Origin of the sequence: Clostridium sp. YIM B02569 (genome assembly GCF_022320765.1) — a bacterium.
Classification (GTDB): Bacteria; Bacillota; Clostridia; order Clostridiales; family Clostridiaceae; genus Clostridium; species Clostridium beijerinckii.
This window is the reverse complement of sequence record NZ_JAKJJX010000001.1, coordinates 230,687-288,357: the sequence shown is the minus strand read 5'-3', so window position 1 is coordinate 288,357 and position 57,671 is coordinate 230,687. Positions and strand designations below refer to the sequence as shown.

General features: G+C 30.2%; 50 protein-coding genes and 1 riboswitch (1 of these 51 cut by a window edge). Of the genes, 46 read left to right on the top strand and 4 right to left on the bottom strand.

Features of this window, described 5'->3' with window-relative positions:
• The first annotated feature begins 44 nt into the window (after positions 1–44).
• The 33 genes from codY (at position 45) to L3B96_RS01105 (ending at position 34,618) form a co-directional block, all read left to right on the top strand.
• The gene (codY, locus tag L3B96_RS01265) at positions 45–821 is read left to right on the top strand and encodes a GTP-sensing pleiotropic transcriptional regulator CodY (protein WP_011968524.1); all 777 of its coding nucleotides are present in this window, start codon (positions 45–47) and stop codon (positions 819–821) included.
• 540 nt (positions 822–1,361) lie between these two features.
• On the top strand, positions 1,362–2,063 hold the full coding sequence (gene rpsB, locus L3B96_RS01260; RefSeq protein ID WP_011968525.1) for a 30S ribosomal protein S2: 702 nt from the start codon (positions 1,362–1,364) through the stop codon (positions 2,061–2,063).
• A gap of 95 nt (positions 2,064–2,158) precedes the next feature.
• Positions 2,159–3,076 (top strand): translation elongation factor Ts, encoded by a 918-nt coding sequence (tsf, locus tag L3B96_RS01255; protein WP_011968526.1) that lies wholly within the window; start codon positions 2,159–2,161, stop codon positions 3,074–3,076.
• Between the two features lie 108 nt (positions 3,077–3,184).
• Entirely contained in the window at positions 3,185–3,907 is a 723-nt protein-coding gene (pyrH, locus tag L3B96_RS01250) for a UMP kinase (RefSeq protein WP_011968527.1), read from the top strand.
• A 228-nt stretch (positions 3,908–4,135) separates the two neighbouring features.
• Complete coding sequence (gene frr, locus L3B96_RS01245; RefSeq protein WP_011968528.1) at positions 4,136–4,693, top strand: ribosome recycling factor; 558 nt, start codon at positions 4,136–4,138, stop codon at positions 4,691–4,693.
• A 389-nt stretch (positions 4,694–5,082) separates the two neighbouring features.
• Positions 5,083–5,841: an isoprenyl transferase gene (locus tag L3B96_RS01240; protein ID WP_011968529.1), complete on the top strand. Its 759-nt coding sequence runs from the start codon at positions 5,083–5,085 to the stop codon at positions 5,839–5,841.
• Between the two features lie 15 nt (positions 5,842–5,856).
• On the top strand, positions 5,857–6,651 hold the full coding sequence (locus L3B96_RS01235) for a phosphatidate cytidylyltransferase (RefSeq protein WP_023973317.1): 795 nt from the start codon (positions 5,857–5,859) through the stop codon (positions 6,649–6,651).
• A 142-nt stretch (positions 6,652–6,793) separates the two neighbouring features.
• Entirely contained in the window at positions 6,794–7,762 is a 969-nt protein-coding gene (locus L3B96_RS01230; RefSeq protein WP_011968531.1) for an AI-2E family transporter, read from the top strand.
• A gap of 124 nt (positions 7,763–7,886) precedes the next feature.
• Positions 7,887–9,050, top strand: coding sequence for a 1-deoxy-D-xylulose-5-phosphate reductoisomerase (gene dxr / locus L3B96_RS01225; protein ID WP_238858620.1), 1,164 nt, complete (start codon positions 7,887–7,889; stop codon positions 9,048–9,050).
• A 17-nt stretch (positions 9,051–9,067) separates the two neighbouring features.
• Positions 9,068–10,078 carry an RIP metalloprotease RseP gene (gene rseP / locus L3B96_RS01220; RefSeq protein WP_238858619.1) on the top strand — a complete coding sequence of 337 codons (1,011 nt, stop codon included), beginning with the start codon at positions 9,068–9,070 and terminating at the stop codon, positions 10,076–10,078.
• Positions 10,079–10,326: 248 nt separating this feature from the next.
• Complete coding sequence (ispG, locus tag L3B96_RS01215; RefSeq protein WP_238858618.1) at positions 10,327–11,406, top strand: flavodoxin-dependent (E)-4-hydroxy-3-methylbut-2-enyl-diphosphate synthase; 1,080 nt, start codon at positions 10,327–10,329, stop codon at positions 11,404–11,406.
• Between the two features lie 417 nt (positions 11,407–11,823).
• A complete protein-coding gene (gene rimP / locus L3B96_RS01210) occupies positions 11,824–12,282 on the top strand; it encodes a ribosome maturation factor RimP (RefSeq protein ID WP_017210734.1) in 459 nt (152 codons plus the stop codon).
• 16 nt (positions 12,283–12,298) lie between these two features.
• Positions 12,299–13,495 (top strand): transcription termination factor NusA, encoded by a 1,197-nt coding sequence (gene nusA / locus L3B96_RS01205; protein ID WP_011968536.1) that lies wholly within the window; start codon positions 12,299–12,301, stop codon positions 13,493–13,495.
• A gap of 13 nt (positions 13,496–13,508) precedes the next feature.
• Complete coding sequence (locus tag L3B96_RS01200; protein ID WP_017210732.1) at positions 13,509–13,775, top strand: YlxR family protein; 267 nt, start codon at positions 13,509–13,511, stop codon at positions 13,773–13,775.
• A complete protein-coding gene (locus L3B96_RS01195; protein ID WP_011968538.1) occupies positions 13,768–14,079 on the top strand; it encodes a 50S ribosomal protein L7ae-like protein in 312 nt (103 codons plus the stop codon). Before L3B96_RS01200 ends, L3B96_RS01195 begins: the two co-directional genes overlap by 8 nt.
• A 26-nt stretch (positions 14,080–14,105) precedes the next feature.
• Positions 14,106–16,193 carry a translation initiation factor IF-2 gene (infB, locus tag L3B96_RS01190; RefSeq protein WP_011968539.1) on the top strand — a complete coding sequence of 696 codons (2,088 nt, stop codon included), beginning with the start codon at positions 14,106–14,108 and terminating at the stop codon, positions 16,191–16,193.
• 17 nt (positions 16,194–16,210) lie between these two features.
• Positions 16,211–16,567 carry a 30S ribosome-binding factor RbfA gene (gene rbfA, locus L3B96_RS01185; RefSeq protein WP_011968540.1) on the top strand — a complete coding sequence of 119 codons (357 nt, stop codon included), beginning with the start codon at positions 16,211–16,213 and terminating at the stop codon, positions 16,565–16,567.
• A complete protein-coding gene (locus L3B96_RS01180) occupies positions 16,560–17,540 on the top strand; it encodes a bifunctional oligoribonuclease/PAP phosphatase NrnA (RefSeq protein WP_238858617.1) in 981 nt (326 codons plus the stop codon). Before rbfA ends, L3B96_RS01180 begins: the two co-directional genes overlap by 8 nt.
• Before the next feature lie 69 nt (positions 17,541–17,609).
• Entirely contained in the window at positions 17,610–18,509 is a 900-nt protein-coding gene (gene truB, locus L3B96_RS01175) for a tRNA pseudouridine(55) synthase TruB (protein WP_238858616.1), read from the top strand.
• A 57-nt stretch (positions 18,510–18,566) separates the two neighbouring features.
• Positions 18,567–19,502, top strand: coding sequence for a bifunctional riboflavin kinase/FAD synthetase (locus L3B96_RS01170; RefSeq protein ID WP_011968543.1), 936 nt, complete (start codon positions 18,567–18,569; stop codon positions 19,500–19,502).
• A 119-nt stretch (positions 19,503–19,621) separates the two neighbouring features.
• Positions 19,622–19,885 carry a 30S ribosomal protein S15 gene (rpsO, locus tag L3B96_RS01165; RefSeq protein ID WP_011968544.1) on the top strand — a complete coding sequence of 88 codons (264 nt, stop codon included), beginning with the start codon at positions 19,622–19,624 and terminating at the stop codon, positions 19,883–19,885.
• A gap of 106 nt (positions 19,886–19,991) precedes the next feature.
• Complete coding sequence (locus L3B96_RS01160; protein WP_011968545.1) at positions 19,992–22,097, top strand: polyribonucleotide nucleotidyltransferase; 2,106 nt, start codon at positions 19,992–19,994, stop codon at positions 22,095–22,097.
• A 49-nt stretch (positions 22,098–22,146) separates the two neighbouring features.
• On the top strand, positions 22,147–23,454 hold the full coding sequence (locus tag L3B96_RS01155) for a pitrilysin family protein (protein WP_171786553.1): 1,308 nt from the start codon (positions 22,147–22,149) through the stop codon (positions 23,452–23,454).
• 67 nt (positions 23,455–23,521) lie between these two features.
• The gene (locus tag L3B96_RS01150; protein WP_011968547.1) at positions 23,522–23,803 is read left to right on the top strand and encodes a YlmC/YmxH family sporulation protein; all 282 of its coding nucleotides are present in this window, start codon (positions 23,522–23,524) and stop codon (positions 23,801–23,803) included.
• A 16-nt stretch (positions 23,804–23,819) separates the two neighbouring features.
• On the top strand, positions 23,820–25,016 hold the full coding sequence (gene dapG, locus L3B96_RS01145) for an aspartate kinase (protein WP_011968548.1): 1,197 nt from the start codon (positions 23,820–23,822) through the stop codon (positions 25,014–25,016).
• Between the two features lie 268 nt (positions 25,017–25,284).
• Entirely contained in the window at positions 25,285–25,992 is a 708-nt protein-coding gene (locus L3B96_RS01140) for an ATP-dependent Clp protease proteolytic subunit (protein WP_011968549.1), read from the top strand.
• A 113-nt stretch (positions 25,993–26,105) separates the two neighbouring features.
• The gene (locus L3B96_RS01135) at positions 26,106–28,475 is read left to right on the top strand and encodes a DNA translocase FtsK (RefSeq protein WP_238858615.1); all 2,370 of its coding nucleotides are present in this window, start codon (positions 26,106–26,108) and stop codon (positions 28,473–28,475) included.
• A gap of 292 nt (positions 28,476–28,767) precedes the next feature.
• On the top strand, positions 28,768–30,087 hold the full coding sequence (gene rimO / locus L3B96_RS01130; RefSeq protein WP_238858651.1) for a 30S ribosomal protein S12 methylthiotransferase RimO: 1,320 nt from the start codon (positions 28,768–28,770) through the stop codon (positions 30,085–30,087).
• On the top strand, positions 30,071–30,661 hold the full coding sequence (pgsA, locus tag L3B96_RS01125; protein ID WP_011968552.1) for a CDP-diacylglycerol--glycerol-3-phosphate 3-phosphatidyltransferase: 591 nt from the start codon (positions 30,071–30,073) through the stop codon (positions 30,659–30,661). Before rimO ends, pgsA begins: the two co-directional genes overlap by 17 nt.
• 171 nt (positions 30,662–30,832) lie before the next feature.
• Complete coding sequence (gene recA / locus L3B96_RS01120) at positions 30,833–31,918, top strand: recombinase RecA (RefSeq protein WP_238858614.1); 1,086 nt, start codon at positions 30,833–30,835, stop codon at positions 31,916–31,918.
• A gap of 294 nt (positions 31,919–32,212) precedes the next feature.
• Entirely contained in the window at positions 32,213–33,754 is a 1,542-nt protein-coding gene (rny, locus tag L3B96_RS01115; protein ID WP_011968554.1) for a ribonuclease Y, read from the top strand.
• Between the two features lie 220 nt (positions 33,755–33,974).
• Positions 33,975–34,235 (top strand): stage V sporulation protein S, encoded by a 261-nt coding sequence (locus L3B96_RS01110; RefSeq protein ID WP_171786550.1) that lies wholly within the window; start codon positions 33,975–33,977, stop codon positions 34,233–34,235.
• Positions 34,236–34,357: 122 nt separating this feature from the next.
• Positions 34,358–34,618, top strand: a complete 261-nt coding sequence (locus L3B96_RS01105; RefSeq protein WP_011968555.1) for an HPr family phosphocarrier protein — start codon at positions 34,358–34,360, stop codon at positions 34,616–34,618.
• A 127-nt stretch (positions 34,619–34,745) separates the two neighbouring features.
• Here the strand turns inward: L3B96_RS01105 and L3B96_RS01100 are convergent, their stop codons facing one another.
• Entirely contained in the window at positions 34,746–34,964 is a 219-nt protein-coding gene (locus tag L3B96_RS01100) for a DUF378 domain-containing protein (protein ID WP_011968556.1), read from the bottom strand.
• Positions 34,965–35,165: 201 nt separating this feature from the next.
• Between L3B96_RS01100 and purB the strand changes: the two genes are divergently transcribed.
• Positions 35,166–36,596, top strand: a complete 1,431-nt coding sequence (gene purB / locus L3B96_RS01095) for an adenylosuccinate lyase (protein WP_238858613.1) — start codon at positions 35,166–35,168, stop codon at positions 36,594–36,596.
• A 449-nt stretch (positions 36,597–37,045) separates the two neighbouring features.
• Here the strand turns inward: purB and L3B96_RS01090 are convergent, their stop codons facing one another.
• Complete coding sequence (locus L3B96_RS01090; protein ID WP_238858612.1) at positions 37,046–38,041, bottom strand: amidase domain-containing protein; 996 nt, start codon at positions 38,039–38,041, stop codon at positions 37,046–37,048.
• A gap of 459 nt (positions 38,042–38,500) precedes the next feature.
• On the opposite strand from L3B96_RS01090, the gene L3B96_RS01085 reads away from it, so the two are divergent.
• The 11 genes from L3B96_RS01085 (at position 38,501) to L3B96_RS01035 (ending at position 52,823) form a co-directional block, all read left to right on the top strand.
• Positions 38,501–39,751: a DUF6398 domain-containing protein gene (locus L3B96_RS01085; RefSeq protein WP_238858611.1), complete on the top strand. Its 1,251-nt coding sequence runs from the start codon at positions 38,501–38,503 to the stop codon at positions 39,749–39,751.
• A gap of 53 nt (positions 39,752–39,804) precedes the next feature.
• Positions 39,805–39,920: riboswitch (FMN riboswitch) on the top strand.
• A gap of 332 nt (positions 39,921–40,252) precedes the next feature.
• Positions 40,253–41,338, top strand: a complete 1,086-nt coding sequence (ribD, locus tag L3B96_RS01080; RefSeq protein WP_238858610.1) for a bifunctional diaminohydroxyphosphoribosylaminopyrimidine deaminase/5-amino-6-(5-phosphoribosylamino)uracil reductase RibD — start codon at positions 40,253–40,255, stop codon at positions 41,336–41,338.
• 25 nt (positions 41,339–41,363) lie between these two features.
• Positions 41,364–42,014: a riboflavin synthase gene (locus L3B96_RS01075; protein WP_011968561.1), complete on the top strand. Its 651-nt coding sequence runs from the start codon at positions 41,364–41,366 to the stop codon at positions 42,012–42,014.
• A gap of 61 nt (positions 42,015–42,075) precedes the next feature.
• A complete protein-coding gene (locus L3B96_RS01070; protein WP_343073042.1) occupies positions 42,076–43,272 on the top strand; it encodes a bifunctional 3,4-dihydroxy-2-butanone-4-phosphate synthase/GTP cyclohydrolase II in 1,197 nt (398 codons plus the stop codon).
• 167 nt (positions 43,273–43,439) lie between these two features.
• Entirely contained in the window at positions 43,440–43,904 is a 465-nt protein-coding gene (gene ribE, locus L3B96_RS01065) for a 6,7-dimethyl-8-ribityllumazine synthase (RefSeq protein WP_023973304.1), read from the top strand.
• 1,063 nt (positions 43,905–44,967) lie between these two features.
• Positions 44,968–45,972, top strand: a complete 1,005-nt coding sequence (locus L3B96_RS01060) for a LacI family DNA-binding transcriptional regulator (protein WP_238858608.1) — start codon at positions 44,968–44,970, stop codon at positions 45,970–45,972.
• A gap of 474 nt (positions 45,973–46,446) precedes the next feature.
• Entirely contained in the window at positions 46,447–47,760 is a 1,314-nt protein-coding gene (locus L3B96_RS01055; RefSeq protein ID WP_238858607.1) for an extracellular solute-binding protein, read from the top strand.
• Between the two features lie 113 nt (positions 47,761–47,873).
• The gene (locus L3B96_RS01050) at positions 47,874–48,770 is read left to right on the top strand and encodes a sugar ABC transporter permease (RefSeq protein WP_017210717.1); all 897 of its coding nucleotides are present in this window, start codon (positions 47,874–47,876) and stop codon (positions 48,768–48,770) included.
• Positions 48,760–49,593: a carbohydrate ABC transporter permease gene (locus tag L3B96_RS01045; RefSeq protein WP_011968567.1), complete on the top strand. Its 834-nt coding sequence runs from the start codon at positions 48,760–48,762 to the stop codon at positions 49,591–49,593. The genes L3B96_RS01050 and L3B96_RS01045 overlap by 11 nt, the downstream gene beginning before the upstream one ends.
• Before the next feature lie 109 nt (positions 49,594–49,702).
• Positions 49,703–51,796, top strand: a complete 2,094-nt coding sequence (locus L3B96_RS01040; protein ID WP_238858606.1) for a beta-galactosidase — start codon at positions 49,703–49,705, stop codon at positions 51,794–51,796.
• Between the two features lie 94 nt (positions 51,797–51,890).
• Entirely contained in the window at positions 51,891–52,823 is a 933-nt protein-coding gene (locus tag L3B96_RS01035; protein WP_238858605.1) for a 2-dehydropantoate 2-reductase, read from the top strand.
• Positions 52,824–52,955: 132 nt separating this feature from the next.
• Here the strand turns inward: L3B96_RS01035 and L3B96_RS01030 are convergent, their stop codons facing one another.
• Both L3B96_RS01030 and L3B96_RS01025 read right to left on the bottom strand, forming a co-directional pair.
• A complete protein-coding gene (locus L3B96_RS01030; RefSeq protein ID WP_238858604.1) occupies positions 52,956–54,746 on the bottom strand; it encodes a sensor histidine kinase in 1,791 nt (596 codons plus the stop codon).
• 30 nt (positions 54,747–54,776) lie between these two features.
• Positions 54,777–56,330, bottom strand: coding sequence for a response regulator (locus L3B96_RS01025; RefSeq protein WP_171788711.1), 1,554 nt, complete (start codon positions 56,328–56,330; stop codon positions 54,777–54,779).
• Positions 56,331–56,729: 399 nt separating this feature from the next.
• On the opposite strand from L3B96_RS01025, the gene L3B96_RS01020 reads away from it, so the two are divergent.
• Positions 56,730–57,671 carry the 5' portion of a glycoside hydrolase family 2 TIM barrel-domain containing protein gene (locus L3B96_RS01020; protein WP_238858603.1) on the top strand. The gene runs 2,085 nt beyond the window's last position, so only the first 942 of its 3,027 coding nucleotides appear in the window; the start codon lies at positions 56,730–56,732; its stop codon lies beyond the right edge, outside the window.

Below are 57,671 nucleotides of genomic sequence, written 5' to 3'. Positions count from 1 at the left end.
TTGCTAAATAATATTGTTATACAGCTGCCAAGGAGGATTATAATATGTCATCATTATTAACTAAAACTAGAATGTTAAATAAGATTCTGCAGAAATCTGGTACAGAACCTGTAGCATTTCAAGATATATGTACATTATTAAGTGAAGTTCTTGAATGTAATGTGTACATAATAAGCAAAAAGGGGAAAGTACTTGGATATACTTTTGGTAAAGATTTTGAATGTGAAGCCATGAAGAAAAAAGTAATAGAGGATAAAAAATTTCCAGAAGATTATAATAAGACATTGTTGGAAGTTAATGAAACATTATCTAATCTCCCTAATGAAGGTAGATGTGTATTTCAAGAGATTGGTAAGTGCAAGAAGGTAGATAAGCTATCAACAATAGTTCCTATTATAGGAAGTAGAGAAAGACTAGGAACATTAATTTTAGCTAGATTCGGTAATCCATTTACTGATGAGGATTTAGTTATAGTAGAATATAGTGCGACAATTGTAGGTATGGAAATGCTTAGAGCTATGCAGGATGAAATAACAGAAGACACTAGGAAAAAAGCAGTAGTTCAGTTAGCTATAGGAACTCTTTCGTACTCAGAATTGGAAGCAGTTGAACATATTTTTGATGAGTTAAATGGAAATGAAGGACTTTTAGTGGCTTCAAAGATAGCGGATAAAGTTGGTATAACTAGAAGCGTTATAGTAAATGCACTTAGAAAATTTGAAAGCGCAGGAGTGATTGAATCAAGATCACTTGGAATGAAAGGTACTTATATTAGAATATTAAATGAAAAGCTAATAGATGAGTTAAAAAAGATTAAATAATAGATAGCTATAGACAAGTAATGGTCTATAGCTATTTTTTTATTCTTTTGGAATTTATAATTCGGTAAAATCTGTGAACAATTTTTGGGACGGGTAATTAACTAAGGGAGTATCTAAAAGAATGAAAAATAAATCGTATTCTCCAACTATATTTCTCTTAGATGTGTTCGAAAAGGTAGAAGCGTAAAAAACTCTTGCTTAACAGCTTCAGAGATTTTCTTCTAAAGAAAAGTAAAAAATAAATTTTGAAGCACAATAATACAAATAATAATATATAGTTTATTCCATTTGTGTATAAGATTTAACTATTTTGAGAAGACTTTAAGATGATTAATAAAATTTTATTAAATACAAATAATGTGCATATTTTTATTTATGCAAGTTAAATTGAAAAATTTTTGTTGATACCATAAATACCTTATGATATACTACTTAAGGTAAGAAATACACACACTATCCAATTTATAGATTTGGTGCCCTTATTTTAAGGGAAATTTATAAGATGAAGATAGTGGAGGTAAAAACCAAGGAGGTAACAAAATGTCAGTAATATCAATGAAACAATTATTAGAAGCAGGTGTACACTTCGGTCACCAAACAAGAAGATGGAATCCTAAAATGGCTCCATATATCTTCACAGAAAGAAACGGGATCTATATAATAGACCTTCAAAAAACAGTTAAGAAAGCTGAAGAAGCTTATAACTTCGTTAAGCAAGTAGCTGAAGAAGGAAAAGATATACTTTTCGTTGGAACTAAGAAACAAGCTCAAGAAGCAATACAAGAAGAAGCTATCAGAAGTAACATGCATTTCGTAAATAATAGATGGTTAGGTGGAATGTTAACAAACTTCTCAACTATCAGAGGTAGAATAAGAAAATTAGAACAAATTGAAAAAATGCAAGAAGATGGAACTTTTGACGTTCTTCCTAAGAAAGAAGTTATAAAGCTTAAAGGCGAAATGGAAAAACTTGAAAAGAATCTTGGTGGTATCAGAAACTTAGATGCATCAAACGTTGGAGCAATGTTTATAGTTGATCCAAGAAAAGAAAAAAATGCTATCTTAGAAGCTAAGATTTTAGGAATACCAGTTGTTGCTATTGTAGATACTAACTGTGATCCAGAAGAAGTTGACTACGTAATCCCAGGTAATGACGATGCTATTAGAGCTGTTAAATTAATAACTGCTAAAATGGCTGATGCTATTATGGAAGGAAGACAAGGCGAACAATTAGCTGAGTAGTTTATATAAACTTTAAAAGGGTAAGTGAGTTCACTCCAACTGCCCTTTTATTAGGTGTTAAGGATTACTTTCGATATAGAGGAGGAATTAAATTTATGGCAAATATAAGTGCACAATTAGTTAAAGAACTAAGAGAAATGACTGGAGCTAAAATGATGGATTGTAAGAAAGCTCTAGTTGAAACAGAAGGAAGTATTGAAAAGGCTGTTGAATTCTTAAGAGAAAAAGGACTTGCAGATGCAGCTAAGAAGTCAGGTAGAGTTGCTGCTGAAGGTATAGTTAAGACATATATTTCAGATGATAAGAAAACAGGAACAGTTCTTGAATTCAACTGTGAAACAGACTTTGTTGCATTAAACGAAGAATTTGTTGGTTTTGCTGATAAGTTAGCTAAAATGGTAGCTGAAACTTCAGTTAAAACAGTAGAAGAACTTCTTGAAGAAAAGTTTGATGGAGAAGCAACAGTAGCAGAAAGTTTAAAAGCTTTAATAGCAAAACTTGGTGAAAACATGTCAGTAAGAAGATTTACTAAATTCGCTATTGATAATGGAATAGTTAGTAGCTATATTCATGGTGGTGGAAGAATTGGAGTTTTAGTAGAAGTTTCTTGTGATAAGGCTTCAGAAGTTTTAGATGAAGTTGCAAAAGAAGTTTGTATGCAAATTGCAGCAGCAAACCCATTATTCTTAGGTAAAGATGATGTTGATGCAACATCTATGGAAAAAGAAAAAGAAATCTATAGAGTTCAAGCTTTAAATGAAGGAAAACCAGAAAATATCGTTGAAAAAATGGTAATGGGAAGAATTCAAAAGTACTTTAAAGAAGTTTGTCTTTTAGAACAACCATGGGTAAAAGATTCTGATAAGACAATCAATAAATTCTTAGAAGAGAAATCTAAAGAGGTTGGTTCTCCAGTTAAGATAACTAGATTCGTAAGATACGAAAGAGGAGAAGGAATCGAAGTTGAAAAGGTAGACTTTGCTGAAGAAGTTGCAAGACAAATCGGTAAATAGTTGGAACCTAAAGAGAACACTTTGTGTTCTCTTTTTTTAAGAAATAAAGTACATATACTTATTAAAAAGGTTTTATTGATCCCTAAAATATTCAGGAGGTAATTATAAATGGCAGATTGTAAATACAAGAGAGTAATTTTAAAGCTTTCAGGAGAAGCATTAGCAGGAGTTAATGGATTTGGGCTTGATTTTAGTGTAGCAAAAAGAATTGCGCTTGAAATTAAAGAATTAATTGATATGGGCGTTGAAGTAGGAACAGTAGTTGGTGGCGGAAACATTTGGAGAGGTAGAAGTGGAGAAGGCATGGACAGAACTACTGCAGATTACATGGGAATGATGGCAACTTGTATAAATGCATTAGCGCTACAAGATTCTTTAGAACAAGTTGGAGTTAAAACAAGAGTACAAACTGCTATAGAAATGAAGGAAATTGCAGAACCATTCATAAGAAGAAGAGCAATGAGACACTTAGAAAAAGGAAGAGTTGTTATATTTGCTGCTGGTACAGGAAATCCATATTTTTCAACAGATACTACTGCAGCACTTAGAGCTGCTGAAATTGAAGCGGATGTAATTCTTTTAGCTAAAAAGGTTGATGGAGTTTATGATAAAGACCCTCATAAGTATTCAGATGCAAAAAAATATGATACACTATCATATATAGAAGTATTAGAACAAGGATTACAAGTAATGGACTCTACAGCAACTTCATTGTGTATGGACAATGAAATTCCTATCCTTGTATTTGGGTTAGATGAGCCGGGAAATATTAGAAGAGCTATGTATGGAGAAAATATAGGTACATTAGTTGCAACACAACCAAGAAAATAATAGGCGAGTATGCTTGTTTATTTTGTGCCATTGGAAGCTCAACTCACATGCGCTCGCTGAGTAAGCGATTCACACCAAATCATAGAGTTGGGTTATCTGCTAATCAGTAAACTCTACTAATAGCCCTGCTATGAGCAGAATTTATTTCCTTGTGTGACGCGAAATATACGTTGCATCTTTGGTCTATTATTTCTTTTATGTCTTTAAAAAGAAATAGGAGGAAAAATCATGATTAAGGATATTATTCAAAATGCAGAAGAAAAAATGAAAAAAACAATATCTGTATTAAAATCAGATTTATCAACAATGAAAGCAGGAAGAGCGAACCCTACGATGCTTGATAGAATTCATGTTGAATATTATGGAAGCATGTGCCCACTTAGCCAAGTAGCTAATGTTTCAGCTCCAGAGCCAAGAGTACTTATGATAACACCGTGGGAAAAGCCTCTATTGAAAGAGATAGAAAAAGCTATATTGAAATCAGATTTAGGATTAAATCCTTCAAGTGATGGTTCAATCATCAGACTAGTAATACCAGAATTAACAGAAGAAACTAGAAAAACTCTTGTTAAAAATGTTAAGAAAACAGGAGAAGAAGCTAAAGTAGCTATAAGATCAATAAGAAAAACTGCTAATGATAAAATAAAAGCCTTGAAAAAGGATGAGGATTTATCAGAAGATCAAGTAAAGAAAGCTGAAGATGAGGTTCAAAAGAAGACTGATGCAGTTGTAAAGGAAATAGATTCTATAATTGCTGCAAAAGAAAAAGAAGTCTTATCGGTTTAAATTTTAAAGCCTGCTAGAAAAGCAGGTTTTTTCCTTAAGCAGAATTTAGAATTTAGTATATGAATAATTTATTCTTTGAACAAGCTGAAGAGTAAAAATCTAAATATATTATTTGGATTGGTTAATTTAGTTAACTCATTTTTAGATAAAAGATAAGTTGTAAAGTAAATTTTTCCTCGGGACAAGTGAAATATAGATTCAATATCTATAAGAGTAGAATATTTGTGAAATTGTTGAAAAGTAATACATATTATTACATTTTGTTTAAATGAGGATAATTAGTAAAGACTTTATTGTTGACTTCATATAAAAAAGGTTTAGTATTAATAATGTATATAAAGAATATATGCGGGTAGGTCAAGTTTTTCTAATAAACTAGGGGGAGAAAGATGTTAAATATATTTAAATCAAAAAAGGAATTTAATCAAGATTTTGACTTGGATATGAATAACATACCAAATCATATAGCTATAATAATGGATGGAAATGGACGATGGGCAAAAGAACAGAATTTACCTAGAAGTATGGGACATAAAGCAGGAGTAGAGACTATTAGAAGGATTTTAAAGGAAGCAACAAGGCTCGGAATAAAAAATCTGACTTTATATGCTTTTTCAACTGAAAATTGGGCTAGACCTAAAGATGAAGTAGGAACACTAATGAAGCTTTTAGTAACTTATCTAAAAAAGGAACTAAAAGAATGCCATGAGAATGGAGTTAGAATGAATGTTTTAGGAGATACTTCGAAATTACCCAAGGAATGCCAGAATGCATTAGAAGAAGCTTTAGAAACCACTCGAAATAATACAAAAATAAATTTGAATTTTGCACTAAATTATGGTGGTAGAAATGAAATTGTCAGAGCTATAAAACTTATTAATTCAGATATAAAGAATGGCAAATTAAATGAAGAAGATATTAATGAAGCTTTAGTAGAGAAGTATTTATATACAAAAGGGATACCTGACCCTGATTTAATTATTAGACCATCAGGGGAACAAAGGCTTAGTAACTTTTTATTATGGCAATGTGCTTACTCAGAATTTTGGTATTCTGATATTAATTGGCCTGATTTTAAAGAAAAAGATTTAAGAAAAGCTATAGCGGATTATCAAAATAGAGATAGGCGCTTTGGAAAAGTTAAATAGAGGAGTGGTTAGATTTTGAAGTCTAATAATAGATATTTGGGTGCTGCTATGATTGCTCCATTTATAGTATTTGTATTTCTTGGAGGAATTTATCTTAAGTGCTTTATATTCGCATTGTCAGCAATGGCTTTATGGGAATTTTACAATGCATTAAAAGAGAATGATTTAAAACCAATGAGAAGTGCGGGATATATCCTGTTGATAATATATTATCTTTTGAATAACAATTTCGAAAATATGATGTATGTTGTTGTTGCTGCAACGTTCATATTATTGATATTTCCGGTTATAAATTTGAAATATACTTTTATTGACACATCACTAACATTGCTTGGATTTATATATTGTGGAATTTTATTTAGTTTTGTGTATCTTGTTAATGTGAAAGCACATGGTGAATTTTTAGTTTGGATTATATTTATAGGGTCATGGCTTTCAGATACAGCTGCTTTTTACAGCGGAAAGCTTTTTGGAAAGCACAAACTTTCGCCTAAAGTGTCACCTAAGAAAACCATAGAAGGTTCAATAGGAGGACTTGTAGGAGCAACTGTTTTTACGGGTATATTTGGAATAGTAGTGCAAAGATATGTTAATATTATGCCAATATATAATTATTTTATTATCGGTATTTTATGCGGATTATTTGGACAATTAGGAGATTTGGTTGCATCCTCAATAAAAAGATATGTAGGAGTAAAAGATTATAGTAATCTAATTCCTGGTCATGGAGGAGTTCTAGATAGATTTGATAGTATAATTTTTGCAGCAGCAGCAGTGTTTTATTACTTAACTTTTATAATAAGAATTTAAAAAATAGAGAGAAATTAAGCGTTATATAGTATAACTTATATAAGGCTTAATTTTTTTTTTTATATAACTTAAGTTATGAAGTTTTTAACAAGAGATGATTGGCATATAATATACAAATATTAATAATTATTAAGTTAGTGAGGTGAAGAATATTTTTAAAACTTATAAGAAACTTTTCTCACTTTTATTGTCTTTCGTATTTGTATTAATAGGAACCTTTTTTATAAAATACTATTTTAAGCCGTTTTTATCCATGATTATAATAATTATAGTATGCGCTCCTATATACAAAATCATGATTAAGGCTAAAATGCCAAGTAAAATTGCAGGGGCTTTAAGTATTGTTACTGTCAATATTATTATAATACTTGTGACAATATATTTGGGAAGTGAAATTTTTTATATAATAAAAAAATTATACCTAACAAATTTAGAATGGATAGAGAAATTTATTCAAGATATTTCAGTTGCGCTAAATGTAAATTTTAATAATTTGGAAATTGGAAAGAGCGTAATATCCATAATTAATGATCAGAATATAAGGAAGGGAGCAGTAAATACTGGAGATAGTGTTTTAGCTTACTTTATAGGAAACATATGTGCTTTCTTTATATTGATTGATAAGTCAAAAATTTTAGAACTAATTTCTATGTTACTTCCAAAGGAAATGATGATGAAATTTAGAGATCAAAAAGAAAATTTTACTCAAATGATTGGAATAGAAGGGATCTTAGTTATAATTTCAACTATGGAGATAATAATGGGATTTTGTATACTTGGAGTATCGAATTTTTTTGCCCTTGGTATAGTGTGTGGAATATTGGATATATTACCATATGTTGGAACTATAATTGTATTTATTCCGATTATAATATACAATATTATAATGAAGAATTTCCTTACTGCATTTGGTCTTATATGTCTATATATACTAGTGCAAGTTATTAGGGAAATACTAGAGGCTAAATTTTTAGGCGACAAATTAGATATGCATCCTCTTGTTATATTGTTATCTATATACATAGGAGTAAAAATATTTGGTGTTTTAGGTATATTAATTGGCCCAATGTATAGCATTCTAGCAAAAGAAATAATTTATAGTACTGAGTGATTATGAAGAATAAGGAATTTTAGTTTGATTTAAATAATTTATTTAAAGTTAATTAAGAGATTTTTAATCTTCGAATTAAACCTTGAGCAGTACTGATTAAGATTTGCTTTTAGGAGGAAAAAGAATGAAAAACATTTCTATACTAGGGGCTACAGGTTCGATAGGATCTCAGACCTTAGATGTAATAAGAAAATCAAATGGAGAACTAAAGCTTATAGGAGTAACGGCGAACACATCTGTAAAAAAAGTTATTGAGATAATTGAAGAGTTTAAACCTTCTTATGTAGGTATGATGGATGCTGTAAGTGCTCACGAAATAAAAAAGTATTGTGAAGAGCATAATAAAAAGATTAAAGTATTGGAAGGGATAGAAGGACTTGATAAGATAGCATCTTTAAATGAAATTGATATGGTAGTAACTTCTGTAGTTGGAATGATAGGATTAGAGCCAACTATGAAAGCTATAGAGGCAAAAAAAGACATTGCTCTTGCCAATAAGGAAACTTTGGTTGTAGCAGGCGAAATTGTTATGAAAGCTGCCAAAGAGAACAATGTAAAAATATTTCCAGTCGATTCGGAACACAGTGCTATATTTCAATGCTTAAGGGGGAATGATATAAATACTTTGAGAAAAATAATTTTAACTGCTTCAGGAGGACCTTTTAGAGGAAGAACTTTAGAAAGTCTTGAAGATATAAAGGTGGAAGATGCACTGAAACATCCAAAATGGAATATGGGGAGAAAAATTTCCATAGATTCTGCGACACTTATGAATAAAGGACTTGAAGTGATAGAAGCACATTGGCTTTTTAACTGTGATTATGATAATATACAGGTCGTAGTTCATCCACAAAGTATTGTGCATTCGATGGTAGAATATAATGATGGAAGTATAGTTGCACAACTTGGAGCACAGGATATGAGATTACCAATACAATATGCTCTACTTTACGAAAATAGGGAAAAGCGTATTGCAGATACAATAGATTTTTATGAAATATCTCAATTAACATTTGAAAAACCTGATATAGATACCTTTAAAGCTTTAAATTTAGCGTTTAAAGCTGGAAAAGCGGGTGGACTTATGCCAACTATTTTAAATGGAGCAAATGAAGCAGCGGTAGAGTTGTTTCTAGATAGAAAGATAAAATTCTTACAAATAGCTGACATAATAGAAAGATGCATGGAAGTATTTAAAACGCAGGTAAACAAAGAATTAAGCCTAGAAAACATTATTGAGTTAGATAAAGAAGTCAAGGAATATGTAATAAAAAATGCGGTACTTTAAGGAGGGAAAAATTTAATATGTATATAATTTTGGCTATATTAGCATTTGGAGTTTTGATAATAGTTCACGAGCTTGGACATTTTACATTAGCTAAACTTAATGGGGTAAGAGTAGAAGAATTTTCAATTGGAATGGGACCGAAAATTTTTTCTAACCAAGGAAAAGAAACACAATATTCTTTGAGGTTATTTCCAATAGGTGGATATGTAAAAATGATGGGAGAGGAAGAAAGTGTTGAAGACGAAAGAAGTTTTTCAGCAAAATCTCCATTAAGAAGAATAAGCATAATAATTGCTGGTGTATTTATGAATTATGTATTAGCGATAGTTATTTTTACTTTCTTTATACATGCGTTTGGGTACACAAATAAGATTCCGACTGGAGTTACTCCAGATTCACCAGCCTCAGCAGCAGGGATTTTACCAGGAGATAAAATCGTGAAAGTAAATGGGATGAGAGCTTTCTCATACGATAATATTTCGGCTGGAATAGTATTAGCAAATGGAAATCCAGTAGATATTTCTATTGAAAGAAATGGAGAAAAGAAGGACGTTACAGTAACACCAACGAAGAATGAACAAGGGCAATTGTTAATAGGGCTTAATTTTGAAAGAGTTCAAAATCCAGGATATTCAGAGAGTTTTAAGCAGAGTTTTAATCAGACAGCTTCGTTAGTTTCTCAAACTTTTAAAGGTTTAGAGATGATATTTACAGGTAAGGCTAATCTAAAAACTGATGTAGGTGGTCCACTTACAATAGTTAAGATTTCGGCAGAAACTGCTAAAGCTGGAATTTGGCCGCTACTTTACTTTACTGCTTTTTTAAGTGTCAATTTAGCTGTTTTTAATCTTTTACCTTTCCCAGCTTTAGATGGAGGCTGGTGTGTGATATTACTTATAGAATTAATAACTAGAAGAAAGGTTCCAGATAAAATAGTTGGAGTTTTAAATTATATAGGATTTGCTGCACTTATAGGCTTGATGATATTAGTAACAATAAAAGATATATTGTTTCCTGTAAAGTTTTAGGAATAAAAAATGATTTTATAACTATAAAAAACTTGCATTCAGATTTGAAGTGATTCTTATATGAATGCAAGTTTGCTAAGTTTAATGTATTAAACTTACTATACATAATTTTAATAATGTACAATTTATAAGAATTATAGGACAAATATTTAAAAAAATAGTATTAGAAATATTTTTATAAAAGAAAATGTACAAAAATATATAATGTTTATATTGTAGATTAATTATAATTAGAGGAGATACATTGTATGGAAAGAAGAAAATCTAGAAAAGTCAAAGTTGGAAATGTATTTGTTGGAGGGGACTCACCTGTCACAGTACAATCAATGACAAATACTCGCACTAAAGATGTAGAAAGTACGTTGAATCAAATAGAAAAGCTATATAGTGCTGGATGTGATATCATAAGATGCGCAGTTTTGGATATGGAAGATGCAGAAAGTCTAGGGGAAATTACAAAAAGATCTCCAATACCAGTAGTTGCAGATATACATTTTGATTATAAATTAGCGCTGAAAGCAATAGAAAATGGCGTTTCAGCTCTTAGAATAAATCCTGGTAATATAGGAAGTGTAGATAGAATAAAAATACTTAAAGAAGCTTGTAGTGAGAAAAAGATACCAATAAGAATTGGTGTTAATTCTGGGTCTCTAGAAAAAGATATTCTAGAAAAGTATGGAATGCCAACGGCAGAGGGTTTGGTTGAAAGTGCTTTAAGACATGTTAAAATTTTAGAGGATTTAGACTTTCACGATATTGTGATATCTATAAAATCATCTAGTGTACAAATGATGATAGAATGTTATAGATTGATAGCAGAAAAATGTGACTACCCTCTTCATTTAGGAGTGACAGAAGCTGGAACTATTCAAAGAGGTACAATTAAATCAAGTATAGGAATAGGGACACTTCTTGCAGAAGGAATAGGTGATACCATAAGAGTATCATTAACCACTGATCCAATTGAAGAGATAAAGGTTGGTATTGAAATTTTGAAAGCTTTGGGATTAAGGAAAAAAGGCGTTGAATTCGTATCTTGTCCTACTTGTGGCAGAACACAAATAAACTTGATAAAAATTGCAGAAGAAGTTGAAAAAAGGCTTGAAAATTATAAAAAAGATATTAAAGTTGCTGTTATGGGATGCGTTGTAAATGGGCCTGGAGAGGCTAGAGAATCTGATATTGGGATTGCTGGGGGAAAAGGAGAAGGAATAATTTTTAAAAAAGGCGAAATCATAAAGAAAGTAAAGGAAGAAGATCTTATTGATGCCCTAATGGAAGAAATAGAAAAATTATGCACATATGAAGAAGGTGCGGAGCACAATTAAGAACAACTCACAGATGAAAAAGGCACGAAATGCAATTAGAAACAACTCACAGATGAAAAAAAGCACGAAATTAAATTAAGGATCTTTTCACATATTAAAGAATCATTGAGCTAAGTATATATAATAATGAATATGTCTATAAAATGCATTTTAAAATTGTGAATTATGAACTATGCATTAAAATATTGAGCAGATATTTAAAATTTGGGAATATCCCTTGTAAAGTTAATTTGTTTATGATATCATATAAGAAGATTTATTTCTAATAGCTAGAAAAAAGGAGTGGGAAGTTACCCGCTCTTTCTGTTTGTAACGCAACTAACTTAAGATAGTTGCGTTTTTGATTACAAATTTTAAAAATGCATAAGATAGATATATCTTATGTGTTTTTAAAAGATGAAAGTGAGGGTTAGAAAAATGAAAAAAGATGTATTGATTGAAAGAATTGAAGAATTAGTAAGACCTATTGTTTCAGAATTGTCATGTGAATTATATTATGTAGAATATGTTAAGGAAAACGGTGAGTTTTACTTAAGAATATATATAGATAAAGAAGGCAGAGTATCATTAAATGATTGTGAAGCGGTTTCAAGAAGAGTTAGTGAGGTTCTAGATGTGGAAGACCCAATTAAAGAAGCATATTATCTAGAAGTTTCTTCGCCAGGTCTTAATAGGGGATTATATAAAGAAGAGCATTTTAAAAAGTACATAGGAAGCGAAGTGCTAATTAGGCTTACTAGTTCACTAAATGGAGTGAAAAGTGTAAAAGGAGTATTAAGAGATGTCTCAGAAGATTCTATATTAGTAGAAGGCGAGACAGAAATTAAAATACCAAGAGATAAAATTAAGGCAGCAAATTTAGAAGGGGAAATATAACGAGGAGGGTATAAAAATGAATGAAGAGTTTGTAGGTGCTCTTAAAGAATTAGTTAAGGAAAAGGGGATTTGTGAAGATTTACTTTTTACAACTATTCAAGACGCGATGGTTGCAGCATATAAGAAAAATTATGCCAATGCCAATACAAATGCACAAAACGTGAAAGTTAATATCGATAGAGAAACAGGAGAAATACATGTATATGCTCAAAAGACAGTAGTTGATGAGGTATATGATGATGTAACAGAAATTTCATTAGAAGAAGCTAAAGAATTAAATCCTAAAAGTGAAGTTGATGATATTATAAGTTTAGAAGTAACTCCTAAAAATTTCGGAAGAGTTGCAGCACAACTTGCTAAGCAGGTTGTTACTCAAAGAATTAAGGAAGCTGAAAGAACTATAATATATGATGAATACAAAGAAAAAGAATTTGATATAATTACAGGAACTATATTAAGAAAAGATAAAGGTATTGTTTTTGTAAATTTGGGAAAATTGGAAGGTATAATAGGACCTAATGAACAAATTCCAAATGAGGAATATAAATTCAACGAAAAGTTAAAACTATATATAGTTGAAGTTAAAAATGGTAATAAAGGACCTCAAATACATGTATCAAGAACACATCCTGGATTAGTTAAAAGACTATTTGAACTTGAAGTTCCAGAAATATTTGAAGGCGTAGTTGAAATTAAAAGTATTTCAAGAGAAGCAGGTTCAAGAAGTAAAATAGCTGTATACTCTAACGATGAAGAAGTAGATCCAATGGGCGCTTGTGTAGGACCAAAAGGAGTAAGAGTACAAAGTATAGTTAATGAACTTAAGAATGAAAAAATAGATATAATAAAATGGAGCAAAAATCCAGAAGAATTTATAGCTAATTCTTTAAGTCCTGCAAAGGTGCTAAGTGTAGCGGTTGATGAAAATAATAAATCTGCAAAGGTTGTTGTTGATGATAATCAGTTATCGCTTGCAATAGGTAAAGAAGGCCAAAATGTAAGACTTGCGGCTAAACTTACAAATTGGAAGATAGATATAAAGAGTAAATCTCAAAAAGAAGCGCAAGATGAAGAAGATGAAAGAATTCTAAATACTGAAGTAGAAATTGAAAATGAACAAACTACAGATTTAAATGAATTAGAAATTTTTGATGATATTGAAGTTGATGATTCAATAGATGAAGAAACTTCAATGGAAGAAATACAAGAATAGAGGGGTGCTTTTCATGAAGGTTAAGAAAATTCCTTTAAGAATGTGCACTGGTTGCATGGAAATGAAACCAAAAAAAGAATTAATAAGAGTAGTTAAAACTCCAGAAGGCGAAGTGTGTGTTGATCTGACTGGTAAAAAATCAGGAAGAGGCGCATACATTTGTAAGAACACAGAGTGCTTAGAAAAAGCATTTAAAGCAAAAAGACTTAGTAGAAATTTAGAAATTCCTATAAGTGAAGAAATTTATAATAAACTAAAGGATGAAGTAAATAATGAATAAGTTTTTTAACTTTCTAAGTATGGCAAAGAAGTCAGGAAACTTGCTTGAAGGATATAGCAAGTGTGATGACTATAGAAATAATACTAAAATTTATCTTTTTATCATATCTAATGATTTATCAGATAAATCTAAAGATAAATTTAAAAAGCATTGTAATGAAAAAAATATACCATATATTGAAGACTTCTCAAAAGAACAACTAGGACCTCCAATTGGACGTAAAGAAATTATGTTGCTGGGAATTCTAGATAACGATATAGCAAAAAGACTGTTAGCGTTATATGAGGAGGAAAAAAATATATGAGTAGATAATAATACGGGGGTGACTGCATGTCAAAAATAAGAGTACATGAATTAGCAAAAGAATTAAACATAGAGTCAAAGGAATTAATAACTATATTAAAGGAAGAATTTAATATAGAAGTAAAAAATCATATGAGTACAATTGAAGATGAAGATGCTGAATTAATAAAAGAATTATTAGCAGGAAAATCACCAAGCGATTTAGTAGCATCGGCTGATAATGCTGAGAATTCAAAAAGCATAGTTGACGTATATGAAGATGAATTAGCAGAACAACTTAACAAAGGTATAAAGAAAAAGAAAAAGACTAAAAAAGAAGAACAAGAAGAAGCAAGAATAGCTGCTGAAGCAGAGGCTGAAGGTAAAGTAATTGAAATTGGTGGAAGCATAACTGTTAAGGAATTGGCAGAAAAATTGCAACAACCTTCAAATGATGTAATAAGAACGTTAATTTTTGCCGGAGTTATGGCAGCAATAAATGCGGAAATAGATTTTGAAACTGCAGAAAAGGTTTGTGCTGAATATGGAGTTTTAGTTGAAAGAAAAGAAGAAATTCAAGAGTTAGAAGTATTAAAAATAGAAGAAGATGATGAAGAAAATCTTCAAAAGAGACCACCAATTGTAACTGTTATGGGTCATGTTGACCATGGTAAAACATCTTTACTTGATTGTATAAGAAAAGCAAAAGTTACTGATACAGAAGCAGGTGGTATAACTCAGCATATAGGTGCTTATACTATTAAATTGAACGGAGAAGAAATAACATTCTTAGATACTCCAGGTCATGAAGCGTTTACAGCTATGAGAGCTAGAGGTGCACAAATTACAGATGTCGTTATATTAGTTGTTGCTGCAGATGATGGAATCATGCCACAAACTAAGGAAGCTATCAATCACTGTAAAGCAGCAGGAGTTCCTATTGTTGTTGCAATAAATAAAATAGATAAACCAGGAGCAAATGTAGATAGAGTTAAGCAAGAATTAGCTGAACAAGGATTGCTTGCAGAAGACTGGGGCGGAGATACTATATGTGAAGAAGTATCTGCGAAACAAAACCTTAATATTGATAAGTTATTAGAGATGGTTCTACTTACTGCAGAAATGCTTGAACTTAAAGCAAACAAAGATAGAAGAGCAGTTGGAACTGTTATAGAAGCTAAATTAGATAAAGGTAGAGGAGCAGTTGCTAGTCTTTTAGTTCAAAATGGAACTTTAAGAGTAGGAGATTCCATTTTAGTCGGATCTACATATGGTAGAATAAGGGCTATGTTTGATGATACTGGTAAAAAAATAAAATCTGCTGGACCATCTATACCAGTGGAGGTTCTAGGACTTTCTGAAGTTCCAGAAGCTGGAGATAGATTTAATCAAGTAAAAGATGAAAAAACTGCTAGAAATATGGCTGAAAGCAGAAAAGACAAATTAAAAGCAGAAACTTTACTTGCTAATCATAGAGTATCGTTAGAAGATTTATATAATCAAATTAAAGAAGGTAAGGTTAAAGAACTTGCTATAATAGTAAAAGCAGATGTTCAAGGTTCTGTTGAAGCTATAAAGCAATCTTTAGAAAAACTTTCTACTGATGATGTAAAGGTAAGAGTTATTCATGGTGGCGTTGGAGCTATAACTGAAACAGATATAACTCTTGCGACAGCATCTAATGCAATAGTTATAGGATTTAATGTAAGACCTGATAACAATGCGGCAGCTCAAGCTGATAGAGATGGAGTAGATATTAAGTCTTATAGAATTATATATGATGCAATTGATGATGTTAAGTCAGCAATGATAGGAATGCTTGAACCAGATTATAAGGAAGTTATATTAGGAACAGCAGAAGTAAGAGAAACTTATAAAATTTCAAATGTAGGAACAATTGCTGGTTGTTATGTTCTAAAGGGTAAACTTCAAAGAAATGCAGAGACAAGAGTTATAAGAGATGGAATAGTAATATTTGAATCTGCATTATCATCATTAAAGAGATTTAAAGATGATGCAAAAGAAGTTAATGCAGGATACGAATGTGGTTTAACAATTGAAAAGTTTAACGATATTAAAGAAGGTGACATCGTTGAATGCTTCATGATGGAGGCAATTAAGAGAAAAGAACTTTAAAAGAGGTGAAGATCAACATGGCAAACTATAGAGGTGGAAGAATTAACGAAGAATTTAAAAGAGAAATTAGTAATTTAATTCAAAATGAAGTTAAAGATCCAAGACTTACAGCTATGATTTCAGTTACAGATGTTAAAGTTACAAAAGATTTAAGATATGCTAAGGTTTATGTAAGTATATTCTCTAAAGATGATGAGGAAAAGAAAAATAATCTAGAGGCATTAAAAAATGCAAGTGGATTTATAAGAAAATCAGTAGGCCAAAAAATAAATTTAAGGCACACACCAGAAATAATTATTGAATTAGATGACTCTATAAATTACGGTATGCATATGGATGAATTAATTCAAAGGATAAGTAAGGGTAATGAGTAGTCTTAAAGAAATAAAAGAAGAAATTTTAAAATCAAAAAGAATTGGATTATCATTCCATACATCTCCAGATGGAGATGCTATAGGCAGCACTTTAGCGTTACTAAATGCATTAAGACATTTAGGAAAGGATTCATATATTATATCAAGAGATGTTATTTCTGATAACCTCTCTTTCCTTTCTTTTGCCAACGAAATTGATGGTAATATTTTAGAGCCTAAAGAGGGGACTGATCTTGTAATTATATTAGATTGTGGTAATGTTGAAAGAATTTCTGCAGATCTAAGTGATTACAAAGGTAAGATTATTAATATTGATCATCATATTTCAAATGAAGGATATGGATTTATAAATTATGTTGATGTAAGTGCAGCTGCTACATGTGAAATATCATATTTACTAGCAGAAGAGTTAGGAATTGATTTTAATAATAAAACTGATGTTGAAATAAATATAGGGAACGCAGTTTATACAGGAATTGTAACAGATACAGGTTCTTTTAGGCATTCCAATGTTACTAAGAGAACTCATAAAATAGTATCAGAACTTATAGAACTTGGAGTAAACAACAGTAAAGTCCATAGTAATCTTTTTGATAATAAACCATTTGAGAAAGTAAAATTAATGGGATGTGTGTTATCTAATATTAAGCTCGCTCTAGAAAATAAAGTAGCAGTCCTTGAGATACCGAAGGGAATGTTAGAGGAATTTAACTTAAAAAATACTGATACTTCAGATATAATTTCAGTTGGCCTTGGAATTAAAGGTGTAGAAGTTTCTATGCTTTTGAAAGAAGTTGAAGATGGAGTTAAAGGAAGCTTAAGATCTAAAAATGATGTGGATGTTCGAAAAGTTGCCGAAGTATATGGCGGTGGTGGACATATAAAAGCTGCTGGAGTTATGCAAAAAGGTGTAGATATAGAAACTGCAAAAGAAAATCTGCTAAAGATACTTAAAGAAGAGCTTGACTCATAAATATAGATTATATTTATGAAAAGTAAGTAATAACTTCACTTATATAAGGAAGGAATAGAGAATTCATATATGAAAGATACAAAAACTTCACAGATAAATGGAGTATTAAATATATTCAAAAATAAAGGAATGACTTCCTTTGATGTAGTTAGAAAAATAAAATTCTTAGCTAACGAGAAGAAAGTCGGTCATACTGGAACATTGGACCCGGAAGCTACTGGAGTCCTTCCAGTCTGCCTTGGAAAAGCTACAAAAACTATTGATTATATAATGAACAGTAATAAGGTATATGAGGTGAAATTTCTACTTGGAGTGAAGACAACCACATATGATCTTGAAGGTGAGATATTGGAGAAGAATGAAATAGATCATATTAAGAGTGATGAAGTTTCAGAGGTTGCATTATCCTTTATCGGAGAATATGACCAAGTTCCACCTATGTATTCTGCCCTTAAAAAAAATGGAGTAAGGCTCTATGAATTGGCTAGGAAAGGTATTGAGGTTGAAAGAGAAGCGAGAAAAGTTAGAATATTTAATATATCAGATTTGAAGATTGAATTACCTTATGTATATATGAAAGTAGCTTGTTCAAAAGGGACATATATTAGAAGTTTATGTTATGATATTGGTGAAAAACTAAAAGTTGGAGCAGCTATGGCAGAATTAAATAGATCTGAAACATCCATTTTTAAGCAATCAGATAGTGTAAACATAGATGATTTAACTAAGGAAAATATACAAGATTATATTATGACTATAGAGGATGCACTTTCTTTTTACCCTAAAATTACAGTAAAGAGTACATTTACTAAATTATTAATAAATGGAGTTAAAGTATTCGATAAGAGATTGACAAATGGAAAAAGAGAAAAAAATGTTCTATATAGGGTATATGATAGTGAAGGCATTTTTATAGGAATTGGAAAACAAGATGATGATGGATTCAAAATCGAAAAATTGTTGCTTTAGGCATCTTGACTGGTATGTAGCTGTTTTTCTGGGTGCCTTGATTTAGGAGTAAGGATAATGATAATTATAGATAAACATTCAAAAGATATTCAAAGTTCTAATAATTATATAGCTCTTGGAAGTTTTGATGGACTTCATATTGGGCATCTTTCTTTAATAAATAAAGTAGTAGAAGTTGCAAAAAAAAATAAAGGGAGAAGTATGGTTTTTACATTTAAGAACCATCCGAGAACTCTTATAAATAAAGAAAACTCAGTAAAACTTTTGATGGACAATGAAAGAAAAGCGAAAATTCTGGAAAAACATAAAGTAGATATAGTTTGCTTTAAGGAATTTGATCTTGAATTTATGAAAATGACTCCAAAGGAATTTATAGAGTTTTTGATAGTTAATTATAATATCAAGGGGTTTGTTGTAGGGTTTAATTATAAATTCGGATATAAGAATTTAGGAAATGTAGAACTTCTAAGAGAATTGCAAAATGAATATGGGTATGAACTATATGTTATGGATCCACGTACATATAATAACGATGTTGTAAGCAGTACTAGAATTAGAAAAGCCATTCAAGATGGTGAGGTTTCAGAAGCTAATAAGATGCTCAGCATGCCTTACACATTAAGTGGTGAAATTATTCATGGAAAGAAAATTGGAAGAACTATAGGTTTTCCTACAGCGAATTTAAAATATGATGAAAATTTCATTTTACCTAAGATTGGTGTATATTATACTAATGTTAAGGTAAATAATAATATATATAAAGGAATCACATCTGTTGGATACAATCCTACGGTTGAAGGTAAAAATTTAACGGTAGAAACTTATATATTAGATTTTAATAAAGAAATATATGGAGATAAAATAGATGTGAGTTTTATAAAAAAAATCCGCGACGAAGAAAAATTTAATAGTTTAGAAGAGTTAAAGGACCAGCTCGAAAGTGATAAAGCTTTTGCAAAAAATGAGAATTGCATGTCGGCTTTAATAATATAGTTTACAATAATAGTTACTTTTGATATAATAACACAGGGAACCTAATTCTAAGTTGTAAGGTGCCATCTTTTACTTGGAACTAGGGGATAATTAATATAATACACGGAGGTGCACTTATAATGGATAAGGCAAGAAAATTAGAATTAATTAAAAAGTTTGGAAGAAGCGAAGGCGACACTGGTTCACCAGAAGTTCAAGTAGCATTACTTACTGAAAGAATTCAATCTTTAACTGAACATTTAAAAGTTCATAAGAAAGATCATCACTCAAGAAGAGGGCTATTAATGATGGTTGGTCAAAGAAGAGGTCTTTTAAACTATTTAAGTGATCAAGATATCGAAAGATATAGAACTTTAATCAAAGAATTAGGTTTAAGAAGATAATTTTTAGAGCGGAGTTTTCCGCTCTATTATTTTAAACTATACAAATTATAGAAAAATTATACAATATTATTAATGATTAGATGAACCTAAAGGGAGGTCATAAATTATGAATAACGTTCTAACGACTGAAATCGCTGGAAGAGAATTGAAAGTTGAGTTCGGAAAAGTAGGTATGTTATCAAATGCAGCAACATTTACTAGCTATGGAGACACAGTAATTTTAACTAATGTTAATGCATCAGAGCAGCCAAGAGAAGGGATTGATTTCTTTCCTCTAAGTGTTGAATATGAAGAAAGATTATATGCAGTAGGTAAAATTCCAGGTGGATTTATCAAGAGAGAAGGAAGACCATCAGAAAAAGCTATATTAAATGGTAGAGCTGTTGATAGAACTCTAAGACCTCTATTTCCAAAGGGATACAGAAATGACGTTCAAGTTGTTACTACAGTTGTATCCGTAGAAAAAGATAATTTGCCAGAAATCTTAGCAATTAATGCAGCATCGCTTGCATTATGCCTTTCAAGTATTCCTTATACAATTCCAGCTGCAGCAGTTCAAGTAGGAATTATCGATGGTAAATTCGTTACAAATCCAGATACTCAAGGTCGTGAAAAAAGCATTCTTCATTTAACAGTATGCGCTACAAAAGAAAGAGTAATGATGATTGAAGCTGGTGGACAGGAGATACCAGAAGATACTATGATAGACGCTATTAAATATGGTTTTGATGAGTGTCAAAAGATTATTGCATTCCAAGAAGAAGCAGTAGCTAAGTTTGGAAAGAAAAAAGATGAACCAGTATTATATGCTGTAGATCCAGAACTTGAAAAAGATGTTAAAGAATTTGCATCTGACATGATTAAAGAAGCAATGTATATCATGGAAAAAGATGAAAGAAATGCTGCTGTTGATGCAGTTTATGAAAAAGTTAATGAAGCATTTGGTGAAAAATATGCTGATAAAATGGGCGATATTAAGGAAGTTCTTTACACTATGCAAAAGAAAGTTGTAAGACACATGCTTCTAAAAGATAAGAGAAGGCCAGATGGAAGAGCATTTGATCAAATCAGACCATTAGGATGTGAAATAGGAATTTTACCTAGAACACACGGTACAGGATTATTTACAAGAGGATTAACTCAAGTAATGACAGTTGCAACTCTTGGTTCAATTAGCGAGATTCAAATTCTAGATGGAATAGATGAAGCTCAATCAAAACGATATATGCATCATTATAATTTCCCAGGATACAGTGTTGGAGAAGTAAAACCTTTAAGAGGCCCTGGTAGACGTGAAATAGGTCATGGAGCTTTAGCAGAAAGAGCTTTAGAACCATTAATCCCTTCCGAAGAAGAATTCCCATATACAATAAGATTAGTATCAGAAGTTTTAAGTTCTAATGGTTCAACTTCACAAGCATCAGTTTGTGGTTCGACATTAGCATTATTAGATGCAGGTGTACCAATTAAAAGACCAGCAGCTGGTATTGCAATGGGATTAATAACTTCAGAAGATTTAAGTGAAGAAGCAGTATTAACTGATATTCAAGGAATAGAAGATTTCTTTGGAGATATGGATTTTAAGGTAGCTGGAACAACAGAAGGTATAACATCTATTCAAGTAGATACTAAGCTTCAAGGTTTTAGTTTTAATGTAGTAGAAAATGCTATAAGAGATGCTAGAAAAGCTAGACTTACTATAATTGATAAAATAAACGAATGTATTTCTACACCTAAAGAAGATGTTTCATTATATGCTCCAAAAACACAAATTATGAGCATAAATCCTGATAAGATAAGGGATGTAATAGGAGCAGGTGGTAAGGTTATAAATAAAATTATACAAGATACAGGAGTTAAGATAGATATAAAAGAAGATGGAACTGTATTTGTAAGCTCAACTGATCATAATGGTGTTAATGAAGCCATAAAGATAATAGAAGGATTAACTAAAGAAGTTAAAGCTGGAGAAGTTTATCTTGGAAAAGTTACTAAAATAACTACATTTGGAGCTTTTGTTGAGATTTTACCAAGTAAAGAAGGATTAGTTCATATTTCTAAGCTAGCTAAGGAAAGAGTGAACAAAGTAGAAGATGTAGTATCTATTGGAGATGAGATTTTAGTTAAGGTTACAGAAATTGATAACCAAGGCAGAATAAATCTTTCAAGAAAAGATGCTTTAGTAGAACAAGAAAATAAGGAAGAGAAATAAAGGGCAATTAATTGCCTTTTTTTTAACTAAGAAGGAGGGCAAGTACAAAATGTATAACACATATACCCTTAAAAATGGATTAAGAATTGTAACAGAAAAAATAGAACACTTAAATTCTATCAGTGTTGGAGTAATGGTTCAGAATGGTTCTAGAAATGAGAGTCCAGAAGTTAATGGAATATCCCATTTTATTGAGCATATGTTTTTTAAAGGAACTGATAAAAGAACTTCTAAAGAAATAATGGAGGATATTGAGAATGTTGGAGGACAGATCAATGCTTTCACAAGTAAAGAAGCTACCTGTTATTATATTAAAGCATTAGATACCCATCTAGATTTAACGTTAGATGTTCTTTCAGACATACTTTTAAATGCAAAATTCGATCCAGAAGAGATAGAAAAAGAAAAAGGCGTAGTAATTGAAGAAATTAATATGAGTGAAGATTCGCCGGAAGATGTATTAGATGATGTGCATTCTAAAGCTTGTTTTGGAAATGAGTCGCTAGGATATCCTATTTTAGGAACAATACCATTGGTAAAGTCATTTACTAGAGAAAAGATATTAAATTTTATTAGTGAAAAGTATACGCCATATAATTCTGTAATATCAGTTTGTGGTAAATTCAATGATAAAGAGTTAGATGAATTGATTAATAAATATTTTGGTGAATGGAAAAGCAAAGGTGAATATACTCCAGAATATGATAAAACAATAATACAAGTTGATTCTGCATATGCAAAAAAAGAAATCGAGCAGCTTCATATTTCTCTGGGATTAGAGGGATTACCTTATGGAGATGAAAACAATTACGCATTAGTGCTACTTAATAATATATTTGGAAGTGGTGCATCTTCAATCCTTTTCCAAAAAGTGCGAGAAGAATTAGGATTATGTTATTCTATAACATCTTACTTGCAACCATTTCAGGGCGTTGGAACTTTAAATATATATGCCGGCTTAAATAGAAATTATGGAGAGAAGGCCTTAGAGGTTATAGAAAAGGAAATTACTCTATTTAGTAAGAATGGAATAACTGATAAGCAGCTTGAAATAAACAAGGAGAAAATTAAAGCTAATTATATTTTAGGGCTTGAAAGTACGAGTTCAAGAATGTTTTCTAATGCAAAGACATTCCTGTTTAGAAATAAAATAAAAACTCAAGAAGAAGTAATAAAGAAAATAGATAATATAAGAAAAGATAATATACAATACGTCTTAGAAAGATGTTTTAAAAAGGGAGTTATAAATGCAGCGTATGTTGGGCAAGATGTAGAATATAGTAAATTAGATTCTATAATACTAAAGAATGCCAAAGCATATGATAACTCAAACCATAATGGTAAAATTAATTTATAGAAGATTATGTAATAATACACCTCCTTTTCTCATATTATTTTATGAGTACTAAAAGGAGGTTTTTATTATGAGCGAAGAAAATAAGGTGAAATATTTAAGTGACATAGAGAGATACGAACTTATTAATATAAATGATGGTGAAAAATATGATTATCTATTGAATAATGATCTAATAATAGATGAAGAAGGAAATTTTAAATATTTAATAGTTAATTTAAGTGGTGGGAAATTTAATCTATTTAGCAGTAAAGATTTTTTAGAAATTCCATGGGATTGTGTAAAAAAAATTGGTGCTAAAACTATCATATTAGATGCAGATGAGGAAGTAATAAAAAAAGTAAAGTTATAATTCAGGAGGAAATTTAATGAAAATAGTTGTACAAAAGTTTGGAGGAACTTCAGTATCTACTGAAGAAAATAGAAAGAAAGTAATTGAAAAAGTTAAGAGTGCCATTAAAGATGGATATAGTCCTGTTGTGGTAGTATCAGCAATGGGAAGAAAAGGTCAGCCATATGCAACAGATACATTATTATCATTAATAAGCGATAAATTTAAAAATGCTAATAAGTTAGCACAAGACTTATTAATGACATGTGGAGAAATTATAAGCTCAGTTGTTATGAGTAATGATTTATATAATGCAGGAATTGATGCTGTACCACTTACTGGCGGACAAGCAGGAATATTAACTGATAATAATTTTACTGATGCAACTTGTATTGAGGTGAAACCTAAAAAAATACTAGAGTTAGTGTCTCAAGGAAGAATTCCTGTAGTAACTGGATTTCAAGGAATGACTGAAAACGGATATTTAACTACTTTAGGCAGAGGGGGAAGCGATACGACGGCTTCTATTTTAGGAGTGGCCCTTAAAGCGTCAGAAATTGAAATATATACTGATGTAGATGGAATCATGACAGCAGATCCAAGAGTTGTTGAAAATGCAAATTTAATTGATGTAATAAGTTATAATGAAGTATTCCAACTAGCGGATAAGGGTGCAACAGTAATTCATCCAAAAGCCGTAGAAGTTGCAATGGAAGGAAATATTCCTATATTAATTAAAAATACTATGAGTAATAGTAAAGGAACTTTAATAAACAACTTTGGAGATAAAAGCAATGACAGGATAATGACAGGAATCGCAAGCCAAAAGAATAGAATTCAGGTTTCTATAAGGGCAGCAGAAAATCAAGGAAATGTAAAATACAAAAATGTATTGGATTTATTAGCTGCAAATAAAATAAGCTTAGATCTAATAAATATATTTCCTAATGAACAAATTTTCACTATAAATCAAGTGGATAAAGAGATTTTAGAAAATGTTCTAAATAGTGCTAGCTTAAAGTATACTTTGATAGACAACTGTAGCAAAGTAGCGGTTATTGGTTCTAGAATGAAGGGAATACCAGGAGTAATGGCTAAAATAATCAAGGCATTAAGTGATAATAATATAGAAGTACTGCAAACAGCAGATTCTCATATGACAATCTGGTGCTTGGTTCACTCTGAAAACGAAAAAGAAGCAATAAATGTTTTACATAAAACTTTTAAACTTTAATATAAAGGAAGTTTAATTAAATGCGTTCTATAAGTTTTTATATAGAGTAAGTTAAATTAACAAAATAATAGATCTGGGATTCAAAAGGAAAATTGGCTCTCAGGGTAAGTTCAATTAACTAAATCATAGATTTTGAATTTAAAAGGAAACTCGACTCGCTTTGTTCGCTGAGTAAGTTCAATTAGCCAAATCATAGATTTGGAATTTCACTTATGTATAAAATAATTCCTACTGTACAAAATAAAAAGAGTATAGGAGGAATTATTTTATGGATAAATATATTTTAAATAATAATGAGAAAGAAAAGGAAGATAAAAATACATCAGAAGCACAGGATAAAATAGAAAATGTAAAAGAACTTGGAAATACTACATTAGCAACTCCAAATAAAAGAATACAGGTTTTATCTATAATAGGGCAGATTGAAGGGCATTCCGTACTTCCCCCACAAACAAAAGCCACAAAATATGAACATATTATACCTCAATTAATAGATATCGAACAAAATGATGATGCAAAAGGGCTACTCATAGTCTTAAATACAGTTGGAGGAGATGTAGAAGCTGGTTTAGCTATTTCTGAAATGATTCGAAGTATGTCAAAACCAACCGTTTCTATAGTAATTGGTGGAGGTCATTCCATAGGAGTACCGCTTGCTACATCAGCAGACTTTTCATTTATAACACCATCTGCAACAATGATAGTTCATCCAGTAAGAATGAATGGATTTGTGATTGGAGTATCTCAAACATTTGAATACTTTAAGAAAATGCAAGAAAGAATAAATGAGTTTATAGTTAGAACATCAAATATAAAACCAGATACTTTAGAAAGATTCATGCTTCAGACAGATGATTTATTAAATGATGTAGGAACAATGTTAATTGGAAAGCAAGCAGTTGATTGTGGACTTATTGACCAAGTTGGAGGAATACAGGAAGCTTTAAGCAAACTTAACGAATTAATAGAAAAATAGTAGCTATTTTTAAGGTTATAGAAAAAATCTATAGCCGATTTTTGTTTTTAGTGTTATCTTATTAAAGGAGAATTGCTATTCAATGTAGAAATAAAATTATGAGGTGATTTAAGGTGGGTAGGACTAAAGGCAAACATAGCACTACAAAAAGTAAAAAAGATGAAAACACAATAAATCCAGATATAGTAGGAATAGTGTATATTGCAACAGGAATAATACTTGGTATAGCAATATACACTTCTTTAGCTGGAATATTATCATCTTTAGCGCAAAGAGTATCATATGTAGTAATTGGAATAGGTGCAAATGCATTGCCTATTTATTTAATATATTTTGGATTCCAATATATAAAAACACGAGGAAATATTAAATTAAGCAAGAATTTTTTTGGAATAACTATATTAGTAGCTGTTACCATATTGACATTTGGAACGATAAACATTCAAAGTTTAGACGGGCAAGGAAGTTTTTTTGAAAATTTTAAGGTCATACTTAATGATAGCGCCCAGACTCCTCATGGTGGAATAATGGCATATCTCATATGTTATCCAATGTATAAAATTATAGGGGCCCTTGGGACATATATAGTTCTTCTCGCATTTTCAATAATTGCCATCACTTTGATTTTCGATATTACTCTTTATGATTTAGGGATAAAGGCCTACAATAAAGGTGAAAAAATAAGAAATAGCAGAAGAAGTAGAAAAGTAAGGGATGAGCAGAAACCAGTTAGAGAGAACTTTATAAATATAGTAGAAAAAGATGATAAAGAAAATGAAAAAGAAGCATTTCTTTCTGGTGTAGAAAAGAAAATAAAAATTCTAGATTTTATGAAAAATACTAGTGAGGATACAGAAATCTCACCTATATCAAAAGCTGAAGTATCATCAGATATTCAGATAGAGAGTTTTATAGAAAAACCTACGCAAAGTCATACTAAGAAGAAAGAAAACTTAGGTAATGATGTTAAGGAAGTAGTAAATAAAGAGATACAAGAACATATAATGGAACAAAAAGAAACTAAGGAGTATAAACATCCAAGCCTTGAATTATTAAAATTAAATTCAAATACAAAACTTAATAGCAGTGACAAAAAAGAATTAATAGAGAATGCTAATAAGCTTGAAGAAATATTATCTAATTTTGGAGTAGATGCCAAGGTTACTCAAGTTACAAAAGGTCCATCAGTTACGAGATTTGAACTTCAGCCAAGTCCGGGCGTCAAAGTTAGTAAGATTGTAAATCTATCTGATGATATAGCTTTAGGGTTAGCAGCTTCTGGGATAAGAATAGAAGCACCAATTCCAGGTAAGGCGGCAGTTGGTATAGAAGTTCCAAATGGAAAACAAAAACCAGTCTTTTTAAGAGAAGTTCTAGAAAATGATGAATTTATCGAGTCTAAGAAAAAGCTTGCATTTGCTTTAGGAAAAGATATATCAGGAAAATGTGTTGTGGGAGATTTGAGTAAGATGCCACATACACTGATTGCAGGGGCAACAGGTTCTGGTAAGAGTGTATGCATAAACTCTCTTATAATAAGCCTATTATATAAGTATAATCCAGAAGAAGTTAAACTTTTAATGGTAGACCCAAAGGTTGTTGAGTTAAATGTTTATAATGGAATACCACATCTTTTGATTCCAGTTGTTACAGATCCTAAGAAAGCGGCAGCAGCTTTAAATTGGGCAGTAAATGAAATGACCAATAGGTATAAGCTCTTTGCAGACTCTGGAGTTAGAAATATGGAGTCATATAATGAATTATTTAATAAGGGTATAATAGAACAAAAACTGCCATATATAGTTATTATAGTAGATGAGCTTGCTGATCTTATGATGGTATGTCCTAATGATGTAGAAGATTATATTGGAAGATTAGCACAAATGGCAAGAGCTGCAGGCATGCATTTAGTTATAGCAACTCAAAGACCATCAGTTGATGTAATAACAGGGGTAATTAAAGCTAATATTCCATCTAGAATATCATTTGCAGTATCATCTCAAATTGATTCTAGAACTATCTTAGATGGATCCGGAGCGGAAAAACTGTTAGGAAAAGGTGACATGTTATATTATCCAGTGGGAGAAAGTAAGCCTCTTAGAGTTCAAGGTTGCTTCATATCGGAGGAAGAAGTAGAGCAAGTTGTATCGTTTATTAAGAGTGAACAGGGTGATACTAAGTATGAAGAAGATATAATTGATCATATTAATAATGCGTCAGATTCAAAATCTGTGGATGCAAATGATAGTAATGACGATGTTGATGAATTACTTAATGAGGTGATAAATGTTGTAGTTGAGTATGGTCAGGCATCAACTTCGTTTATTCAAAGAAAGTTCAGAATAGGGTTTAATAGAGCTTCTAGAATAATGGATCAATTAGAAGAACGGGGGATTATATCGGAAAAGGATGGAAGTAGACCAAGGCAGGTGCTTATTACTAAGCAGCAGCTATTAGAAGATGAACATGAAGAGGAAAATTAATTAATAATGTCTAAAAAGTTTAAAGCTATAGTTTTAGATTAATTATGAAATAAAATTAAACATTATGTTAACTTTTTTAATTTAACTCTTTTGAGGTAAAATAATAAGTGATTTTTGTGAGATTTGGGAGTAGTATATGTATAATAGCAACTTGTAAAATGTAGTTCTAATTTGTTATAATTAAGACTATTAGAACGTAGGAGGATATAAGAAGTTGAGCGAAATTAAAATAGAAATAGCGAAGAATAGAGAACAATATAATGAAGAAGCTTCAAGCAAGTATAAAGTTGGAATGGTAAGCTTAGGCTGTGATAAAAATAGAGTTGACTCAGAGATAATCTTAGGTAAGATGAGTGATGAATATGAGATAACTAATAACCCAAAAAACGCAGATATAATTATAGTGAATACATGCGGATTTATAGAGAGTGCCAAACAAGAATCTATTGACACAATTTTAGAGATGGCTAATTATAAAATTAATTATAAATGTAAACTGCTTATAGCTACAGGATGTCTTACTCAAAGATATGGAGAAGAGTTGAGAACATTAATACCTGAAATAGATATAATGCTTGGAGTTAATGACTATAATAAAATAAATGAAATTATAACTGGATTTATAGACGGAAATAAATTAGCAACAGAACTCTTAAATTATTCTGATGAAAATATTAATGAAGGAAAGAGAATTATTACAACTCAAAGGGAGAGTGCATATATAAGAATAGCAGAAGGATGCAATAATTTTTGCACATATTGTATAATTCCTAAGATAAGGGGAAAATTTAGAAGTAGGAAGATGGAAAATATTATAAATGAAGCAAGAGATTTGAGTGAGAGTGGAGTAAAGGAAATCATACTTATAGCTCAAGACACTACTTTATATGGAAGTGATATTTATGGGAAAAAGAATCTGCATGTTCTTCTTAAGGAATTATCCAAAATTGAAGGAATTGAATGGATAAGGGTACTTTATTGTTATCCAGAAGAGATATATGATGAACTTATAAACGAAATTGCTTGTAATGAAAAAGTTGTAAAGTATTTAGATATACCTATTCAACATATAAGCGATAATATTTTAAAACTTATGGGAAGAAAAACTAGTAAAAAAGATATAATTAATAAAATACAAATTTTAAGGGAAATAGTTCCTGAAATTGTTATAAGAACAACATTTATAGTAGGATTTCCAAACGAAACTGATGAAGATTTTAATGAAATTATTGATTTCTTGAAGGAATATAAGCTTGATAAAGTGGGAGCATTTACTTATTCTCAGGAAGAAGATACTCCAGCAGCTAAAATGGATGGGCAAATAGATGAAGAAATTAAGGAAAAAAGAGAAGAAGATTTAATGCTTTTACAAAAGAATATTTCAGAAGAAATAAATAAATTGAAAATTGGAAAGTTATATGATATTCTTGTTGAGGGATATAATGGAAAGTGCTATTATGGAAGAAGCTATGAAATGGCTCCTGATATAGATGCAAATGTATTATTTGAATCAAATGCAAAAATAGAAAATGGTGAATTTGTAAAGGTAAAAATAGTAGAGACTATGGATTATGATTTAGTGGGAGTTGTTGTTGATGAATCTTGCAAATAAGTTAACCTTAATTAGAATATTTTTGGTTCCTGTATTTTTAGTATTTATAGCAGTTAAAGATATACCATATGGAAGTTTTATTGCTACATTTATATTTATTTTAGCTTCATTAACGGATAAGTTAGATGGGTATATTGCTAGATCTAGAAATCAAATAACTAACTTTGGAAAATTTATGGATCCTTTAGCAGATAAATTATTAGTTACTGCGGCGTTAATTTCTTTAGTTGATTTACAAGTAGTACCAGGATGGGCAGCAGTAGTTATAATTGCACGAGAATTTGCTGTTTCAGGCTTAAGATCAATAGCGGCAGCGCAAGGAAGAGTTATAGCAGCTAGCTGGTGGGGAAAAATCAAAACGGTTATACAAATTATAGCAATAATTTTATTATTATTAAAAGTAAATATTCATGATGCAAGACTGTTAAAAATTTTTGTAATAGACAATTATTATTTGAAAGGATTTTTTAAATTCGCTCCAATGATAATGCTTATGATTGCGGTTATCGTAACCCTGCTTTCAGGTTACGATTACTTTAAAAAGAATAAGGAAGCTGTTTCTTACGATAAATAAAATATATAAGATCCATGTTTAGAAATATAAAAAAATGGATATGAATTAAAAAGGTTCCTTCTTTGCTAGCAAAGAAGGGGCTTTTCTTAGAATTAATTATTGACTATGGTTTGTAATTAATTTATAATAAATATAGAACATAAGTTCGATGGAAGGGAGTTAATTAGTATTATGGGAATTATAAATGCAGAAAAGTTAAAAGCAATTGAAAGTGCTATGAGTCATATAGAAAAACAATTTGGTAAAGGATCAGTAATGAAATTGGGTGATCACAATATTTCTAACATGGATGCTATATCAACAGGATGTTTAGATTTAGATATAGCTCTTGGAATTGGAGGAGTACCTAAAGGTAGAATTATTGAAATTTATGGACCAGAAAGTTCAGGAAAAACTACAATTGCGCTTCATATAGCGGCAGAATCACAAAAGAAAGGTGGAGCAGTAGGATACATAGATGCAGAACATGCATTAGATCCTAGTTATGCCCAAAAACTTGGAGTTGATGTAGATAGCTTAATAATTTCTCAACCTGATACAGGGGAACAAGGACTTGAAATAGCTGAAGCATTAGTCCGTTCTGGAGCTATTGATGTTTTGGTAGTAGACTCAGTTGCAGCTTTAGTACCTAAAGCTGAAATTGAAGGAGAAATGGGAGACTCACATATTGGTCTTCAAGCAAGACTTATGTCACAGGCTTTAAGAAAGCTTGCAGGAACAATAAATAAGACTAATTGTGTTGCTATATTTATTAACCAATTAAGAGAAAAAGTTGGGGTTATGTTTGGCTCACCAGAAACAACAACTGGAGGAAGAGCATTAAAGTTCTATGCATCAGTAAGACTTGATATTAGAAGAATAGATTCTATAAAACAAGGGGATTCAATAATAGGTAACAGAACAAGAATAAAGGTCATGAAAAATAAAGTTGCACCACCATTTAAACAAGCAGAATTTGATATTATGTATAATGAGGGTATATCAAGATGTGGTAATATAGTAGATGTTGGAGTAAAAGAAGAGATTGTTCAAAAGAGTGGAGCTTGGTTTTCTTATGGAGATATAAGATTAGGTCAAGGAAGAGAAAATGCTAAATTATATCTAAAAGAAAATCCTGAAGTGGCATTAGATATAGAAAATCAAATTAGAGAAAAGTATAATCTTCCACCTGCAGAACTATTTAAGGCAGCTGCACCAGAGGGAGCTAAAGAAGATATAAGCGATAAAAATGATGTTGCTGTAAACACAAAAGAATAAAGAAGATGCAATAAATGGAAAGTTTAAATGTGAATTTACTTCATAATATTTATTAATAAATATATAGCTGCATATATTATGATAACTCATATATATGCAGCTATATTAAGTATTTAACAGCATAATGCAGTATGTAACAGTTATATGCGCAAACTTGACATAATTTTGTTTTTAATATAGAATAAAAAGGAATACTGGTTTATCATATTCCAAATGCAGTGAGAAGAATATGACACCTACTATACTTTCTTGTTAATAATATAATGAGAAAATGATAAATTAGGAGGTGTTTATGTGGTAACAGCAGTAATGATATTAATAGATGTAATAGTTTTATTAATATTAGGAATAGTGGTTTATAAAACGATTCAAAACATATCAAAAGCAAAGATTGAATCGCTTGAAAAAGAAGCAGAAGAAATTCTAGTAAGAGCTAAAAAGGATGCAGAAGCAACTAAAAAAGAAGCAATCCTTGAGGCAAAAGAAGAACTTCATAAATTAAGAAATGATTTTGATAAGGAATCTCGTGAGAGAAGAAATGAGATTCAAAGGCTTGAAAGAAGAGTAATTCAAAGAGAAGAAGCACTTGATAAAAAGAGTGAACTTCTTGAAAAGAAAGACGAAACAATCAATCAAAGAATGCTTGAGGTAGATCAAGTAGAAGCAAGAGTACAGAAGCTTTATGAAGAAAGAAGAGCAGAACTTGAAAGAATATCGGCTCTATCTAGTGAAGAAGCACGTGAGATTCTTCTAGATGAAATAAGGAAAGAAATTACACACGATGCAGCTTTAATGATAAAAGATATTGAAAGTAAGGCAAAAGAAGAGGCAGACAAGAGGGCAAGGGAAGTAATTACAACTGCGATCCAAAGATGTGCTGCCGATCATGTGTCTGAATCAACTGTACACGTTGTTGCACTACCGAATGATGAGATGAAAGGTAGAATAATAGGTAGAGAAGGAAGAAACATTAGAACCTTGGAAACATTAACAGGAGTTGATTTGATTATAGATGATACTCCAGAAGCAGTCATTCTTTCTAGCTTTGATCCAATTAGGAGAGAAGTTGCGAGAATGGCACTAGAAAAGTTAATAGTGGATGGCAGAATACATCCAGCGAGAATCGAAGAGATGGTTGAAAGAGCAACTAAGGACGTGGAAAGTAGTATAAAAGAAGAAGGAGAGCAAGCAGCTCTTGAAACTAGTGTACATGGACTACATCCTGAAATTATAAGACTTCTTGGTAGATTGAAGTATAGAACAAGTTATGGGCAAAATGTGTTAAAGCATTCCATAGAAGTTTCATACTTAGCTGGCTTAATGGCTTCAGAGCTAGGTTTAGATGTTACTTTAGCTAAAAGAGCAGGATTGCTACACGATATTGGTAAAGCTGTGGATCAAGAACAAGAAGGGCCTCATGCTCTAATTGGTGGAGATCTAGCTAAAAAGTATCACGAATCGCCATTAGTAATAAATGCAATAGCAGCGCATCATTCAGATGTAGAAATGCAATCTTTAGAAGCAGTACTAGTTCAAGCGGCAGATGCAATATCAGCGGCTAGACCAGGCGCTAGAAGAGAGACATTGGAAGCATACATTAAGAGATTGGAAAAGTTAGAGGAAATTGCAAATTCACATGAAGGTGTAGAAAAGTCATATGCCATTCAAGCTGGTAGAGAGATTAGAATTATGGTTAAACCAGATAAAGTAGATGATGCTGGAACAATTGAATTGGCACGTAATTTAGTTAAGAGTGTCGAGGAAGAACTTGAATATCCAGGACAAATTAAAATTAATGTCATAAGAGAAACTAGAGCAGTAGATTTTGCTAAGTAAAAAAAGTGAAGTATATTTTGTTAAGTGATGAAATATACTTCGTTTTATTATAGATTAGATGTAATTAATTCATTTAAACTATAATTGAGTATATAAAAACAAAATACCTAGAAATAAAAATATTTTTTAATTTAGTAATTCTAAAAGGAATTTTAGGAATTATATAGAATATATTTAATGTAAACGATTTGTGTATTAAATTCTAGGAGGAATAACAAAAATGGAAGTATTAAAAGTATCAACAAAATCAAATCCTAATTCTGTAGCAGGTGCACTAGCAGCTATAATAAAGGAAAAAAATATTGCAGAAATTCAAGCTGTTGGTGCGGGTGCTATAAACCAAGCAGTTAAGGCTATTGCAATAGCAAGGGGATTTGTTGCACCAAGTGGAAAAGATATAGTATGTATACCGGCTTTCACAGATATACAAATAGATGGAGAAGAAAGAACGGCCATAAAATTAATAGTACAACCTAGATAATTAAAATTATTTCTAAATTATCATATGAGCAATCATTTTTAAGTTGAAATTATCAATAAAAACGATTATACTATAATAGTTAAATGCTATATTTATTAATTTTTTGTAAAGAGGTGTATATAATGATAGCAAAAGAGGTTACAGTAAAAAATTCATCTGGTCTTCATGCTAGACCAGCAACATTATTAGTTAAGAAGGCTTCTTCATTTAAATCAGACGTTAGTATAGAATATAACGGCAAGAAAGCAAATGTAAAAAGCTTAATCGGAGTATTATCTTTAGCAGTAACTAAAGATGCTACTATCAAGGTTGTTGCTTCAGGAGATGACGAAGCTTTAGCAGTAGAAGAAATCGTTAAATTAGTTCAAACTTTAGAAGACTAATATACCAAAAAAGGTTCCATATTATTAATATGGAACCTTTTTTGGTGCATTAGTAGTATAAATATTAAATAATTTATATAAGTATAATTCTTGATATCGATTACTCATGCAGATCTTTAATTAAAGTCTAATTCTCATCCATTATTAAATTGCATCTAAATAGCAATGAAACCAAATCTAAGGCACCTAAAAATACTGCAATATAGATAAACCTCTCTATTATTGGAATATTCATAGAAATTAATTTTGCTATATTTAGGTTGAACAAACCTATTGTTCCCCAATTTAATGAACCTATAAGAACTAATAAAAAGGAAAGTTTATCTAAGATACCTATCTTACACATATTTCTTCACTCCAATCTTTAATATGATCCTTAGTATATATATATGATTCTTAGAGACAATAATAACAAAAATGTAAAATAAATTTAAATACAAAAGAGTACAAATAATTCTAAAATTAAATAGGCAAAAATGAAAAAAATATGATATAATACGAATGTTAAAAGAAAAAGCATAAAATATATTCGTGTGGAGGTTTTTAGATGAGAAATTTATATAGCACACCTTTAAATTCAAGATACGCATCAAAGGAAATGAGCTTTATTTTTTCTGATGATATGAAGTTTACAACTTGGAGAAAATTATGGGTAGCTTTAGCAGAAGGAGAAAGAGAACTCGGATTAAATATAACTGATGAACAAATCAAAGAGTTAAAAGAACATATCAATGATATAAATTATGATGAGGCTGCTAAAAAAGAAAAAGAAGTTAGACATGATGTTATGAGTCATGTATATGCATATGGTCTTCAATGTCCAAGCGCAAAGGGAATTATCCATTTAGGAGCTACATCTTGTTATGTTGGAGATAATACAGATATTATAATAATGAGAGATGCTTTAAATCTAATTAAAAATAAAATAGTTACAGTTTTAAATCATTTGAAAAATTTTGCACTAGAATATAAAGACATGCCAACATTAGGTTTTACACATTTTCAACCAGCTCAATTAACTACAGTAGGAAAAAGAGCTACATTATGGATGCAAGATTTAGTAATGGATGTTGAAAATATAGACTTTTTATTATCAACATTAAAGCTTAGAGGTGTTAAGGGTACTACAGGTACTCAAGCCAGTTTTATGGAACTTTTTGATGGAGATGAAAATAAAGTTAAGTCTTTAGATAAGATTGTTGCAGAAAAAATGGGATTTGAAAAAAGTTATGGAGTAACAGGCCAAACATACCCAAGAAAACTTGATTCTATTGTATTAAATACATTATCGGAAATTGCTCAAAGTGCTTACAAATTTAGTAATGATTTAAGATTGCTTCAAAATATGAAGGAAATGGAAGAGCCATTTGAAAAAAATCAAATAGGATCATCAGCTATGGCATATAAGAGAAATCCTATGAGAAGTGAAAGAATAAGTGCATTAGCTAGATATGTAATAGTAGATGCATTAAATCCAGCAATTACAGCAGGAACTCAGTGGTTTGAAAGAACACTAGATGATTCAGCTAACAAGAGACTATCTGTAGCTGAAGGATTTTTAGCATTGGATGGAGTGTTAAATTTATACATAAATATTGCTGAAAACATGGTAGTATATGATAAAGTTATAGCATCTCACGTGCAAAGAGAATTACCATTTATGGCTACTGAAAATATAATGATGGAAGCTGTGAAAAGAGGTAAGGATAGACAAGAATTACATGAACAAATTAGAGTGCACTCTATGGCTGCTGCTCAAAGAGTAAAAGGAGAAGGGTTAGATAATGACCTAATAGATAGAATAATAAATGATGATTCATTTGGCCTATCTAAGGAAGAAATTCTAGCAATTATAGATCCAAATAAGTTTGTTGGAAGAGCACCAAGTCAAGTTGTTGAGTTTATAGATGAATATGTAGATCCTATTATTGAGAATAATGAAGATGCATTAAAAATCAAGAGTGAGATAACTGTATAACAATATAAACGTTAAAATTAAGCATATATATAAATCAAAGAAATGAGATACATATTTATGAATATGTATTTGAAAGCTAACTGTTATAAATGAAAGTTTAAATTTATAATTTGAGTTCACGAACTTAGTTAACTTATTAAAAATTGATTTAATTATAAGTAAGGTTGCTAAGGATTAGCTTGCAAGATTAAAGTTGAAGCAAGCTGGTCCTTAATGCAACCTCTTTTTATGTGCTTTCAGAGTTATGTTTTGTAGTATTCGGGTAAACATGTATCTGACTTAGATTTATAGATATAATAATCATAAACTATACTTAAACTATGAAGTATCTTCCAACCAGAAACTGGAACAAAAGTATATTATTCATTTCGGTGAGTTATACGCATAAGTATAGATTATAGTGTTGGGTTATCTATATATGATCTAGAGTTTGAGATAGATATTGTATATCAATCGAATTTTAAGGCCCTGAGTGTTGGATATCTGTTGGGATAAATTTGGCTAAGAGGATAATTCAATTTGTCATAACTATGACAGCAATAAAGACAGTCACCATTTTGAAGCCTATAAGTAATAAAGCCATTATGAAAATATCGTCCTATAGACGGAGTGTAAAATTGAATTAAGCAGCCTCTATCTAATGATTTATCGTTTGGAAGCTTAGTGGCTTCTAATTTCGGCGTTATTAAGTATTGATATAGTTCTTCAACTCGAATCCAGGCATGAGTATATGGTTTCCAAGTTGCATTTTGACTGAAACCCCCAGCATGAATTATTTGAGACATAAAATTAGTACAATCCCCTCCGATGCCAGAAAATGATTTGTATTCAGGATTATAATTTAATGAAAATCTTTCAGCATAATCGCAGGCATCTGTGACATTAAATTTGGAAGCTCTTTTTTCATCATGGTTATTAGTAGAAAGCCAGCTAGAAGCTATGAACATTTCAAATAATGAATCAATTGATGAAAGTTTATCCTTATATACATTTATGTTGCTGTTTTTATTGAAATTACGGCTATTTACTAGGCTTGATAAATCAGTATTTAGGATATGTTCATATAAAAGTGGATTTTCTTCATTCTCTGCTATAAATTGTATTTTGCATTTGTCTTGCAAATACTCTAAAATGAGTATATATTCATTTATTGAAACTGAATTTATATTTTGAGGATAAGTTTTAACAATAAAAGAAGCCTTCAGAATCAGTTTAACCTTAATAAAACTTGGAATTTGTTCTAGTATATTATATGCATAATCAAATTTATAGTCTTTAAATGAAGAGTTTAATTTTTTTGCCCATTCAAAGTTGAATAATTTTTTTAGGTAAATTTCTTTTAATATGGTATCATCTAAATTATACTTATGTTTAGAAATTAAATTGATATTATTATAAGGCATTGATAGTAAAAAGGATAAATTATATAAACTATTTGTTAGCATATAGTTTCCTTATTTAAAATTGTTATCATTAAATATGTTTATGAGGGAAATTATAGAAATGTGTTAATAAATTCATTTTTTATAAAATTATTTGTTTGCATTACCTGATTGATAGTTTAATATGAGCTTTAGGCATAATCAAAAAATAACACTTCATTTATTTCGTATGCCTTAATGAACTAAAATTTTCAGAAAAATATATATTAAGATTGGTAATACCCTAGATAATAGATTAAAACAACAAAAATGTTCATAAAAATTTAAAAGTAGATACAAATATATTTAATATGTTATAATGTAATATGGACGAAAAAAGTAATGAACTTATAATATTTTTATAGAGAATATTGTAAATCTAAAATGAAAATTATAAATTTGGTGACTATACTTGCAAATTATAATTGTTGTAGGATAAAGTCAAATTTGTTAAAGATTTTTATAAAGGAGCTATAAGAAGAAATGCAAGAATTATCTAACGGAATAGCTAGCAAGTATGAAGAAATAATTGAAAAAATAAAGAGTTTTTCAGATGAATATCTCAATGAAGATTATAAGAATATTTGTGTTCTAGCAACAGAAACTTTATTTTTGAATTATGAAGAACAATTTAAAAAGGGGAAGAGCTTTTCATGGGGAGCAGGAATAGTGCATGCTATAGGAACTGCAAATAACTTATTTGATTCAAAAGAAAAGCCATATATTAAAGTTGCTGACTTATATAAGGAGTTTGGTGTTAGTAGTAGTACAGGCTCTAGTAAATCAAAGGAAGTAAAAAGCTTATTAGATATATCAAAAGATAATAATAAATGGATAATAGGCGAAAATAAGGATGCAGAAGCTTCAAAAGGTACTATGCTAAAAGCTAAAGAAGAAGTTGCATTAACTATGAATGATAAAATAGAAGAGGATAAAGCTGTTAAGGATGAAACAAAAGTTCCTTTTAAATTTGCTGTCCATAAAGATTATATAATGGCTCAAAGAACTATTGAGTATGCATGGAGACAAAAGAATTATAAAAATAAAGCAAAATATGCAAAAGAAGCATTAGAAGTATATGAAGATTGTGCGGATGCATATATAATATTATCAAAAGATTCTAGTTTAAATAATAATCAGAGGACAGAACTTCTAGAAAAAGCAGTTAACGCAGCGAAGAATTTATTAAGAATAGATGATTTGAAAAATGCACCGGCAGAGCTTCTTAGATTAAAGATAGCGAGGCAACTTTTTGGAGCTAAGTATAGTTTAGCGATTCATTTATGGGAAATTGGTGAAAAAGAAGCTGCAATAGAGAATGCTTTAGAAATCCTAGAGTATGATGAGAAAGATGAATTAGTGGTTAGAAGTTTAGTAGTTAATTGGCTTTTAATTGAGAAAAGATATGAACAACTAAAAAGCCTGCTAGAAAAATATGAAAAAGATAATTTGGCAGCTATACATTATAGTAGAGTAGCGTTATTATATAAGATTAATGAAATTAAAGCGGCAGAAAGTGCTTTAAGAAGAGCATATAAGAGAAACCCGCATGTTATACCATACATATTAAAACAAAAAAGAGTTTCAAGTACCTTGCCTAATTTAATTAGATTTGGAAGCGAGGAAGAAGCTATGAAATATGCTAGCTTAGGTTTAGACATTTGGAATGATCCTAAGATGCTTCAATGGATTAAAGAAAAGAAGAAAGAATTCGATATCATAAATTTTAGCTAATCACTTTACAAAGATAAAACTTCATGATATCATAGTTATTGTAAATTAAATAAAGAAATCTTCGGGGTTGGGTGAAATTCCCTATCGGCGGTACAGCCCGCGAGCTTTAAAAAGCAGATTCGGTTAGATTCCGAAGCCGACAGTAAAGTCTGGATGAAAGAAGAGAGTAATGTTATAAATTATATTTAAAATTAAAGTTTTAAATGTTATTTGTTCGCATTTAAGTACCCTGAATTTATTAGAATTCAGGGTTTTTTTATTACAATATATTTTTAAGTTTGAAATTATATAAGATTGATAGAACTGGCTTAAAATATATGCTGTAATATATAGGATAAATTTTAAAATTTTACTTGTATATATAAATAATCATTACAATTTTTTAAAACTCCGAGGATTTGAATCCCGGAGTTTCTTTATTATTCATTAAATTATAATTCAACTAAGTATTTATAAGATTATATTATAGGAAATAGTATGAAAAATTGGAGATGATTAGCTTTGGATGAGAAGTACATGGAGATAGCTTTAGAATTAGCTAAAAGAGGAATAGGTAAAGTAAATCCTAACCCACTAGTTGGAGCCGTTATAGTTAAAGACAATGAGATAATAGGAGAAGGTTATCATGAGTGCTATGGAGAAGCTCATGCAGAAAGAAATGCAGTGAAAAATGCAACAAAATCTGTGGAGGAAAGTACAATTTACGTCACACTAGAACCTTGTGCTCATTATGGAAAGACACCCCCATGCGTAGATTTAATAATTGAAAAAAAGTTTAAAAGAGTAGTAATAGGTATGTTAGATCCCAATGAGCTAGTTTCTGGAAAAAGTGTGGAAAAGTTAAAACAGCATGGGATTGAAGTTGTAGTAGGTATTAAAGAAAAAGAATGTAAAGAATTGAATGAGATTTTTATAAAGTATATAACATCAAAGATTCCATTTGTTATTTTGAAAAGTGGAATGTCCATTGATGGGAAGATAGCAACTTATAGTGGAGAATCAAAATGGATTACATCTAAAGAATCTAGAGAAGATTCACAACACTTAAGAAATAGGTTTCATTCGATTATGGTAGGTGTAAATACAGTAATTGAAGATAATCCTGAACTCACATGCAGAATCAACCATGAGAAGAAGTTAATCAGGATTATTGTAGATAGTAATCTTAGAATCCCACTAGAGTCTAAAGTTCTCACAAATAGTGACAAAGCTGCAATAGTAGTAACTACTTTAAAATCAGATAAAGAAAAGAAAAAGAAATTAAGATCTATGGGCATTAAAGTTATAGAGGTGGCAGATAAAGATAGTAGAGTTAATCTGAAAGAACTGGTTAAGAGGGTTGGAGAAGAAGGAATAGATTCAATACTTATAGAAGGTGGAGGAACTTTAAATTTTTCTGCATTAGAAGAGAGAATTGTAGATAAAGTAAGATTTTATATAGCACCTAAGATAATAGGGGGACAAAAAAGCAGAAATAGTATAGCAGGAAAAGGCTTCTTTAAATTAGATGACGCAGTTAGATTAAAGGACATTAATTATAGAACGATTGGAGAGGACTTAGTACTAGAAGGTTATGTTGCTAAATAAGAGATGAAAGAATAAGGAGGAGAAGATGTTTACTGGAATTATTGAAGAAGTTGGCGTGTTAGAGAAATTTAGCACAGGTAATGGCTTTGGAGTTATGGAAATCAAGTGTAGTGAAGTTTTAAAGGAAACTAGAGTCGGAGATAGTATAGCTACCAATGGAGTTTGCTTAACAGTAAAAGAAAAATATTCAGATTCTTTTAAAGCAGAAGTGATGGGCGAAACTTTAGAGAAAAGTAACTTAGGAAATTTAAAGGCTGGAGATAAAGTAAACCTTGAAAGGGCATTGAGATTAAGCGATAGGCTTGGTGGTCATATTGTAAGTGGACATATAGATGGTGTTGGAAAAATAGTTTCCATAAAAGAAGAAAGTAATGGAACTTGGTTTACTATATCTGCACCTGAGGAGGTGCTAAGATACATTATATATAAAGGATCAATTGGAATAGATGGAATAAGCTTAACTGTTGCTTATGTTGATGATGAAGTATTTAAGGTTTCTGTTATACCTCATACTATAGATAATACTATACTTTCATATAAAAAAGTTAATTCAAAGGTTAATTTGGAGTGCGATTTAATTGGGAAATATGTAGAAAAGTTATTTGGTGGAAAAGAAAAAGAAGAAAATGAAAATAGCAATATCACAATGGAATTCCTAAGGAAAAATGGGTTCTAATCATATAAATCATCAGAATGAATTTTAAGTATATATAAAATATAAAATTAAGGAGCTGAGCATTATGTTTAATAGTATAGAAGAGGCATTAAAGGATATTAAAGAAGGGAAAATGATAATAATTGTAGATGACGAGGGAAGAGAAAATGAAGGAGATTTAGTAATTCCAGCAGAACTGGCTAATGGAGAAAATATTAATTTTATGATTAAGTACGCGAGAGGACTTGTTTGTGCACCAGTAGAAGAAGAAATTGCAGTGAAACTTGGATTAAATCCAATGGTTGAAAAAAATACTGATAACCATGAAACTGCTTTTACAGTATCCATAGATCATAAGGATACGACAACAGGTATATCAGCATTTGAAAGAGCTTATACAATAAATAAACTTGTAACTGCAAGTGAAGGCGATGACTTTAGACGACCAGGTCATGTATTTCCTTTGGTAGCTAAGAATGGGGGAGTCTTTGAGAGAATTGGTCATACAGAGGCAGCAGTAGATTTTGCAAAACTTGCAGGATTTAAAGGTGCGGCAGCTATATGTGAAATAGTAAAAGACGATGGAACAATGGCAAGACGTGATGATTTGATAAAGTTTGCTAAGGAGCATAACTTAAAGATAGTTACTATAGCTGATCTAGTTAAATACAGAAAAGAAGAACATTTAAGTGTCGTTATGGAAACGGAAGCTAATCTTCCAACTAAGTATGGGAATTTTAAAGTACTCGCATTTAAAGAAAAAGATTCCTCAAAATGTCATTTGGCTTTAGTCAAAGGAGATATTAAAAATAATGATGAACCAACACTTGTTAGAGTTCATTCTGAATGTTTAACTGGAGATGCTCTAGGATCTAGAAAATGCGATTGTGGAGAACAATATGAAGCTTCGATGAGAATGATAGCAAAAGAGGACTCGGGGATACTTCTGTATATGAGACAAGAAGGAAGAGGAATTGGCCTTTTAAATAAGTTGAAAGCATATGCACTTCAAGATGAGGGATTGGATACAGTAGATGCAAATTTAGCTCTAGGATTTAGAGAAGACATGAGAGATTATAAAATAAGCGCTGATATGCTTAAAATTTTAGGAATAAAGAATGTTAAATTAATTACTAATAACCCAGATAAAATAGAAGGGTTAGAAAAAAATGATATAAAAGTTGTAGAAAGAGTATCAATACAGATGCCATTGAATGAAAATGACGAATTTTATTTAAAGACTAAAAAAGAAAGAATGAATCATTTGCTAAATATTTGATAATTAAATTCTAATAACATGTTACTGCATTTGGAGTAATATTAGCGGAGATAAATTAGGCGAAATATTTGTGGTTATAAGTTCAATTAGTATTTAGTCTACATGCAAATCTAATTGAAGTTGATAAAAAATAAAATAAATAATATAAAATATTGGAGGAAAAAACAATGAATATATTTGAAGGAAATTTAGTTTCAGAAGGATTAAAATTTGGGATAGTAGTAGGAAGATTTAATGAATTTATTGGAGGAAAACTTTTAGAAGGCGCAATAGACGGATTAAAGAGACATGGTGTAAAAGAAGAAGATATAGATATTGCATGGGTGCCAGGTGCTTTTGAAATACCACTGATTGCTAAAAAAATGGCTAAGAGCCCTAAATACGATGGAGTAATATGTTTAGGAGCAGTAATAAAAGGATCTACATCACATTATGACTATGTTTGCTCAGAAGTATCAAAAGGAGTTGCGAGTGTTTCGCTTGAAAGTGGAAAGCCAGTAATTTTTGGTGTTCTTACAACAAATACTATAGAACAAGCAATTGAAAGAGCAGGAACTAAAGCTGGTAATAAAGGATATGAAAGTGCAGTTTCAGCAATAGAAATGGCCAATCTACTTAATACAATAGGATAAAATATTTTTGCATATATAGATAAACAATATATGACGTAGACTTATGCAATAGTCTACCGAAAGCAGAAACATTGTTATTTCACAGGACTATGAAAATTTCACTGAAAGTGCTAAATTGCAGGTTGCACAACTAAAGCTTGCTCCAAATTTCATTGTGACAAGCATTAGTTGAACACCCTACAATTAAGAATTTTTAGCAGCTCATTTTCAATGCCTGTTGCATAAAAATGTTTCTGCTTTCTAGTATGGCGTTTATTGTAAAGTATAAATCAAATTCCTAAGTTGTTTATCCATAGGCGTAATGATAGGTGAGCCTATGTGGACATCAGTAGAATAGAATATATATTTGTTCCATAGACTTAAGAAAATTTCGATGGAAATCTCTAAGTAAAAGGTTGTACCTATTTTTGCATGGCATGTTCCTCAAACAAGTTGATGAGAATCAGTAAACTCATATATAAGTCTAGTTTATAGCTTAGATATATTCTATGATCCTATGAAAATAAATTAAGACTATAAATATATGTATATATTTATATAGAATTAAAGTTATATATTTTTAAAGAAATATATGTACGTATAAAAATATTTTCATATGTACATATATAAATATTTATAGGAAACATCAGGGTTAAGGGCTACTTATGCTTATAAGAGAGCATATCATTTCTAGCATAAATATATATTTGATTTATATTATATGAGTGCTTTTACATAAGAAGTGAAATTAATTATGTGGCGGAAATAAAGTAAGCTGTCCAAGTTATTTAGGGGAAGAGGGGGAACGCTTTGCTTATTCAATTTAAAATGGAATAAGTTTAAGTGGAACCCTCTTTCTCTTAATTATTTCTGAAGTTCTTATAGTTTTCTTTTTTAATCAAAATATTTATGATTTCGTTAAGTTATCATATAAATTCAGTTTTAAAGCTTGATATCTATATACAAAAGCCTTGTAACAGTTTGACTATATTTTGCTTGTGAGATACACTTAACTTAGATTTGTTTTCAGCAAAATCTCGTGTTTAATTTTTTTGGACTATGCGAGCTAAAGGAGGAAGTTAAGTTGGCCACTATAAAGGAAATAGCTTCTATAGCAGAAGTTTCTATAGCAACAGTTTCTAGAGTTTTAAATTTTGATGAAACATTAAATGTAAGTGATGCAACAAGGGAAAAAATATTAAAAATAGCAGATGAACTTGATTATGTTTCAGCAAAAACAAAAAAAGCTAAGAATAAGAAAAGTAAGGATATAGGAATTATTTATTGGTATAACTATGAGGAAGAATTAGGAGATCCATATTACTTATCAATAAGGTTAGCTGCTGAAAAAAAATGTAATGAAAATAATTTTAATTTGGTGAAGCTAAGTGAGGATAGTAGTATTGAGGATATTAAGAATGTTAATGGAATAATTGCTATCGGAAAGTTCTCTTCAAGTATCATAGATAAATTAGCAAGTGCCAATGATAATATAGTATTTGTAGATTTTTCACCTGATGAAAATAAATTTAATTCAGTGATGGCGGATTTAGGAAAAGCAACTTATGAAATCTTAGATTATTTGTACAGTTTAGGCCATAGAAAGATTGGTTTTATTGGTGGGAATAAATTAGAATGCATAGATTATAGAGATACATATTTGGATAAAAGGGACATAAAATATAAGGAATTTATGGAAAGCAAGAATATCTATAATAATAAATATATCTACGAGACAGAGAAATTTACTTTCAAAGCTGGATATAATCTTATGAAGGAAGCATTAAAATCTAAAAATAACATAACAGCTTTTTTCATTGGAAATGATACAATGGCAGTCGGGGCTTACAAAGCAATTTCAGAGGAAGGATTATCAATACCAGATGATATAAGCATAATTGGATTTAATGATCAGCCTAGCGCAAAGTATATGATACCAGCTCTAACTACAATAAGAATACCAAGTGAGTATTTAGGAAAAGCAGCTGTTGACTTGCTGCTTGAAAATTTGAATGGAATTAGGGAATATAATAAAAAAGTAATAATACCAACTGAATTTAAGATTAGAGAGAGTTGTAAGAGAATATAAAAAATAAGCAGTAGCCTTTTTGTAGAAAGGGGTTACTATTTTTTTGTTCTAAATAAATATATATATCTGCAAAAATAATTCTTCATCATAATTCTAAAAATATTGAAAGAATTTTAGCCATAATTATGAAATGTGCATTGTGAATTGCAACATATATATTTAAACTTTTGAAGAATTAGATAAAGAAAAAATACAAAAAGCATGTTAGATTCTCATCACCATTAAATCTAACGTGAAGATTAAATTCTTTTATTGAAAAAGACGAGTTTAATATTTATATCAAGCCAATAAAAAATGCTAATAAACAAAAAAAGTACAAATCCCAATATTAATATTATAAAATTATTACAAATTGATACCAATAATGCAATAACGTTTACTATATTGAGAATGCTACAATGTAAACAGATACATAACTAATATAAATTAGAAAATTACTTATGTATAAACTTTAATTTCAAGGGGGAATAATTAATGAAACTTAAAAAAATTATGGCTGCAGTTGTAACTGGCATGATGGCTTTTAGTTTAATGGCGTGTGGTTCATCATCAGGTGGTAGCAATGCTTCGTCATCAAGCAAAGGAAAAGATGATAAAACAATTACTATCTGGGCTTGGGATGATACATTCAATATAAAGGCAGCTAATATGGCTAAAGAAAAATATCTAAAGGATCACCCGGATGTAACTATTAACGTAGTAAGTATGGCACAAGATGATGTGGTACAAAAATTAAATACAGGTCTTTCATCAGGAACATATGATGGACTTCCTAATGTTGTGCTAATTGAAGACTATAAAATTCAAAATTATTTGCAATCATATCCTGGTGAGATTAAAGATTTAAGTGGAAAAATAGATAAAAGTAAATTCATGGATTATAAATTAAAATCTATGCAGCAAGGTGATAAGACTTACGGAGTACCATTTGATAGTGGTGTAACAGCTTTATTTTATAGAACAGATTTAATTGAACAAGCTGGATATAAGAAAGAAGATATGCAAAACCTTACTTGGGAAAAATATATAGAAATCGGTAAAGCTGTTAAAGCTAAAATTGGAAAAGCTATGATAACTATAGATCCAAGTGATTTAAATCAACTAAGAGCTATGATGCAATCAGCTGGCTCATGGTATGTTAAAGATGATGGAAAAACAGTAAATATTGCTGGTAATCAAGCTTTAAAAGATGCAATTAATATATACAAGCAAATGGTTGATGCAGGAATTACAAAGCAAGTATCAGGATGGGATGCATTTATAGCAGCATTCCAAAAAGGTGACGTTGCTACTGTGCCAAGTGGATGTTGGGTTTCATCTTCAATACAAGCTTCTGAAGACCAAAGTGGAAAATGGGCAGTAGCAGCTATTCCAAGAATGGCTTCAAATCCAAAATCAGTTAATGCAGCTAACCTTGGTGGTAGTAGCTGGTATGTTCTAGATAAGGTTGGAAATTCAGATTTAGCTGCTGACTTTTTAGCAAATACTTTTGCATCAGATGATGCTTTAATGAATGATTTAGTTCCAGCAATTGGTTTAGTAAGTACATTAAAATCAGCAAGTACAAGCGAAAATTATAGTAAACCAATAAAATTTTATGGAGACCAACAAGTGTTTAAAGATTTATCAGCTTGGGCTGAAAAGGTTCCATCTGTAAACTATGGTCTTTACACATATCAATTGGAAAGTGTTATGTCAGAAGGGATGCAGGCTATTGTTAATGGAGCCGATATAGACGAAACTCTTCAAAAAACTCAAGCTCAAGCAGAAGCAGCTGTAAGCAAATAACACAGATAAAATAACCGTAATTTGAAAAATATGAATTTGTAAAGGCTATTTGTTAAAAGTTTAAATATATGTTTAGCAAATAGCCTTTTATAAATCCTAAAGGAGTTGAAAAAATGAAACGCAAAATTGGATCTGGTATTAACAGCAAAGAAAACTTTTGGGGATGGATTTATGTAGCATTAGGTACATTTTTAATAGGACTATTTGTGTTTTTTCCAATGATACAATCTTTGATAATGTCACTACAATCAGGTAAAGGTAATAATTTGAAATTTAGTGGTTTTAGTAACTATGTAAGAATGTTTTCAGATGCAACTTTGATTAAAGCAGTTGGAAATACATTTATATTTTTAATAGTCCAAGTTCCAATAATGATTATTTTAGCACTTATTATTTCTTCAGTTCTCAATGATAAAAAATTAAAATTTAGTGGCTTTTTTAGAACAGCAATTTTCTTACCTTGTGTAGCATCTTTAGTTGGATATTCAGTTATTATAAAGAGCATATTTGCATCAGATGGTTTAGTAAATAAATTGCTTATCAATATACATTTAATTTCAGTACCAATTGAATGGATTACAGATCCATTTTGGGCTAAGATATTGATTATTATAGCCATAACATGGAGATGGACAGGTTATAATATGATATTTTATTTGTCAGGCTTACAAAATATTGATCATTCGATTTATGAAGCAGCAGAAATTGATGGAGCATCTCCATTTAAAAAATTCACATCTATAACAGTGCCACTATTAAAACCTATAATATTATTTACAACAATTACTTCAACAATTGGTACATTACAGTTATTTGATGAACCTATGAATATCACAAAAGGTGGTCCTGCCAATGCAACAACTACCATTTCTAAATATATATATGACTTATGTTTCACATATACACCAGACTTTGGATATGCAACAGCAGTAGCTTATCTTGTTGTTATTATTGTGATAGTGTTAGCTATAATCCAATTCAAAATAGGAGGAGATAAGAATGACAAGTAAAATGAATAGAGTATTTAAATATATATTTTTGAGTATAGCATCTTTTGTTTCTATATTTCCGTTTTTTTGGATGGTTATTAGTGCAACAAATAAATCTGTTGATGTAACAAGAGGAAAACTAATTCCTGGGCATAGCTTTATGGAAAATTTAAATAATCTCTTTAAGCCAGAATTGGGATTTGCTTCTTCATTAGTTAATTCAGCAGAAATTGCGATTATAACTACAATTCTTGCACTCCTCGTTTCATCAATAGCAGGATATGGATTTGAAATATTTAGAACAAAAGCTAGAGATAGACTATTTAACATTTTACTTTTGTCTATGATGGTTCCATTTTCAGCTTTGATGATTCCATTATTCAAATTTTTCTCAAATTTAAAAAGTTCACCATTGGGCTTTCTTGGGGTGAATACATTATGGGCTGTAGTTTTGCCTAGTGTTTGTACTGCATTTTTAATTTTCTTCTTTAGACAAAATGCTAAATCATTTCCTAAAGAAATTTTAGAAGCAGCAAGAATTGACGGTTTGGGCGAAGTTGGAATTTTCTTTAAGATATTTTTCCCAACTATGAGAACAACCTATGCAGCAGCAGCGATTATAACATTTATGAGTGCATGGAATGCTTATTTATGGCCATTGATTGCATTACAATCACCAGAAAAGAAAACTGTTTTACTTATAATTTCAAAGTTAGCGTCAAGTTACTCCCCAGATTATGGATTAATAATGATGGCTATAGTAATTACGACATTACCAACTGCACTTGTATTCTTTGTTATGCAAAAACACTTTGTTGCAGGAATGACAGGTTCAATAAAATAAAATCTAATAAAAGTAAAAATATAAGTATATATAAATTTTAAATAAAATAATTCATTAAATTATTTAAATTTAAAAAATAAGAGTTTTATAAATATTGGAGGGAAAGCTTATGAAGAAGGAATTTCCAGTACTTAATAGTAAAATAAATGGATTTTTACATGGCGGTGACTATAATCCAGATCAATGGCTAAACTATCCGGAAGTGTTAAAAGAAGATGTGCGGCTTATGAAACTTGCAAATTGCAATTGCGTATCAATAAACATATTTGGCTGGAGTGCAATAGAGCTGGAAGAAGGAAAATATACATTTGAGTGGTTAGATAAAATTATGAATGATATGGCAGAAAACAATATTCATGTAATTTTATCCACTCCAAGTGGTGCAAGACCTGCATGGATGTCAGAAAAATATCCAGAGGTCTTAAGAGTAAATAGCGATAGAAGTAAAAATCTTCATGGTCAGAGACACAATCATTGTTTTACCTCACCTGTTTATAGAAAAAAGACATATGAAATAAATAAAATTCTTGCTGAGAGATATAAAGATCATCCGGCGCTTATTATGTGGCATGTTTCTAACGAATATGGAGGAGAATGTCACTGTGATCTATGTCAAGATGCTTTTAGAGAATGGCTTAAAAGAAAGTACGATAATAATTTAGATAAATTAAATGAGGCCTGGTGGACTGGTTTCTGGAGTCATAGATTTAACAGTTGGTCACAAATCGAAAGTCCGTCTGAAAAGGGGGAGATGTTTGTTCATGGACATAATTTAGATTGGAAGCGGTTCGTTACAGATCAGACAATAGATTTTTATAAAAATGAAATTGCCCCCATAAGAGAAATAACACCTAACATACCTGTAACAGCTAATTTCATGGGTAATTATCCACGTATGGGCTTGTTCACAGGTTTAGATTATTGGAAGTTTGCAAAAGAAGTGGATGTAGCTACATGGGATAACTATCCTGCATGGCATAATGATTTTGAAAGTACTGAAGATCTTGCAGCTAATGTTAGTTTTGTGCATGATATATACAGGTCGCTAAAAGGCGGACAGTCGTTTTTAATAATGGAAAGTACTCCGAGTCTCGTAAATTGGCATGATACTAATAAATTAAAGCGCCCTGGAATGCATTTATTATCATCAATGCAAGGGGTGGCTCATGGAGCGGATTCTGTTCTGTACTTCCAATGGAGAAAGGGAAGAGGAGCTTCAGAAAAATTCCATGGTGCTGTAGTTGATCATTGTGGTCATGAGAATACTAGAGTATTTAGAGAGGTTACTGAAGTTGGAGAAGTCTTAAAAAAGATTAAAGAAATTCAAGGTTCAATTAAAGACTCAGAAGTAGCAATTATATTTGATGTGGAAAACTTATGGGCTATCGATGATGCGCAGGGATTAAAAAAATATAGAAAGGGCTATGAAGAAAGCTGTCAAGCAGCTTATAAAGTATTTTGGGAAAATGGAATTTCAGTAGATGTTATTAATATGGATTGTGATATATCAGATTATAAACTTGTAATAGCACCAATGCTATATATGATAAGACCAAATGTTGCAGAAAGAATTAATGAATTTGTAAAGGCAGGAGGAACTTTTGTAACTACTTATTTCAGTGGAATAGTGGATGAAAATGATCTTTGCTTCTTAGGAGGATTTCCAGGACCACTTCGAGAAGTAACTGGAATTTGGTCAGAAGAAATAGATTCACTATATGATAATGAAGTAAATTATATAGAATTTAAAAATGATAAAATTGAAGAATTAAAGAACCGATATGAAGTAAGAGATTACTGTGACTTAATTCATGCAGAAACAGCAAAAGTTCTTGGAGTATATAAAGCTGATTTTTATGCTAATATGCCTGCGTTAACAGTTAATAACTATGGAGATGGAAAAGCATATTATATTTCAGCAAGAACTGGAGCAGATTTTAACAATGATTTTTATTCAAAGCTTATTAAGGATTTAAACATTGCGAGTGTTATAGATGGGGAATTGCCACAAGGTGTTACAGCTCAAATGCGTTCCAATAAAAATAATAAATATACTTTCATTATGAATTTCACTGAAGAAGAAAAGAAAGTAGATTTAGGAGAGAAAATATATTTTGATATGATTTCTGGAGAAGAAATCAGTGGAAAAATCATATTAGATAAATATTGTTTAAAAATACTAAAGCAAGCTAATTCTAAATGAATTAATTTAATGCTATACTATAAATAAACTAAATAGGTATAAATTAGATAAAATGTTTTAAATAAATAATAAAAGGTGAAAGGATAAGTTATTTATGGATAATAGCAAAATTTGTGTTGTAGGATTAGGTGGGGTTGGCGGATATATTGGCTGTATGCTTGCAAAGCATTTTTCCAATGTGTATTTTTTAGCAAGAGGCAAAAGATTAGAATCAATAAAAAATAATGGGTTAAAATTATATAGTAATCTTCATGGAGAATTAAATGTACATCCTAAATTAGCAAGCGATAGCGCTGATGAAATTGGAATAATGGATTATATTTTTATATGTGTTAAAAATTTTTCTTTAGAACAAGTATGTAAACAAATAAAACCAATGATTAATGAAAATACTGTAATAATTCCATTAATGAATGGAGTTGGAGTATCTGAAAAAGTAAGAAAACTTATAAATGATGGCCAAGTTGTCGATAGTTTAATATATGTAGTTTCTGGGGCAGAAAAAGATTTTTCAATACATCATGCAAGTTCTTATTGTAAGATACATATAGGGTATGGCTTGGAAAACAATGATGAAGTAGAGAATGTATTAATTAGAATTCAAAAAATATTACAAGAAGCTGAAATCATTTGTAAAATAGAAAAAGATATAGAAGCTGCAATTTGGAGAAAATATATATTAAATTGTGCATATAACGTAATAACTGCTTATTATAACGCAACAACAGCAGAAATTATAAAAAATGATGAAGCAGTCAAGCAAACTAAAATATTACTAAAGGAATCTTGTGCCGTAGCTCGTAAATTAAAAATTAATATTTCTGATGATTTAGAAGAAGAGCACTTTTATCACTTAATGCATAACCAAGCTGGAGAATCAACAAGTTCATTAAAAAGAGATATTGAAGCAGGAAGACAAAATGAATTAGAGGTCTTTTCTGGAAAGTTAATTGAATTAGCTTTAAAATGTCAAGTAGAAGTTCCGATGAGTCAATTTTTCTATAATGAATTAAAGAAGAAAAGTTAAGAATTATAAAGGCTGTCTCAATATTAAAAAAGCTATAATATGTTGCATTTAAAATTTAGCAGAACATATTATAGTTTTTATTTTTTGTGATAAATCTATATTACTGTGAACGAAAATGAAAGAAATTAGAAGCTAATTCTCCACAAATTCCTTTTGAGCAGGAATTGTTACTCTTACAGTAGTCCCTTTACCTAATTCGCTTCTAATTGAAATACCATAATCATCTCCATATAGAAGTTTAATTCTATCATTAACATTTTGGATTCCAATACTTGTAAAATGTTCGTGTTTTTTAGAAGATTCTCTAAGAATCTTTTGTACTTCTTCATCTGTCATTCCGACGCCATTATCTATGATTTCACAAATTAGATTCTGATTTTGTTCATTTACAAACACATGTATAGATCCATTATTTCTTTCATTAAAGCCATGAAAAAATGCATTTTCAATAAAAGGTTGTAAAATTAATTTTGGAATTACATAGTTTTCGCAATTTGGAATTACGAAAAAATTTACATTAATATTATCTCCATATCGTATATGATTAATTAAAACATAATTATTTAAATTTTCGATTTCTTCTTGTATTGTTATCATTTCATTTTTATTACTAATAGTATTTCTAAGAAGTGATATAAATGCATCTATAGTTTGTATAGATTTTTCTGTGCTTCCCTGCCACATAAGCCATTTGATTGAAGCTAAAGTATTGTAAATAAAGTGTGGATTAATTTGCATCTGTAAAGCATGTATTTCGGCTTTTCTCTTTTCTTTCTGCATTTTTATTTGGGCATGGACATAATTATTTAATCCATCTAACATATAGTTAAAGTTAGTTGATAGTTCGCGAACTTCATAGCTTCCGACAACGGGAATATGATTATTGAAATCACCATGAATTATTTTAGGCATAACTTTAACAAGAGCTGAAATTGGTTTTGTTGTTCTACGTATTACGAAGAAAGTAATAGCAATGAATATTGATGCAATTAAGATACTTACTGCTATAATTTCAGAAGAATCATATATTTCACTTAATACTATATTTTTATCAATCGTGCCAACTATATTAAAATTATAAGTTGGTAAATGTTTTGATAATATTGCTACATCAGAAGAATCTAATTTAGTGTTAACGTATTTGAGGTTATTATTTAAAATGACACTTGATATATTATATAAATCTAAATTTTTCGTTCCTATTTTTGAAGAAAGGCTAGAAGAAACAATAGTACCATCACTTGATATGATAGAAATACTATTACCATTACCTACAAAATAATCATAATATTTATGGAATGTATGCTCACTAATAAGTACATATACAAATCCATAGGGTTCTCTTGTAAGTTTATCACACAGAACCTTTATAGCTACAATTGTACTAGAGTTTTTTGTGAGTTTTGTAAAACCATGATCTAAGTATTGATATAAAACAGTATTCTTATTATCTAATGCTTTTTTAGTAAAGCTGCTATTTAAAACTTCATTAGTATCAAGGATAAGATGGTCATAATCGCTTGCTACATAGGTATTCCCATTAACGCCTACAGCTAGTACAGTAATATCATAAAGATCTTTATCAGGGATCATTTTATGGAAGCCTGTAAACATATTGTATAAAGTTCGATAATTTTGCTGTGGAGTAAGCTCCTTTTCTGATAAGTATCGCTGAAAATCAGGGATATAATCAATCGCATTCATAATGTTAATTGTATTATCATTAAATGTACTAAGTTCATTGCTAATTTGTGTTAAAACTTTATAATTTGATTTGCTGAAAGTATCAGCAAGTATATCCTTTGAAATTTTAATTGTAATAATTCCTATTGAAATAGATACTAAAATAACGCTTATAAGAACAACTGAAGCAACTCTAAAAAACAGGCTCGTATAATGTATTGATTTTGATAATTTTAGCATAATGAAAAGTCCTTTCGTTTGTTACTAGTATTAATATCCTTTTTTTCTAAAAGCGCTAGGAGTGAGTCCGATAAATTTCTTGAAAACCTTACAAAAGTAACTTTGATCTGAGTAGCCAACCATTCCGCTTATATCTGAGATAGGAATGTCCTGTTTTAAAAAATCACAAGCTTTTTGTATTCTAATTTTATTAAGAAATTCATTAAACCCCTCTTCGTTATGGGAACTAAAGTAGGTTGATAAGTATGAATAATTAAAATTAAATAGCTTAGATACATTAGTTAAAGTAAGTTGCTCGTCGTAATGATCATGAATGTATTGAATAATTTTATTAATCATATGTGAATTTATTTTATTTTCATATGTGTCTATTATTTGTTTAAAGCGATTTAAGAGAGAGTTATAGGCCACAAGTAAGTCTTCTGAATATTTAGTGTTATCTATGTCATGAAAGCACTCTTGCTTTAATGAATTTAGCTTATTTAAATCAAAATTTAAATATTCTAAAGAAGTAATCACATTATAAAAAGAATTTTGAATCAATGTTTTTAATTCAAATTCTGTAAGAGATCTTTGATCAATAGCATTTGTAACGTATATTGTTAGCATTTCGAATGCATTCTGAAATTGCATTATAGAAATTGATTCTGAAAAACGCTTAAAATTAAATTTTTCTATTGGCGATGGTGTTTTGAAGTTGGAAGAGCACATTAAAGAAACATTTTTGTTGTAAAAATATTGTTGAGTTAACACTAGGAATTCCTTTTCGTATATATCCTTAATATTTCTACTAGAATAGAAGAAGTTGCTTAATACAAAAAATGCTTCTTTAAAACTATTTGAAACTATTTCTGAAATATTTTCTAGCTTACTAAATAGAGAATTATAACTTTTATCATCAAAATTTATAATTACAACTATGATTTCGTTTTCAATATTAGCGACTTGTATATTATAATTTGCATTTAATCCTTCTAAAGAAAATTCCTTGCCGATCTCTGAAATTGTAAAATCAATAATTTCAAGGCGTTTGCTATAATTATCATATATTTTCTTTGCGTTTAAACCAAATAAGCAAAATGATTGAAAAGTAAATATCGTATTAAAATAGTTAAAGTCAGGATCATTGTCAAAGCCAGATATAAGTCGATTTAAGGCGCTATTGGTGAGACTTAAAGAGTTTCCTTCTAAAGTATTTCTTTTCATTTTAATTGAAATCTTTTTTAGAGTACTTAATAACTCAGAAGGATTTAGAGAAGGTTTTAAAATATAATCAACAGCACCATTTTGAAAAGATGATTTAACATATTCAAAATCGCTATAACTACTTAAGATGATAATTCTTATCTTAGGGTATTTGTCCTGTACAAATTTAGCTAATTCAATTCCATTTATTTGAGGCATTACAACATCAGAAATTATAATGTCAGGAATATCCTTTTTTATCATTTCGAGAGCTTCTTGACCATTAGAAGCCTGTCCTATAATTTGGAAGCCTTCTTTTTCCCAATCAATCATATGAGTTATACCTTGTCGCATAATAAATTCATCATCAACAACTAAAATTTTACTATATTCGTTCAATAGTTAGCACCCCTATTCTAAAATTAACACAAGATAGATTAATATTGCTTACTACTGATTATATAGTATAAATTAAAGGTTTTCAATTAAGTAGTAAATAACTTTAGTAAAGTTTAGTAAAATGTAATTGATTTTTTACTAAAAAAATAATAGAATGTAATTATAAATTTAATTAATAACATAATCCTAACATCAGGATATAGGATAAATTAAAAAATCAATGTAATTGATTACGAAGTAAGGTGTCCTAATAATATTAGCCCATAATTTTTTTTATTCTCATATATGTTTAAGTATTAATTAAATGTGACTTTATAAAAGAGTTACATTTAGTTAATACGATTAACAACTTTAATTTAAAAAAGCAATAACTCTACAAGGTGAAAGTGAGGTAAGAGTATGATTAATAATAAACCGTCATTAGATTGGCTAGAAGATCCAGAAATATTTAGAGTTAATAGAATAGATGCTCATTCCGATCATTGGTTTTATGAAAAAGTTGAGGATATTAAACTAGAAGACGCCATGCCTCTTAAGCAAAATTTAAATGGAAAATGGAGATTTTCATATAGTGAAAATCCATCTCTAAGAATTACAGATTTTTATAAAGATGATTTTGATGTAAATGGATTTGATTATATTGAAGTCCCAGGTCATATTCAGCTTCAAGGATATGATAAATGTCAATACATTAATACTATGTATCCTTGGGAAGGTCACGATGAATTAAGACCACCTCATATTTCAAAAACATATAATCCGGTTGGAAGCTATGTGACATTTTTTGAAGTTAAAGATGAACTTAAAAATAAGCAGACTTTTATTTCTTTTCAAGGTGTTGAAGCAGCATTTTATGTATGGGTCAATGGAGAATTTGTAGGATATAGCGAAGATACATTTACACCATCGGAATTTGATATTACTGATTATTTAAGAGAGGGAGAAAATAAACTTGCAGTTGAGGTTTATAAAAGGAGTAGCGCAAGTTGGATAGAAGATCAAGATTTTTGGAGATTTTCAGGCATCTTTAGAGATGTATACTTATATGCAGTTCCAGAAACTCACGTAAATGATATATTTATAAAAACAGATTTATATGACGATTTCGAAAATGCAAAGTTAAATGTTGAACTTAAAATGATTGGAAATTCAGAAACAACAGTTGAAACATATTTAGAAGATAAAAAAGGAAATAAAATAGCTATATCTGAAAAAGTTCCGTTCTCTGATGGGTTGAATTTATATTTAGATGCACAAAATATAAGTTTATGGAGCGCTGAAGAGCCTGATTTATACACTTTTTATATTTTAGTAAAGAAAAAAGATGGCATTTTAGTTGAG

What these genes read in the sequence shown, in the direction of transcription:
- codY (WP_011968524.1), top strand. Translation starts at nt 45, where the DNA reads ATGTCATCATTATTAACTAAAACTAGAATGTTAAATAAGATTCTGCAG.
- rpsB (WP_011968525.1), top strand. Translation starts at nt 1,362, where the DNA reads ATGTCAGTAATATCAATGAAACAATTATTAGAAGCAGGTGTACACTTC.
- tsf (WP_011968526.1), top strand. Translation starts at nt 2,159, where the DNA reads ATGGCAAATATAAGTGCACAATTAGTTAAAGAACTAAGAGAAATGACT.
- pyrH (WP_011968527.1), top strand. Translation starts at nt 3,185, where the DNA reads ATGGCAGATTGTAAATACAAGAGAGTAATTTTAAAGCTTTCAGGAGAA.
- frr (WP_011968528.1), top strand. Translation starts at nt 4,136, where the DNA reads ATGATTAAGGATATTATTCAAAATGCAGAAGAAAAAATGAAAAAAACA.
- L3B96_RS01240 (WP_011968529.1), top strand. Translation starts at nt 5,083, where the DNA reads ATGTTAAATATATTTAAATCAAAAAAGGAATTTAATCAAGATTTTGAC.
- dxr (WP_238858620.1), top strand. Translation starts at nt 7,887, where the DNA reads ATGAAAAACATTTCTATACTAGGGGCTACAGGTTCGATAGGATCTCAG.
- rseP (WP_238858619.1), top strand. Translation starts at nt 9,068, where the DNA reads ATGTATATAATTTTGGCTATATTAGCATTTGGAGTTTTGATAATAGTT.
- ispG (WP_238858618.1), top strand. Translation starts at nt 10,327, where the DNA reads ATGGAAAGAAGAAAATCTAGAAAAGTCAAAGTTGGAAATGTATTTGTT.
- rimP (WP_017210734.1), top strand. Translation starts at nt 11,824, where the DNA reads ATGAAAAAAGATGTATTGATTGAAAGAATTGAAGAATTAGTAAGACCT.
- nusA (WP_011968536.1), top strand. Translation starts at nt 12,299, where the DNA reads ATGAATGAAGAGTTTGTAGGTGCTCTTAAAGAATTAGTTAAGGAAAAG.
- L3B96_RS01200 (WP_017210732.1), top strand. Translation starts at nt 13,509, where the DNA reads ATGAAGGTTAAGAAAATTCCTTTAAGAATGTGCACTGGTTGCATGGAA.
- L3B96_RS01195 (WP_011968538.1), top strand. Translation starts at nt 13,768, where the DNA reads ATGAATAAGTTTTTTAACTTTCTAAGTATGGCAAAGAAGTCAGGAAAC.
- infB (WP_011968539.1), top strand. Translation starts at nt 14,106, where the DNA reads ATGTCAAAAATAAGAGTACATGAATTAGCAAAAGAATTAAACATAGAG.
- rbfA (WP_011968540.1), top strand. Translation starts at nt 16,211, where the DNA reads ATGGCAAACTATAGAGGTGGAAGAATTAACGAAGAATTTAAAAGAGAA.
- L3B96_RS01180 (WP_238858617.1), top strand. Translation starts at nt 16,560, where the DNA reads ATGAGTAGTCTTAAAGAAATAAAAGAAGAAATTTTAAAATCAAAAAGA.
- truB (WP_238858616.1), top strand. Translation starts at nt 17,610, where the DNA reads ATGAAAGATACAAAAACTTCACAGATAAATGGAGTATTAAATATATTC.
- L3B96_RS01170 (WP_011968543.1), top strand. Translation starts at nt 18,567, where the DNA reads ATGATAATTATAGATAAACATTCAAAAGATATTCAAAGTTCTAATAAT.
- rpsO (WP_011968544.1), top strand. Translation starts at nt 19,622, where the DNA reads ATGGATAAGGCAAGAAAATTAGAATTAATTAAAAAGTTTGGAAGAAGC.
- L3B96_RS01160 (WP_011968545.1), top strand. Translation starts at nt 19,992, where the DNA reads ATGAATAACGTTCTAACGACTGAAATCGCTGGAAGAGAATTGAAAGTT.
- L3B96_RS01155 (WP_171786553.1), top strand. Translation starts at nt 22,147, where the DNA reads ATGTATAACACATATACCCTTAAAAATGGATTAAGAATTGTAACAGAA.
- L3B96_RS01150 (WP_011968547.1), top strand. Translation starts at nt 23,522, where the DNA reads ATGAGCGAAGAAAATAAGGTGAAATATTTAAGTGACATAGAGAGATAC.
- dapG (WP_011968548.1), top strand. Translation starts at nt 23,820, where the DNA reads ATGAAAATAGTTGTACAAAAGTTTGGAGGAACTTCAGTATCTACTGAA.
- L3B96_RS01140 (WP_011968549.1), top strand. Translation starts at nt 25,285, where the DNA reads ATGGATAAATATATTTTAAATAATAATGAGAAAGAAAAGGAAGATAAA.
- rimO (WP_238858651.1), top strand. Translation starts at nt 28,768, where the DNA reads ATGGTAAGCTTAGGCTGTGATAAAAATAGAGTTGACTCAGAGATAATC.
- pgsA (WP_011968552.1), top strand. Translation starts at nt 30,071, where the DNA reads ATGAATCTTGCAAATAAGTTAACCTTAATTAGAATATTTTTGGTTCCT.
- recA (WP_238858614.1), top strand. Translation starts at nt 30,833, where the DNA reads ATGGGAATTATAAATGCAGAAAAGTTAAAAGCAATTGAAAGTGCTATG.
- L3B96_RS01110 (WP_171786550.1), top strand. Translation starts at nt 33,975, where the DNA reads ATGGAAGTATTAAAAGTATCAACAAAATCAAATCCTAATTCTGTAGCA.
- L3B96_RS01105 (WP_011968555.1), top strand. Translation starts at nt 34,358, where the DNA reads ATGATAGCAAAAGAGGTTACAGTAAAAAATTCATCTGGTCTTCATGCT.
- L3B96_RS01100 (WP_011968556.1), bottom strand. Translation starts at nt 34,964, where the DNA reads ATGTGTAAGATAGGTATCTTAGATAAACTTTCCTTTTTATTAGTTCTT.
- purB (WP_238858613.1), top strand. Translation starts at nt 35,166, where the DNA reads ATGAGAAATTTATATAGCACACCTTTAAATTCAAGATACGCATCAAAG.
- L3B96_RS01090 (WP_238858612.1), bottom strand. Translation starts at nt 38,041, where the DNA reads ATGCTAACAAATAGTTTATATAATTTATCCTTTTTACTATCAATGCCT.
- L3B96_RS01085 (WP_238858611.1), top strand. Translation starts at nt 38,501, where the DNA reads ATGCAAGAATTATCTAACGGAATAGCTAGCAAGTATGAAGAAATAATT.
- L3B96_RS01075 (WP_011968561.1), top strand. Translation starts at nt 41,364, where the DNA reads ATGTTTACTGGAATTATTGAAGAAGTTGGCGTGTTAGAGAAATTTAGC.
- ribE (WP_023973304.1), top strand. Translation starts at nt 43,440, where the DNA reads ATGAATATATTTGAAGGAAATTTAGTTTCAGAAGGATTAAAATTTGGG.
- L3B96_RS01055 (WP_238858607.1), top strand. Translation starts at nt 46,447, where the DNA reads ATGAAACTTAAAAAAATTATGGCTGCAGTTGTAACTGGCATGATGGCT.
- L3B96_RS01050 (WP_017210717.1), top strand. Translation starts at nt 47,874, where the DNA reads ATGAAACGCAAAATTGGATCTGGTATTAACAGCAAAGAAAACTTTTGG.
- L3B96_RS01045 (WP_011968567.1), top strand. Translation starts at nt 48,760, where the DNA reads ATGACAAGTAAAATGAATAGAGTATTTAAATATATATTTTTGAGTATA.
- L3B96_RS01040 (WP_238858606.1), top strand. Translation starts at nt 49,703, where the DNA reads ATGAAGAAGGAATTTCCAGTACTTAATAGTAAAATAAATGGATTTTTA.
- L3B96_RS01035 (WP_238858605.1), top strand. Translation starts at nt 51,891, where the DNA reads ATGGATAATAGCAAAATTTGTGTTGTAGGATTAGGTGGGGTTGGCGGA.
- L3B96_RS01030 (WP_238858604.1), bottom strand. Translation starts at nt 54,746, where the DNA reads ATGCTAAAATTATCAAAATCAATACATTATACGAGCCTGTTTTTTAGA.